Source organism: Oxalobacteraceae sp. CFBP 8761 (assembly GCA_014841595.1).
Lineage (GTDB): Bacteria > Pseudomonadota > Gammaproteobacteria > Burkholderiales > Burkholderiaceae_D > Telluria.
The window spans coordinates 1,721,505-1,779,175 of record JACYUE010000001.1; the positions used below are offsets into that span (position 1 = coordinate 1,721,505).

A 57,671-nucleotide genomic window follows, 5' to 3' on the forward strand; every position below is an offset into this window, starting at 1 on the left:
CGCGAGCAGTACGACGAAGTCGACGTCGTCATCGCCGGCGGTGCGCGCATGCTGAACCTGCGCCCGGTGGGCGGCGCGGTCGGCACGCGCAATATCGAAGCGGCCCGCTCGCAACTGTCGCTGCGCGGTCTGCAGGTGCGTTTCCAGGACGTGGGCGGCTCGCAGGGCCGGCGCCTGTCGATCGATTGCGATCAACAGACGTTCAGCGTGGTGCGCATCGCGCGCGAACAGGAGGCGCTGGCGGCATGAATACGGACACTGCAACGATGACAGATGTGCACGCGGCCGTGACGGCCATCGAACAACAGATGGCCGGGGCGGCGCGCGTGCTGCGCGAAGCGGCCGGCATGGAAGTGATGGGCACGTTCTTCCTGGCCGGGCAGGAGTTCGCGCTGCCGGCATTGAACGTGCGCGAAGTGGTGGGCATGCCGGCGCGGATCACGCCGATCCCGCTGTCGCCGCGCTGCCTGGAGGGCATCTTCACACTGCGCGGCGCGGCGATTCCGCTGCTCAACCTGGGCCGCATCTTCGATCCTGCTGCACCTGGTGTGACGGGCGAGCAGCGCGTGGTGATCATCGACGTCGACGACATCCAGGTCGGCCTCGTGTTCGACGCCACCGGCGAAGTGCTGCGCGTGCGGCCCGAGCAACGCGCCGGCCTGCACTGGCAACAGGACACTGCGCGCGGCGTCATCGCCGGCACGATCACGCTGGCCGATGGCGCGCGCGTGCTGCAGCTGCTCGATGCCGATGCGCTGGTGCGGATCGATAACGTGCCCCAGGTACGCGCCCATGCCAGCGTGGCGCGCGACGCCTGGCGCATGCGCTTCCTGCGCCAGGCGCAGGGCCGCAAGTGCATCTCGTTTACCGTCGGCGGCCTGCGCGTTGCGCTGGCGATGGAAGCGATCCAGGAGATCATGCGCGTGCCCGAACTGCTGCCGTCGGTGATGGTGGGCCGCCTGTGCAAGGGCTGGCTGAACCTGCGCGGCGTGCCGGTCGGCGTGGTCGACTTCGGCGCGCTGCTCGGTTGCGGTCCGTCGCAGTCCGAGCCGCTTGATGCACGCGTCCTGATCGTGCGCATCGGCGACGAGCAACTGGGCCTGCTGGTCGATGCGGTCGACGACATCCGCCCGTACTTCGACACCGACATCCTGCCCATTCCGCTGCTGGGCACCGCGCGCGGCGCGATGTACCGCGGCTGCCTGCCCAACGCCGAACTGGGCGACAGCCTGTTCCTGGCCCATGACCATCTATTCTCGGAGTCCGAGGTGAGCGACATCTGCGCCGGCCATCGCCGCCTGTATGCACAAGAAGCCAGCGCTGCCTGCGCTGCCCGCAAGATGACCGGCGCGCGCCACGTATACCTGGCGTTTTCGCTCGATACAGGCTGGGCCGCCGACATCAGCCAGGTACGCGAGATCGTCGATTTCGACGGCGCCGTCACCCGCCCGCCCGGGATGCCGGCCTGCGTGCACGGCATGCTGCAGGTGCGCCAGCAGATGGTGTGCGTGATCGACCTGCGCCTGTTGTACGGCATGGCACCCTTGGCGGCCGCGCCGGCGACCGATGCCGCGCGCCGCATCCTGGTGCTCGAGCACGACGGCGAGCGCTTCGGCCTGATCGTCGACCGCGTCGACACCATCCTGTCGCTGCCGGACACCCAGCGCCGCCCATCGCCGCAACTGCTGCGCGTAAACGGTCCGCAAGACATGCGCCAGGACAGCGCCGAAGTGCTCGAAGTGCCCGGCATCGACGGGCGCGAGGACGTGCTGACGCTGTTCGACAAGGAGAAGTTCATCGTCACGCTGCGCCAGCAATTGGGCGCGGTGCATTGAGCTGCGCGCCCTCCAGCTGATTCAATGGCCCCGCGGGGCCATTTTTTCTTGTGCACGCAAAAGCAACCTCGCAGCTTGCCATGATGCCCAGCAACGCTTTTGGTCAATCAAGTTGCTCAATAACGCATTGTGGCGCTGTGGAGCAAACGCAAAACAGCACATTGACGTTAGTCAACTTTGATCTGGCGGCATCAGCGTAGTGTAGCGGCTGAACTTTTTCTGTCGCGTTCGCTGCAGGGAGTTCATTCCTCCCATCCCAGGACCACACATGGCTATCGATCGCCGCGCGTTTCAAGACCTCTTGCACGATCAGCAGCACAATCGAATCCTGCGCCTTTCGTTTCCGAACGACGATGCACCGCGCGCCCAATTCCTGGTGAACCGGATCGATGCAGAGGAATACCTGTCGCGGGATTTCGTTTTTACGGTCGAGTTGCTGGCCGATGATCCCAATATCGCGCTCAAGGATATGTTGGCAAAATTGCTGAATATCGAACTCGTGCGCCAAGATGGCAGCCTGCGCTATTTTTCTGGCTACTTGTTCAGCTTCCGTCGTTGCCGATGCGATGGTGGCGTCACTTTCTATGAAGCCATCCTTGGCCCGTGGCTGAAATTCCTGGCACTGCGCAATGACAGCTATCTGTTTCATGGCATGCGCTTGCGAGCGCAGGCCGATGACATCTTTCGCGACTATGGCGTGTTGTCGCGCTGGGAATGGCGCGTGACGGCGCAGGATCCGGTGATGCACGATGCCTGCCAGTTCAACGAAAGCGACTTCAATTACCTGAGCCGGCGCTGGGAAGACGCTGGGTGGTACTACTGGTATGAGCACGACGCTGCTGGTCACACGCTGATCATTGGCTGCAATTCCACACTGGCGTCGCCGATCGACGGTGGTGCCGACGTGCGCTTTCACGGAGAAGGTAATGCACTGGAAGAAGATGCCATCGATTACTGGTCGCAGGTAAGGCATGTTGCGGTTTCAAGCGTCGCGCTGAACAGTTTTAATTTCAAAAATGCGAGACCGCGCAGCGTCACGACGCCAACGGTGAGCAAGCAGGGCCTGGTGCCATTGATCGAATCATATGGATATGCTGGCGCTTACGGTTTCAAGGACTGGAATCACGGGAATGCGCTCAGCCTCGTTCGCATGGAAGAAGTAGAAGCCATCGCCAAGCATATCGATGCCAGGGGCAACAATCGCTTCCTGATGCCGGGCCGCTGGTTCCGTCTGCTGGGCCATTTCAATTACGGTATAACGCGCGAGGCGAGCAGGCCCGGGAAGGACGAGTTTCTGATTATTTCGGTACGCCATACTGCGACGAACAACTATCTGCAAACGGTGGAAAAAAAGGTCTCCTATCGTAACTGGGCGACATGCTCCGCCAGATCCGTCCCCTGGCGACCGGGGCGGCATTTCAACAGCGCGGAGACACGGATTCTCGCGCCGCAGACGGCGATCGTCGTGGGTGACCCTGGCCAGGACAGTATCTGCACGGATGATTACGGCAGGGTACGCGTGCAATTTCATTGGGATCGCAGGGGCAGCAACGATGACCGTAGTTCCGCCTGGATCCGTGTGTCAAGCGCCTGGGCGGGCGCAGAATTTGGCGCGGCAGCGATTCCCAGGGTGGGTACGGAGGTTGTCGTCCAGTGGCTGGACGGTTGTCCGGACCGCCCGATCATCACAGGGGCGGTCTTTAACGGCAGTAACATGCCGCCGTGGGATGTGCCCGGGCAGCGCGCGTTGACGGGCCTGCGCAGCCGCGAGCTGGGATCCGGGGTCAGTTCTGCGGACGGGCGCGGCAATCACCTGATCCTTGACGACACGAGCGGCGAGATCCAGGCGCAGCTCAGAAGCGATCATCAGCATAGCCAGCTTTCACTGGGCCTCATCACGCGCATCGAAGACCATCGTGGGCGCAGGGACAGGCGTGGAGAAGGGTGGGAACTTCGTACCGACGGGCATGGTGTGGCGCGCGCGGCCAAGGGTCTGTTGATCACGACCGAGGTGCGGCAGGCTGCCTGCGGGACTGTCAAGGAAATGGGCGAAACGGTAAGGCAGCTGGATGCCGCACAGGCATTGCACGACGCTCAGGCGACGTCCGCATTGAAGGGATTTGCGCAGGACAATGGACAGCAGCACAGCGTCGCCGATGTGCTCAAAGCGCAAAACGATGCGATACGGGGCGCAGGCGAACAGTTCCCGGAGCTTGCGGAGCCACATCTTGTTTTGTCCAGCCCGGCCGGAATTGAATTGGTCTCGACCAGGTCGACCCATATTGCCAGCGGCGAGCACACCGCGCTGACGGCCGGCCACAACCTGTCGATCGCAGCTGGTGACAGCCTCTACGCGAGCATAAGGCAGACACTGCGTCTGTTCGTGCATAAAGCGGGCATGAAGTTCATTGCCGCCGCCGGAAAGATCACCGTGCAGGCGCATGACGACGACATTAAGGTGATCGCAGACAAGGTGCTGGCGCTGATCAGCCAATCCGACTGGGTCGATATCCGGGGAAGGAAGGGGGTACGGCTGCACGGCCCCGGCGCCATGGTTGAAATCACCGACCGCATGCAGGTATTCGCGCCGAAGCCGACGCTCTTTCACGGCAACCTGGAAACGCTCGCGCCCCAGAACCGGCCGCAGCCATCGCAGGAGCACAAGACCAACATCGACGAGGCGGCCACGCCCGAAGATCCGAAACAGCTCGTGTTGACGCTGCAAACGCATCGTGACAGCGGCCGCCCAATCGCCAACATGCCGTACAAGCTGTTCAAGAACGGCAGCCGGTTCGACGAAGGCATCACCGATGACCTCGGTCGTATCGCCATCAAGCATACAAAAGGAACGCAGGCTTACTCGGTCGAGCTGGCCAATGGTGATCGCTACGATCTGGCAGCCTCGGAGAAGTTCGATTCGACGAACCACGCTTTGTACACCGAACAGTCCTTGTCGAGTCAGGGCGCACGCGCGCTTGATGGTTCGGCGGATGGCCGCACCCCAACCTGACTTTTCATGAACAGAACAGGAAACGACATGAGCGCCGAAACTTATCTGCGAACCGAGCAGGTGCACATCAACGAAGTCAGCTGCCATGCGAATTCGACCGTTCAGTGGTTCGCGGAAGTCAGGAACAAGAAGGGAAGCGCCACCCATCCGATCACCCACAACAATCGGCTAAGGCTCCTGGTCTGCGGCAAGGAGGGTTTCGCCGCAATCGCCAAAGACATCGCCGAGGCGAAGGAAAGCATCGATCTGGTGTGCTGGGGCTTCGATCCCGGAATGGAGCTGAACCGAAATGGGTACATCTGGCCACGGGCCGACACCTATGGCGATCTGTTGATCGCGGCCGGACGGCGGGGCGTAAGTGTTCGCTTGTTGATCTGGTATAGCTGGATCGGCGGAAAAAAACAGAAACACATGCCGGGCCATACCCACGGCACTTCACCCTGGCATACGCAGAAAAGCGATCTGGTCGGCCAACAACTGCATGCCAAGACGAGTCTGGAAATGATTCGTGAGCATGCGCGTGAGCATCGCCATCAAAAAAAATGGATGATTTCGGGCGACGAGTTGGGCGCAATGGCGAAGGAGGAGTACTGCTGCAGCTGGTATCGCGCGGCATTCAAGAATCTGCTCAGGGGCATCAGCATTCGCCTGCGCGATGGGGACTGCAATAGCAACGAAAAATCGCTCGGTCACGAGCGGGGACGACCCGATTTCAGCGAGAGTTATTTGCTGGAGCATCACGGAACCCACCACCAGAAGCCGGTACTGATCGATTTCAACTACAAGCAGGGCGAAAAGGCCGTCGGTTATGTCATGGGACTCAATTCCATGACCGGCTATTGGGACACCGAGGAGCATGGCGTCGACAATTTATTGCGCGAACACGGAGAGGTCAATACGCTGAAAGAGAAAACACAGGGCGTGGACGGCGTTCACGATTTCGAAACGCTCAAGCCGCTGCGCGATTACGCCTGCCGGATCGACGGTGGCAGGGCGCTGATACCATTGCACGAGAATTTCGAACGGGCGTGGGCGCGTGCCGGTAACGGAGACAATCCTTACGCCAAAACAGCGTCCTACGTATGCAGCACACCGCCCTCGGCCCTGCTGCGCAAGGCGACCGGCGGCGACTCGACGGTGCAGATTGTCCGCACACAGCCCGAGGAAGACGATTTCACGATCAAGGAGATCTACTTCAACGCGACCCGCGTCGCTGCGGGCGGGGGTGGCTACCTTTACCTGGAAAACCAGTATTTCCAGTATCAGGAGTGGGCTGAGCATCTGCTCGCGATCCGCAAAGCGGTGCTCGCCGGATGGAATCGCAACTGCGCGAAGATCGGCAAGGGCAGTGAAGATGTGCCCGTGATGCACGTGTTCGTCGTCATCCCGGCGCCGGAGTCGGCAGGGATGATCCCGCGCACCTACGAGACACTGGCGCCCCTGGGACAACAGGGCGGCTTGACGCAACAGGTCGACATGATCGACAAGACCAATGAACAAGCCAGACTTGAGCGAACGATGCCAAAGCCTTTTTTCGGGGATGCCGTGGACAGGCGGGCGAGCGCGCCAAAGCCCTTGCCGGAAGTCGTCGTGGCTGCTAACAGGATCGACAAGCCGTCCGAGTTGATCCTCAAGAATACGTACGGCCTGCGAGTCTGCGTGGCCATGCTCAACGCCTGCGAATTCAACGAGGCCCGTCGCGCATGGCGCTACCGTGAAATCTATATTCATTCCAAGTTGCTACTGGTCGATGACTCCTTTTTCACGCTAGGTAGTGCGAATCTGAATCAGCGCAGCATGGCGGTCGACAGCGAGATCAACCTCGCCACGAATGACCAGCGACACGCAACTGCCCTGAGAAGACGGATCTGGTCGACGCTGGCGACTAAAAAGAATGACGGCGGCAATGCGACGCCGCGAGAGATCGAACGGACGTTCAAGGACTGGGTGAGCCTGATGAAGCTCAACAAGGACAGGCAGAAGGCGCGATCAAACAAGCCGGTTGACAAGCAGATGGAAGGGTTCATCGTACCGCTCGATGATGGGCGATGCTCAATCGCGCGAGTCGCCTGATCATGTGGGCACGTTCCATCCATCTTCCTCGTGGTCGCCGGAATGCGGCGACCGTGATCGTCGTTCTTACTTTCATGACGGGCTGCCATATGGACAAAGCCAAGGTTCCGCCACACATGCAACCGTTGCCGCCGTTCGATCCGCATATCACATCGTTCGAGTGCCAGACCGAAGCGAGCAAGGTGCCGCCGATCGACGCCCAAGCGGACGACTGGTTCCTCGAAGCGCGGACGCTCGAAGATAGTTTTATCTTCATCGACGACCGCGACTACAAGAAAATCGTCCAGCTGACACGCCAGGCGGCCGAGCGGCATCACTGGAAAGCGATGCTGAACCTGGCCAGCTTGTATGTAGAAGGCCAGGATCCGCCAAATGGCGAGGATGCGGCGATGAGGCTGGTGTCGCAGGCCGTGGAACTGGGCATTCCGGCTGCTTATGACCGGATGGGCACTTATTATCTGAATGGAACCGGCGTGTTCGGAAATACGGACCGTGCTTACGCTTTTTTCCAGAAGGCAGCGCAGATGGGCAACCCGCAGGCGATGGTCTTCCTCGGTGAAAAGATCGATGCGGGAGCCGATGGCCTCGTACCTGGTTATTGGGGCAATATCCCGATTGCGATCAAGATGTTCGAATGCGCGCTAGCTCAGGGATATGGCCCAGGAGCGATAGAGATGCAACCCATGTATGTTGTTCCTCGGGCCCTGGACGGCACACAAGTGGGTGAGCGATCCCGAGCAACCTTCGACCGCGTAATGCGGGCGATGCACGAGGGCGTGAAGGGCGGCTGCGAGTTTTGCTCGAACAACATTGGCAGCGAGTTCGACCGTCCGAGCAATCTGGCAACCATGTATGTGCCCTTCATCGACAAGGCGCGAGGCGAGCGTTATGACAGGCTGGGGACGGCACTCAGCTTTAACCCCGACCGCCGCTTCCCGAACCTGGACAAAATCGTGCCCCTGCCGCCGGCCGTGCTGCCGCCATGGGACGGCACGCGCGAGAGCCTCCTCGCTGCCGCCATGCCCGTCGTGCCTGCCCCGGTAAACCCGGCGCCGACCGAGGCCTCGCTCAGGAAAGGTCGGTACTTCCTCGACAGCGCCTACACGTTCCGGCCCCTCTCCGAAACCACCGACGCCGTCCAGGCGCCCGTCGCCGGCTACTGGCAACCGAAGGCGCCGCAGGAAGCGGGCGAGGTGCGCGCTTTCCTCGCCACAATTCCTCCCGGCCTGTACGGCAAAGGGGAAACGTTCGAGCCGCCGCGTTACACGAACGGCGCGGGATCCAGGGCGATCACCGGTCTGCTCTGGCAGCGCGTGCTGACGATGCACAACGACGGCGGCGCGGTCGCGCCGCGCACGGCGCTCAGGCTGTCGCGGCAGGTCCCACGGCTGGATCCGCCAATAACCTGTGCGGGTGACAAGGCATGCGCGCGTACGGGCACCTGGCAGCCATGGATCGCGCCCGGGCATCCGCTGGAATACGAAGTCAATCAGGCGTGGCGCCAGCGCTGGCTGACGGCAGGGCAGTCATTTCCCGATCCGAAGCGCGACTGGATGCTGCCGCTTGATGCGAGCGAACTTGCCTGGCATCTGATCGAGCCCCAACAGGTCGATCGCGGGCATACGGAGGAGGACAAATGAAACACGCAGGCCGTAGTGTCATTCGTCTCAACGACAAGACCGATCACGGCGGCCAGGTCATTCTGGTTTCCTCCGGCACCGTTGTCATGGGCACCGAAGTGGCCCTAGCAGGCGATACCACCTTCTGCCCGAAATGCAAGGGCCGGTTTGCGATCATCCCGGACGGTGAAGGTGCCCGGCATATGGGGCGGGCCTACGCCTACAACAACGACCTCACGGCCTGCGGTGCAAAGCTGATTGCATCGCTTTGACCCGGCGGCTGTTTCAAGCTACGCCAGCCGCTCCAGCAGCGCCTCGAGCTGCTGCGCATCATACGGCTTGGCCAGAATCGCATCCGCGACGCTGGAGGCCTGACTGGCCCCGCTGGCAAACGCGATGCGCGTCTGCGGCAGACGCGCCTTGATCTTCAGGGCCAGTTCATCGCCTTGCATCTTCGGCAGGTGCAGGTCGGTCAACACGATGTCGGGCGCCCGGTCCAGCAAGTCCAGCGCGGCTTCGGCATCGGCCGCTTCCAGCACCTCGTACCCGAGAAAGCGCATCAGTTCAGCCGTATTCTCGCGGATGGCGTCGTCGTCTTCCACCAGCAGCACCCGCGCCTTCGCCGCCACCGGGTCCGCCACAGTGGCAGGCAGACTGGCCGCCAGCAGCGCATTCTTCTGCTGCTGGTTCGACAGCACATGCCGCACCTTGCGCGCCAGGTTGTCGCGCGTGTACGGCTTGCCGAGCAGTTCGACACCGGCGTCGAGCCGGCCGCCGTGCACGATCGCGTTCTCGGTATAGCCTGACGTGAACAGCACCGCCACGTTCGGCAAGCGCTCGCGCGTCTTTTTGGCCAGCTCGGGGCTGCGCAGCGGTCCGGGCATCACGACGTCGGTAAACAGCAGGTCGATGTGGATGCCGCTGTCGACCACCGTCAGCGCCGCGCTGGCGTCGTTGGCGCGCAGCACGCGGTAACCCAGGTCGGTCAGCATGTCGACCACCGTCAGGCGCACCTGCTCGTCGTCCTCGACCACCAGCACGGTCTCGTGGCCGCCGGTGACCGGTTGCAGCAGCGGCTCGCCCGCATGGTCCTCGACCTGCAGGGAGCGGGGCAGGTAGATCTTGATCGTGGTGCCTTCATCGACCTCGCTGTAGATCTTGACGTGGCCGCCCGATTGCTTGACCAGGCCATACACCATCGACAGCCCCAGGCCCGTGCCTTTGCCTTCGGGCTTGGTCGAGAAGAATGGTTCGAAGGCCTGGTCGATCACATCCTGCGGCATGCCGCTGCCGGTGTCGCTCACGGCCAGCATCAAGTACTGGCCGGGCGCCACTTCCGGGTGTCCCACGCAGTAGGTGTCGTCGAGCGACGCATTGGCCACCTCAAGGGTCAGGCGCCCGGCGCCTTCCATCGCATCGCGCGCGTTGATCGCCAGGTTCAGGATCGCGTTCTCGAGCTGCGCCGGGTCGACCTCGGTGGTCCACAGGCCACCCGAGATCACCATCTCGATGTCGATCTCTTCGCCCAGCGCGCGCCGCATCATGTCGTCCATATTGCCCAGCAGGCGCCCGATCTTGACCGCCTTGGGTTCGAGCGGCTGGCGCCGCGCGAACGACAGCAGCGAGCTGGCTAGCTTGGCGCCCCGTTCGACGCCGCTCATCGCGTTCTGGACGCGCTTCTGGATCTCGGGCAGGCCGTCGGCGCGGCGTGCGATGAGTTGCAGGTTGCCGCCGATGACCTGCAGCAGATTGTTGAAGTCATGCGCCACGCCGCCGGTGAGCTTGCCGATCGTCTCCATCTTCTGCGACTGCTGCAGCGCCGCCTCGGTGCGGCGCATCACTTCCATCTGCGCCAGGTCGGCGCTGATGTCGCGGCCCACGGCGTGCACGTACTGCAGGTCGGGCGACGCGGTCCACGACAGGTTGCACCATGAACCGTTTTTGCGCTGCCAGCGGTTCTCGAAGCGGAACATCTGGCCCCCCAGGCGCAGCGCCTCCATCTGCTGCGCCGTCACGGCGCGGTCGTCGGGATGCACGAGCGCGAGCATCGGCGTGCCCAGCACCTCGGCCTCGGTCCAGCCGAGGATGGCCGTGAAGGCCGGATTGACCGCGAACAGCGTGGCGTGCAGGTCGGCCACCAGCATGATGTCCTTCGACAGGCGCCACATGCGGTCACGTTCGGCGGTGCGGCGTTCGACCCGTTCTTCCAGGCTGGCATTGGACAGTGCCAGCGCGTCGGACGCGCGCTTCTGGTCTTCGATGTCGATGCTGCTGCCGATCCAGAGCGATGCTTCGTCAGCCTCGCCCGGGGAGCGGTGGGCGCGCACCAGATGCCAGCGGTACTGGCCGTCGTGGCGCCGCAGTCGGATTTCGGCGTCGATCGGCGCGCCCGTCGCCACGCTGGCCTGCCACACGGCGCGGTAGCGTTCCATGTCGTCCCGATGCACGATCGCCTGCCAGCCCAGACCCAGCGCTGTGTCGGGCGACGTGCTGCAGCCGGCGTACTCACGCACGCGGTCGTTGATCCATTCGACGCTGCCGTCGTCATGCGCCGCCCACACGTGGTTCGGCATCGCCTGCGCGAACGTGCGAAAGCGCGTTTCGCTCGCGCGCAGCGCGCGCTCGGCGTGCACCCGCTCGGTGACGTCGTTGCCGAGAACAAAGGTGGCGAACACGGCGCCATCGGCATCGCGCAGCGGTTGCAGCACGAAGTCGACGAAGGTGCGGATCAGCCCGTCCTGGCCGGGATTGTTCAGCGTGAGTTCAACCCCTTCGGCGCGAAACACCGCCCCATCGGCGTAGCTGCGATCGAGCTGCTCGACGATGCCATGCTCGGCCAGTTCGGGCACGGCCTGCGCGACGGACATGCCCAGCAGCGGGCGCTCGCCGGTCAGGATGCGGTAAGCATCGTTGGCCAGCGCGTAGCGGTGCTCGGGGCCATCGAGCAGGCAGATGAAGCCCGGCGCCTGCTCGAACATCGTGTGCAGGCGCGCGCGCTCGGCCTGGATGTGGCGTTCGGCCTTCACCTTGCTGGAGGTCTCGACCACGACCGCCATGACGCCGGCGACGACGCCATCTCCGTCGCGGATCGGGGAATAGTCGAGATTCATCCAGACCTGCTCGGGCGGCCCGCCGCGGTGCAGTGTGAGTTCCTGGTCCTGGTAGCTCAGCGTGCCGCCCGCCAGCCCGACCCGCATCACGTTGTCGTTGAACGCAGCCACCTCCGGCCAGCCTTCGCGTACTTTCGAGCCCAGCAGCATTGGGTGGCGCCCGCCTGCGATCACCCCGTAAGCCTCGTTGTAGATCATGTAGCCGTCCGGGCCCCACAGCGTGGCGATCGGCGTCGGCGTGGCCATGATCAGGGCGACGGTTGTCTTGAGCACGCTTGGCCAGTCGTCGATCGGGCCGAGATCGGTGCTTTGCCAGGGGTAGGCCAGGACCAAACGCGAGGTTTCGTCGATTTCGGGCAGGAAGGGCAGGCTGGCTGGCATCGTGGGTAAAATGCTAAAAAATGGACGCTGGTATTTTACACTTGGACCGCTGAGCAGTGACGCATCATTACCGATAAGAAATATTTTTGGAGTGCAGCCATGTGCGTGAATTACCGCCCCCCGACCCCGGAGATGTTCAACGGCCGCATCGGCGCGTTCAGCCAGTTGCCGCGCGACTGGCAATGGCCCGAAGAAACGTGGAAGGATTACGATGCGCCGATCCTGTGCGCCGCGCCCGGGCTCGCGCCGCAGGCGCGCGTGGCGAGCTACGGCATGGTCCCGCGCCGCCACATTCCGCCTGACGTGAAACCGTTCGACACGATGAACGCGCGCGCCGAATCGCTCGTTGCGCGCCGTTCGTTTGCGTCGGCCTGGCGTCGCCTGCAACTGTGCGCGGTGCCGATGCTGTGGTTTTACGAACCCTGCTACGAAAGCGGCCGCGCCGAACGCACGGCGATCGGCATGCGCGACAAATCGCTGTTCTGGGTGGCCGGGCTGTGGCGCGAGTGGCAGGAAGCGGACGGCAGCATGACTAGTGCCTTTACCCAGATCACGATCAACGCCGACACGCATCCCTTGATGCGCCGCATGCACCGGCCGGGCGACGAAAAGCGCTCGCTCGTGCTGCTGGGCGACGACGAGGTACGCGACTGGCTGGGCAGCCGCGACCTCGATGTGGCGCACAGCTTCCTGCGCCATTTTCCGGCCGAGGCGATGACGGCGTGGCCGGCACCGCTGGCGCCCAGGCGCGCAGCGCCGACCGCGGCGCCGGTACCCGTCAATGGCGAGTTGTTCTGATCAGCGCAGCAGGCACGGGCGCTTGTTGTCGAACTGCCAGTCGCGGATCAGGTACTGCATCGCCACGGCATCGTCGCGTGCGCCCAGGCCGAGATTCTTGTAGGCCTGGTGCGCTGCTTCGAGCTTGTCGGCATCGAGCTCGATACCCAGGCCCGGGCGCGCCGGCACCTGCACCATGCCGCCTTCGATGCGTAGCGGCTCTTTGGTCAGGTGCTGGCCATCCTGCCAGATCCAGTGGGTGTCGATGGCCGTGACGCGCCCCGGCGCGGCGGCCCCCACGTGCGTAAACATCGCCAGCGAAATGTCGAAGTGGTTGTTCGAGTGAGAACCCCAGGTCAGGCCGAACATCTCGCACAACTGGGCCACCCGCACCGACCCCTGCATGGTCCAGAAGTGCGGGTCGGCCAGCGGGATGTCGACCGACTGCAGCTGGATCGCATGGGCCATCTGGCGCCAGTCGGTCGCGATCATGTTGGTGGCCGTGCGCAGGCCCGTGGCGCGGCGGAACTCGGCCATCACTTCGCGGCCCGAGTACCCGTTCTCGGCGCCGCACGGGTCTTCGGCGTAGGCCAGGATGTCGTGCTTGTCGCGGCAGACCCGGATGGCGTCGGCCAGCAGCCAGCCGCCATTCGGGTCGAGCGTTACGCGCGCCTGCGGGAAGCGCTCGTGCAGGGCGACGATGGCTTCCATCTCTTCATCGGCGCCCAGCACGCCGCCCTTGAGCTTGAAGTCATTGAAGCCGTAGCGCTCACGCGCCGCTTCGGCCAGGCGCACGATGGCTTCCGGCGTGAGCGCCTGTTCGTTGCGCAGGCGCAGCCAGGGATCGACCGCATCGGCCTCGCTGCGATAACCGAGCGGCGTCTTGCCGCTGTCGCCCACGTAGAACAGGTAACCCAGCATCTCGACCGCCGTGCGCTGCTGCCCTTCGCCCAGCAGCGCCGCCACCGGCACGCCCATGAACTGGCCGAGCAGGTCGAGCATCGCCGATTCGACAGCCGTGACGGCGTGAATGGTCGTGCGCAGATCGAACGTCTGCAGGCCGCGGCCACCAGCATCGCGGTCGGCAAACGCGCTGCGCATCGCGTTCAGCACCTTGTTGTAATCGCCCAGCGTGGCGCCGATGACGAACGGGCCGGCATCCTCGATGGTCTGGCGGATCTTTTCGCCGCCGGGCACTTCGCCCAGGCCGGTATTGCCGGCGCTGTCGGTCAGGATCACGATGTTGCGGGTGAACCACGGGCCGTGCGCGCCGCTCAGGTTCAGGAGCATGCTGTCCTGGCCCGCGACGGGGACGACGCGCAGGCTGGTGATGACGGGGGCAGAGGACGAAGTATTGGACATGATGGGCTGCTTGAAAAAAAGTGTTGAACGGGTCTGGCGTCAGTCCAGCGTGATCTTGCCGTTGGTGATCACCTCGCGCCAACGCGCCAGCTCCTGCGCCTGGAACTTCGCGAACTGCTCGGGCGTCGAGGCCACGACCTCGAAACCCTGTTCGGTCAGTTTGGCGGCAATCTGCGGATCGTGCAGCGCGCCCGTGATCGTCGCATGCAGCGTCGCCTTGACGTCTTTCGGCAAGCCCTTCGGCGCCGCAATGCCCTGCCACGAATAGACGTCGACTTCCCTGACGCCGGCTTCGCCCAGCGTCGGCACGTTCGGCAGCACCGCCGAGCGCTTGCTGCCCGTGACAGCCAGGGCCTTGAGTTTACCGGCCTTGATGTGGCTGAGCACGACGTTGATGTTCTGGAAGGATGCATTGGCATGGCCGCCCAGCAGGTCGGTGATCGCGGGTGCGCCGCCCTTGTACGGCACGTGCAGGCCCGATGTGCCGGTCTTTTGCCAGAACAGCGCCGTCGTCAGGTGGTCCGAGCTGCCAGCGCCGGACGTGGCAAACGTGATCTTGTCCGGATTTTTCTTCAGGTAGGCGACGAAGTCGGCGACCGTGGTGGCCGGCACGGTGGCATTCGTCACCAGCACGTTCGGGGCCTGTACGGCCACGGTCAGCAGGTCGAAGTCCTTCGACGGATCGTAGGGCAGCGTCTTTTGCAGCAGCGGGTTGACCGAATACACGCCGATGGAGGCGACCATCAGTGTGTAGCCATCGGGCGACGCGCGCTTGACGTAGCCGCCGCCCAGCGCGCCGGTGGCGCCCGGGCGGTTGTCGACCACCCACGGCTGGCCCAGTTTGGCGCTGACCTTCGGACCGATCGCGCGGGCGATGGCGTCGGTGGAGCCGCCCGCCGGGAATGGCACGACGACATTGATCGCCTTGTCCGGAAAACCTGCTGCCTGCGCGCTGCCAGCGATTGCCAGTCCGATGAGCAGGGATGAAACCTTGGTACGAATCGTCATTGTGTCTCCTCGTTATTGTGGTGTCAGAACTCAGAAGCTGTGGCGCACGCCCAGGTTGTAGGCGGTGTCGCCGCTGCCCGATTCGGTATTGTTTGCCACCGTGTAGCCGGCGCCGTTGCGGTTGTCGACGTGACCGTAGGCGGCGTAAAGGCCGGTGCGCTTGGACAGTGCGTACAGGTAGCCGATGCCCCAGGCATTGGCGTCCTGATTGAAACGGGTGCGGTCATCCTTGTGCAGGACCGACGCCAGCAGCGTGCCGCCCATGACCGGGGCCGAGATGCCGAGCAGGTAGCTGCGTCCGTCCGTCGATGGTGTCGGCCGCGTCCCGCCATACGGGTTGTTGGGGTTGATCAGCGGCGCGGCGTTGTCGCCCTTGTCGCTGCTGATCCCCGAGTGCAGCTTGATCCAGCCGGCGTTGTACGACGCAGCGAGCAGGATGTTGCGGCCGATCGAGCGGTCCACTGCAGGTACGGCGCCATTGGCCGCGACGTCAGTGTTCTTGTGGTTGTAGACGAGGCGCACGGCCAGCGGACCGGCCGCGTAGCCAATCGCGCCGCCGAACTGGCGGCCGGCGGCCGAGCGGCTTTGCTCGCCCACGCTGTAGGCCAGTTCGCCGTCGAAGCCGTTCTTCTTTGGCGTGGCGTAGGTGATCGTGTTGCTGGTGCGGATATTGGTGCCGTTGTGGGGAAACAGGCTCTTCGCGCTGCCCGCATAGCCGGTGTTGAACGGGTCGACGATCGAGACCATCGCCGTGTGATACGGCGTGTACTGGCGCCCGAGCGCCACCGAGCCCAACTTGGTGCGCAAGCCGACGTAGGCCTGACGATTGAAGATGGTGCCGGCGGCGTCGATTTCGCCGGTGTCGATCTTGGTACCGCCTTCGAGCGTGAAGAAGGCGGCCATGCCGTCGCCCAGTTCTTCCACGCCGCGCAGGCCGAAGCGCGATGCGGCGGCGGCGCCGCTGGTGACCTTGGTGACGCGGCCGGCGGTGCCGCCATCCTCGACGACGATGGCGGCGTCCACCAGGCCGTAGAACGCGACCGACGTTTGGGCATGGGCCGTGCCGGCGCCCAGTAACAGGACAAGCGCTGCTGCTGTTTTCAAGACTGTCTCCTTTGTTATGTGGTCGGACCTTATGTGATCCGTACGCAGCCTTCGGCAGTCGCCTGCTTGGGGCTGGGTCCATCATAGAGCGGAGATCAATGCCTAATCAATCCAAAGGCTGTCGCCACCAATACAGGAATTGAATCAATGCTGCGGTCAGGCAGGATGGAACGATGCCAGTACCTGCTGCTTGAGCAGTGCCAGCACGGGATTGTCGTTGTCGCGCCGGTAGGTGCCCACCAGGTGCACCGGGTCGGTGGCCACCTTGCGCAGGACGATACCTTCGAACTTCAGCCGCGCGGCGCCTTCCGCGATCAGGGCCGCGCCCATGCCGGCGCCGACCAGGGCCAGCATCGTGTGAACCTGGCCGATGTGCTCGACGATGTCCGGTACCACGCCGGCCTTTGCAAACCGTTCGCTCAGCATCTGGTAGAACGGCCGCGCCTCGTAGGGCGAATACATGACGAACGGCTTGCCGTGAAAGCAGGCCAGCGTCGGGGCTTCGGGCCACAGGTGGGCGTCGCTTTCCTGGATCGCCAGCATCAGCGATTCGGTCACCATCAGGATGCTTTCCAGTTCGCTGTTGATGGTGTGGGGGCGCATCAGGCCAAGGTCGATTTCACCGGCATTCAGCGCTTCGACCTGCGCCGTGCTGACCAGTTCCTTGAGATTGAGGGCGACCTCGGGGCAGGCCTGGCGGATGCCGCGCACGACGGCCGGCAACAGGCTGTAACCCGATGCGGCGCTGAAGCCGATCGTCAGCGAACCCTGTTCGCCGCTGGCGGTGCGGCGTGCCTTGACGGCCGCTTCCTGCGCGAGGCGCAGGATCCGGGTCGCTTCAGGCAGGAAGGCCGCGCCGGCGGCGGTCAGCGTGACCGAGCGGCTGGTGCGCTCGAGCAGGGCCACGCCCACGCTGTGTTCGAGCAGCCGGATCTGACGGCTCAGGGGCGGCTGCGTCATGTTCAGACGCTCGGCTGCGCGGCTGAAGTGCAGCTCTTCGGCGACCGCGACGAAGCAGCGCAGCTGGCTGATTTCAAACAAGGGTTACCTCTTCACCAGGATACGGCGGGTCGCCGGGCGAATAGTGTAACCGGTGGAGGATGGATCAAGCCCCGCGGGTTACAAGCCGCGGGTTACAAGCCGATGTACTCTCGGTGGAAACGGCTGCCCAGGCGCGTGAGCACCTCATACCCGATCGTGCCGGCCTGCGCCGCCACATCGTCCACCGTCTGCTGCGCGCACAGCAGGCCGACGCTCTGGCCCGGCGCGATGCGCTCGTCCGGCACGCCGGTCACGTCCAGCGTGATGCTGTCCATCGACACGGTGCCGACGAAGGGCACGGCAAGGCCGTCGACGTACGCGTACGAGCGGCCGCTCAGCGCGCGCAGCCAGCCATCGGCGTAACCGATGGCGATCGTGGCGATGCGGCGCGGGCCGGGCGCCACGTAGCGCGCGCCGTAGCCGACGATGTCGCCCGCATCGATGCTGCGCAGCTGCACCACGCGCGCAGCGAGTGACACCGCCTGCGCCAGCGGATTGACGCCGCCGGGCTGCGGGTGGATGCCGTACAGCGCCGCGCCCGGGCGCAGCAGGTCGTGATGAAAGGCCGGGCCGAGAAACACACCGGACGAATTGGCCAGGCTGCCCGGTACGCCGGGAAGCAGCGCGCGCACGGCATCGAAACGCTGGCGCTGGTGCACATTGATCGGATGCAGGGGTTCGTCGGCGCAGGCCAGGTGGCTCATGACCAGTTGCGGGCGCAGGCCATCCAGCCAGGCCGGGTCCTGGCGCAGGCGCTCGACATCCGCGCCCGCCAGGCCCATGCGCGCCATGCCCGTGTCGAACTGCAGCGCGGCCGGCAGCACGCGGCCGGTTTCCCGGGCCAGCGCGCGCCACTCTGCGAGCTGGCCCGGATCGTTCAGCACCGGCACCAGGTCGTGCGCCAGGCAGTCGCGCGCGGCGCCCGGCATCGCACCGTGCATCACATAGATGGTGGTCCCGGCCGGCAGCAGCGTGCGCAGGCGGATGCCTTCGTCCAGGTGCGCCGTGAAGAACGTGCGGCAGCCTTCGGCCACCAGCGCGGCGGCCACCGGCGCCATGCCCAGGCCATACGCATCGGCCTTGAGCACGGCGCCGCATTCGACGCCGCCGCCGAGCGCGCGGAGATGGCGGTAATTGGCCCGCACCGCGTGCAGGTCGACGGTCAGGTACGCGCCGGCGCGTGCTGCGGACGTCATCGGATTACGCCCGTGCCAGTTCAGCATCAGGAGAGACATCGCGCGCACCGGCGTAGCGGAACACGGCCAGGTCGTCGGCGCGGATCGCCGGCGTCTTGCCGCCCACCAGATCGGCGATGACCATGGCCGAACCGGCCGCCATCGTCCAGCCCAGCGTGCCGTGGCCCGTGTTCAGGAACAGATTGCGCAGCGGCGTGGCGCCGACGATCGGCGTGCTGTCCGGCGTCATCGGGCGCAGGCCGGTCCAGAAACTGGCCTGGGCCGTGTCGCCGGCGCCGGGGAACAGGTCGTTGACCACCAGTTCGAGCGTTTCGCGGCGGCGCGGATTGAGGTCCAGGTTGAAGCCCGACAGCTCGGCCATGCCGCCCACGCGGATGCGGTCGTCGAAGCGTGTCACGGCGATCTTGTAGGTTTCGTCGAGGATGGTCGAGACGGGCGCGCGCGCCGCGTCGATGATCGGCACGGTCAGCGAGTACCCCTTCATCGGGTACACCGGCACCGGGAACCAGCGCTGCAGCAGGGCGCGCGTATGGCTGCCCGTGGCCAGCACGTACTGCTCGGCAGTGAACACGCCCTTGTCGGTGACGATGCCGGCGATCTCGCCGCCGGCCTGCTCCAGGCGGCGCACCGTGGTGTCGAACTCGAAGCGCACGCCCAGGTCGCGCGCCATGGCGGTCAGGCGGGTGGTGAACAGCTGGCAGTCGCCCGTTTCATCGTTTGGCAGGCGCAGGCCGCCCACCAGCTTGTGCGAGACATTCGCCAGCGCCGGTTCGGCCGCAGCCAGTTGCGCACCTTGCAGCACTTCGTACGCGACGCCGGCCTCGCGCAGCACCTCGATGTCCTTGGCGGCGCTGTCGAACTGCTGCTGCGTGCGAAACAACTGCACGGTGCCTTGCTGGCGGCCTTCGTAGGCGATGCCGGTGTCGCGCCGCAGCTGGCGCATGCAGTCGCGGCTGTATTCGGCCAGGCGCACCATGCGCTCCTTGTTGACGGCGTAGCGCGCCGGGTCGCAGTTGCGGTACATCTCCCACATCCACTGCAGCTGGAACAGCGTACCGTCGGGCTTGATCGACAGCGGCGCGTGGCGCTGGAACAGCCATTTGGCGGCTTTCAGCGGAATGCCGGGCGCGGCCCACGGCGAAGCGTAGCCGGGCGAGATCTGGCCCGCATTGGCGAAACTGGTTTCGAGGGCGGGACCGGGCTGGCGGTCGATCACGGTGACTTCATGGCCGGCCAGGGCCAGGTAATACGCGGTGGTGACGCCGACCACGCCGCTGCCCAATACGATGACACGCATAATTTCCTCGAAAAGAATCAGGATTTGGTAAAGCTTGCCATCGTACCGTCAGAAGCCTGATAATTGTTTCTGTTAATACGGCAGTTTTCAGCAAAAATTACGGAGTTTGCCCATGCGCGTACAAAAGGCCTCGAACCGCATCCTCGACCGCATCGACCTGCATATCCTGTCGGTACTGCAGCAGGATGCGCGGATCGTCATGAAGGACCTGGCCGAGCAGGTCGGGCTGTCGCTGACACCCTGCATCGAGCGCGTCAAGCGCATGGAACGCGACGGCGTGATCATGGGCTACTACGCGCGCGTCAATCCGCAGGCGCTGGGCATGCAGATCCTGGTGTTCGTCGAAATCAACCTGCACCAGAAATCGGACAAGGCCTTCGAGCGCTTCCGGCGCGCGATGCTGGCCATTCCCGAGGTGCTCGAATGTCATCTGGTATCGGGCGACTTCGATTACCTGATCAAGGCGCGTATCCCCGAGATGTCCGAGTACCGGCGCCTGCTGGGCGAGATCCTGCACGTGGCCGATGCGGGCCAGTCCAAGAGCTATGTGGTGATGGAAGAACTGAAGGAGACGCTGGCGCTGTCGATTCCGCGCTAGGGCAGCGCGCCGGGCGACGCACTATACTGGTGGCCAATCCAACCACCCATGGAGTGCCCGTGAACACCTTGACGACGCTGCTCGGCATCCGCCATCCGATCATCCAGGCGCCGATGGCGGTCTTCGGCACCCCGCAACTCGCGGCGGCCGTGACCGACGCCGGCGGCCTCGGGTCGCTCGCGCTGGGTCACGTCACGCCAGCGCAGGCGGAAAGCGCGATCACGGCGCTGCAGGGGTTGACGGGCGGCCCGTTCAACGTCAACTTCTTCACGCACACGCCAGCGCGGCCCGATGCGGCGCGCGAGGCGCGCTGGCTCGAGCACCTGGCGCCGCATTTCGCGCGCACGGGCCAGGCGCCACCGACGGCGCTGCGCGAAATCTACCGCAGCTTCCTGGACGACCCCGACATGCTCGAGGTGCTGGTGCGCACGCGCCCGGCCGTGGTCAGCTTTCATTTCGGCGTGCCGACCGCGCAGCAGATCGACACGCTGCACGACGCCGGCTGCGTGCTGATGGCCACCGCCACCAACCCGGTCGAAGCGCGTGCCATCGAGGCGGCCGGCATCGACATCGTCGTCGCACAAGGCTACGAGGCAGGCGGGCATCGCGGCATCTTCGATCCGGACGTGCCCGACCCGGCGCTCGGCACGTTCGCGCTGGTGCGCCTGCTGGCCAAGGCAGTGCGGATTCCGGTGGTCGCGGCCGGCGGCATCATGGACGGGCAGGGCATTGCTGCCAGCCTGCGCCTGGGCGCGAGTGGCGCGCAGATGGGGACGGCCTTCCTGGCCTGCCCGGAAGCGCAGACGTCAACGCATTATCGCGCGCTGTTGACGCAACCGGATCTTGGCACAGCCGTCACCGCGACGATTTCAGGCCGGCCGGCGCGCGGCATCATCAATCACTTTGTCAACGAAATCGACACGCCCGGGCATCCGCCGGTGCCCGATTATCCGATCGCCTACGACGCCGCCAAGGCGTTGCATGCCGCCGCCAGCAGCAAGGGGCTCGATGACTATTCGGTCAACTGGGCCGGGCAGGCGTATGCGCTGGCGCGCCCGATGCCGGCGGCGCAGCTGGTGGCGCTGCTGGCCGAAGAAATGCGCACTGCGCGCGAAGCATAGGATGGCGCGCAAGCCCGATCTACCGCTGCACGAGGTCCGCCGTTTTCTGGAGCCAGGACCGGTGGTGCTGGTCACGTCCGCCCACGCGGGCGAGCGTGACGTGATGGTGATGGGCTGGCACACGGTGATGGAATTTTCGCCGTCACTAATCGGCTGCGTGATCTCGTCTGCCAACCACAGCCACGGCCTGATCCGCGCCAGCGGCGAATGCGTGATCAACCTGCCGACCAGCAGCCAGCTCGAGGCGGTGCTGGGCGTGGGCTCGACGTCCGGTGCCGACATCGACAAGTTCGCGGCGTTAGGCCTGACGCCGGAGGCCAGCGCGCTGGTAGCGGCGCCGTCCATCCGTGAATGCCATGCGCAGTTCGAGTGCCGGCTGCATGACGACAGTCTGGTTGAACGATACGATTTTTTCATCTGGGAAGTGGTAGCGGCGCGCGCGGCGGCGCGGCCGCGGCATCCGGAAACGCTGCATTACAAGGGCGATGGCACGTTCATGGTGGCGGGCAAGGTGATCCGGCGTCAGCGTGACGGCTTGAAGTAGTCGCGCCGCTTCAGTGCGCCCGCCAGGTGGCTGCCCTGGCGGCCTGGGGGCGCACCAGGCATCGTCACCAGCGCGAGGTCGGTGGAAATGCGATGCAGCGACAGCAGGTCGAGCAGCGCCGCAATGAGGCGCCGCCCGAACGCGATGTCGCCTTCTTCGATCAGCGGCAAGGCGCGGTGCAGCGCCGCCAGAACGACGGCGTTGTCGGCCAGATGATCGTGCCGGCGGTGATAGTCGAGCAACTCCATGACCGTTTCTTCGTGCCGGAATCCCGCTTCGACCAGGGCCACGAGCACGGTAAACTCGCGCACGAAATCGGCATCTGGCGTGCGGGCAGGATCGAGCGCACACGCCAGGCGCACGCACAGGCGGCGCCTGGCGTGGCGCATGGCAGCGCCGATGGCGCCCGCCCCACCGCCCGGAGAATGGCGAAAGCCCATGGTGTGATCAGTGCGCGATCAGTGCGCGATCAGCAGCGGCACCGGCGCGCTGCCGAGCAGGTCGCGCGTGACGCCGCCCAGGAACCATTCGCGGTAGCGGCTGTGGCCAAAGGCGCCCGTTACCATCAGGCCTGCGTGCACCTCGCCCGCCATGTCGATCAGCGCGTCGCTCTCCCGTGCACGGGTATGCGCGACGGCGACATTGACCTTCACGCCGTGACGCGCCAGGTACAGCGCCATATCCGCACCGGGTTCGTCGCCGTGCAGCTCGGACTGGCGTTCGGGGTTGATCAGCCCGAGCGTGACGCTGCCGGCACCCGCGAGCAGGGGCAGGGCGGCGCAGATGGCGCGCTGGGCCGGCATCGAGCCATCCCAGCCAACCAGCACGTTGCCGGTGATTGGCGCGCCGTCATAGGCGGGGGGCACCACCAGCACGGGACGTGTACCGCCCAGCGCCAGGGTCTGCGGCAGGCCGTGTTCGGCGCCAAAACGATCGTTGGGGTCTGGCTGACTGACGACGATCAGGTCGGCGTAGCGCGACTGCAGCAGCAGGCCGTCGTGCGTGCTGCCCTCGAACAGGCGCGCCTCGGCGCCGACGATGCCAAGACGCCGCGCCTGCTCGATGAACGCGTCAAGCCGGATGCGGACGTCGTCGCGCAGCGCCTCGAATGCGCGGTCGGACAATGGCACGGCCATGCCGCCATTGAGCACCGCATAGTTGGCCAGCGAAATGCCGGTGGCGCCGGCGCCCACGAGGTGGGCGCCGTGCATCTCGGCCAGCACTGCCGCCGCGCGCAACCGGCTGGCCTGGCCCGCACCGCCGTCGATCTGCACCAGGATGGTCTTGAACATGGTTGACTCCGTTCGTATGGGGCGTGCAACGCTGCACGACACGAAAAGCATACGCCCGGCGCGCGCCCATGTCAGGCGCGCGTTTGATGCAGGTCAAGCAGTCAGCACAGCCGCCAGTACCATGACCAGGCCGGCCAGCGACACGAGCCACACCAGCGAGCGCACGTAGGGAATCCCGGCCGCATACAGCGGGATGTAGACGATGCGCGCGATCAGATACATCCAGCAGCCCCACAGCGTCAGGTCGCCTTCGCTGCCCGACACGTGCGCGATCAGGACCGCGCCGATGAACAGCGGCAGCGTCTCGAACAGATTGGCCTGCGCGCGTTGCAGGCGCGCCGTGACGGGCCGCGGTGGCGGGGCTTCGCCGTCGCGGGCGCTGGCGTTGTACTGAATACCGGTTTCGGCGGTGCGCAGGTTAGCCACCAGCATGATCTGGACCAAAGCCAGCACGAGGGTCCAGGCCAGCAGGGTCAGTTCGGTCGTCATTGTTGTTTCCTTGTTATGTGGGTAGACGGGAGCAGTGTCGCGCCTTTCCCATGTTCAGGCGCGCACTGCTGACCGGCCCGGTTGTAAGGTCAGGGGCGAACCTGCCCCTCGCCCAGCAGGTCGCCCCGCGGCCGTCTCCACTGGGGCACGGGCGCCGGACATGGCAGGCTGGCCATCGCCTTGTACGGCAGCGTCGAGAAATTGTCTTCGCCGGGCGCAGAAAAGCGGATGTCGGTGGCCTCGCCGTCGATCAGCGATGGCACGCGCGCGAAGCGCAGCCAGGCGTCGAACTGGCAATTGTCGCGCTGCAGGCCGCGCAAGCCGGCCAGGCTGCCGCCTTCGCGATATTTCCAGGCGAAATCGGCAGGCGCGCTGCCCGGCATGCCGCCGAAGCGCGCGGGGCAGGCGTCCACGCCGGTCACGCCCGGCGCCAGGCTCAGCACGCCAAGGCGGATCGCATAACTGCCGGCGCCGCCATTGTCGGTCACGGTCGCGAACGACCAGCACAGCGGGTTGGACGGGAACGCCGACAACGGCATGTCGAGCACGCGGCTGCCGGGTTCTACCTGGGCCAGGGCGCTGCGGATCTGTTCGCGCGCCAGATGCCCGGCCACCCCCTGGATGGCGATGAAGCCCATGCAGGCGACGATCGCCGTGACGAGGCCGGCGGCGCCGCCCCGGCGCGATGCCAGCGCGACCAGACCGGCCAGCAGCAGCAAGCCAACGAGCGAGCCCCACTGCAGGAAGCCCATCGTGAAAAACAGCACCGGCGCGGCGAGCATCAGCCCGGTGAGCAGCGGGCGCAGCACGCGGCCCGGCACCTGCAGCGCCAGCGCCACGCCGAGCGCGGTCCAGAACACGGGTTCGACGATGAACACGATGTCGCCATACAGCCAGCGCGCATCGAGCGGATAGAACGGGTGCACCCCGTACACGTTCAAAAAATCGAATGACAGGTGCAGCACCATGCCGAGCGCGGCCGTCGCAAGGATCGCGGTGCGCGCCGTCCGGTCACCCTGCATGAGCCGCCGCGCGCCCGGCCACAGCAGCCACATCAGGCCCAGCAGCAGGGCGATCTGCGGCAGCGCGAACAGCAGCGTGTGCGTGTGCCCCCGGTGGTGCAGCAGATAGCCCAGCGGTGGGGCCAGCAGCGGCGTGAGCACCAGATCCAGGTCAGGGAAATTGCTGGCCAGCGCGCCGGTGGCCAGCAGGACGCGGCGACGGGTGCGCCCGCGCTGCGGATCGGGGTGGGCAGGCAGGGCGCGGTCGACGAGTTCGCCGAGGGCCAGGCCGACGAGGGAGTGGGTCAGATTATCCATTTGCAAAGTTTATCCTGAAAAGCAACACCCTGACCCCTGCTACGGATGACGCACGCGCTACAGGGAAGTGACCTGGCCATTTTTGATCCAGATCAAATTTTTTTAGGAAAGTTGTCCGTACAATCCAGAACTTGCATTAAGGCAATTTCAAGGAGAGCGCAGTGCGTCACAACCAGCCCGTCACCACGACCGAATACCGGTTGCAACCGGGGCAGTCGATCGTCTCGAAAACGGATACCAAGGGCCGCATCACCTATGTGAACCCGAGCTTTGTCGAGGTCAGCGGTTTTTCCGAAGCCGAGCTCCTGGGCAAAGCCCACAATCTGGTGCGCCATCCGGCCATGCCGCCCGAGGCATTCGCCGACATGTGGCGCACGTTGCAGGGCGGTGAGCCGTGGACTGGCCTGGTCAAGAACCGCCGCAAGAATGGCGACTTCTACTGGGTCGTGGCCAATGTGGCGCCGATCCGCGAGCACGGCCAGATAACGGGCTATATGTCGGTGCGCACTGCGCCCACGCGCGAACAGGTCGAGACGGCCGGCGCGCTGTACCGCAAGTTCACGGATAACGAGGCGCGCGGACTGGCCATCGTGCGGGGGCGCGTCGTGCGTACCGGTCTGGGGCTGGAGCGTCTGCTGCGTCTGCTGCGCGATGCGCCGCTCGGTCAGCGGCTCGGCTGGCTGATGGGCGGTCAGGCGCTGCTGCTGGCGGCGCTGGGCCTGGCGGCCGGGGACGGCGTCTGGCGCGCGGCCGCCAGCGTGGGCGCGCTGGCGACGCTGGCGGCCTGGTATGGGCTGCAACGCAGCATCGTGCGGCCGCTGCACGACGCGATCGCCACCGTTCACGCGCTGGCCGGCGGCGACCTGGCGCACCCGGCGCCCACGTCGGCGGCCGGCAGTGGCGAGATGGGCCGCCTGCAACTGGCGCTGCGCCAGTTGACCGTCAACCTGACGGCGGTCATCGGCGACGTGCGCGACAACGTCAGCTCGATCGAGCACGCCACACGGGCGATCGCTGCCGGCAATGCCGACCTGGCCAGCCGCACCGAAGCGCAGGCCGCGAGCCTGGAGCAGACCGCGGGCAGTCTGGGCAATATCGCCGAGGCGGCAAACCGCAACACGGACAGCGCCGTGCGCGCCGATGGCATGGTGCTGGCCGCCACCACCGTCGCCGGGCACGGTGGCCAGGCCGTCGAGCGGGTCGGCGCGACGATGGAGGAAATCAGCGCCTCGTCAAACCGGATCGGCGACATCATCGGCCTGATCGACGGCATCGCATTCCAGACCAATCTGCTGGCGCTGAATGCCGCCGTGGAAGCGGCCCGTGCCGGCGAGCAGGGCCGGGGTTTTGCGGTCGTGGCCGGCGAGGTGCGCAGCCTGGCCCAGCGCACTGCCGGCGCCGCCCGTGAAATCACGGGACTGATCGAGGCGTCACGGGCGCACGTGGGCCAGGGCGGGCAGCTGGTGGGCGCCGCCGGCCAGACGATGCGCGACGTGGTCGGCAAGGTGGCCGATGCGGCCGCAATCATGAGTGCGATCACGGCCGCGAGCCGCGAGCAGGCGCTGGAAATCGACGGCGTGAATGCGGCCATGGTCGAACTCGATGCGATCACGCGGCGCAATGCGGCCCAGGTCGAGGAATCCGCTGCAGCCTCGGGCAACGTCGCCGATGAGGCGGCGCGCCTGTCGCTGGCGCTGTCGGTCTTCAAATTCCGGAGCACGGGAGGGCGGCTAACGCCGACTTGGCCGCGTTTGATGCACCGCATGGATTCATCCGGCATGGATCAATAAGCTGATCGCTGTTGGCGCCGCGTTGCTTCCTGCAACGCGGTCATTGCCGCAGTTTGCTGAAATCTTTTGCTGGAGTTGTTCATCATGCCGGGTCACGCCGAAATCCCTCCTGCGGTACGTTCCGCCATCGTCTTTTCTGCCGCCCGCTTCGATGGCGCCCTGCTGGCCCGCCTGGGCAAGTCGGGGCCGCGCTATACCTCGTACCCTACTGCCGATCGCTTCGGCGTCGACTTCGGCCCCGGCGACTATCTCGCCGCTGTGGCAGCGCGGCGCCAGCGCGGCGGGCGTCCGCTGTCGCTGTATGTGCACATCCCGTTTTGCGACACGGTCTGCTATTACTGCGCCTGCAACAAGATCGTGACGCGCAAACACGAGCGCGCCGCCACCTACCTCGATTACCTCAAGCGCGAGATCACGATGCAGAGCCAGCTGTTTGCCGGCATGAACGAGGTCGAACAACTGCACTTTGGCGGCGGTACGCCGACCTTTCTGCTCGATGCCGAAATGGATGACCTGATGGCGCATCTGCAGGCCAGCTTCCGTTTCGCGCCGGATGCCCTTGGTGAGTACGGGATCGAGGTGGATCCGCGTACCGTGTCGCCCGAGCGGGTGCACAGCCTGCGCCAGCAGGGGTTCAATCGCATCAGCCTGGGCGTGCAGGATTTCGATCCGGACGTGCAGCGCGCCGTGAACCGCGTCCAGCCCGAAGCCGAGACCGTGGCCATCATCGACGCCGCGCGCGCCGCCGGTTTCCGCTCGGTGAGCATCGACCTGATCTACGGCTTGCCGAAGCAGACGCTGGTCAGCATGGCGCAGACGCTCGACAAGGTCATTCAGGCCAGCCCGGACCGTATCTCGGTCTACCACTATGCCCACATGCCGCACCTGTTCAAGCCGCAGCGGCGCATCCTGGAGGCCGACATGCCGAGCGCCGACACCAAGCTCGGCATGCTCCAGTTGTGCATCGAGCGCCTGGGTGCGGCCGGTTATGTGTATATCGGGATGGACCATTTCGCCAAGCCGGGCGACGACCTTGCCGTGGCCCAGCGCCAGGGCCGGCTGCACCGCAACTTCCAGGGCTATTCCACGCATGCCGACGCCGACCTGGTCGCGTGCGGCGTGTCGAGCATCGGCGCCGTGGGTGCGACCTACAGCCAGAACGCCAAGACGCTCGAGGACTACTACGCGCTGATCGATGCCGGCGCGCTGCCGCTCCAGCGCGGCATCCGTCTGGGCATGGACGACCTGCTGCGCCGCGCGATCATCCAGAAGCTGATGTGCCAGTTCGAGTTGTCGGTCGCCGCCATCGAACAGGCGTTTCCGATCGTGTTCGCCGACTACTTCGCGGCCGAACTGGCGGCGCTGCGCGAGATGCAGGCCGATGGCCTGGTGCAGGTGGACGACGCGTGGATCAGCGTCACGCCCAAGGGGCGCCTGTTGATCCGCAACCTGTGCATGGTGTTCGATCGCTACCTTGGCCAGCAGGCCGGTGGGCCGCGCTTCTCGCGCACGATCTAGGCGCCGGGTCAGTCCCGCACGACGCGCACCACGACCGCCACCATTACGACCAGCACCGCCAGCACGCCCAGCGCCGCCAGGATGACGCCATACCACGGGCGACGCGTGTAGGCACCGCCCGTGATGACCGCGACATAGCGCTCCTGGGCGCGGCCGCCCCAGACATGCCAGCCGGCCAGCAGGCCGATCGTCGCCGAGACGGGCGGCGCCAGGTTGCGTCCGACGATGTCGCTCACGCCAAGCAGGACGCCGAACGTGACGAAGTAACCGAGCAACATGCAGCACCAGGCCCGCGCTTCCAGAGACTGGTCGTCTTCGCCCAGCGTATCCCAGTTGCACATGTGGATATAGGCACTGAAGGCAGGCGAGAGCAGCAGGCCCAGATACGTCGCCGCGCGCGGATTCCACAGGGGCAGGCTCGCGTCCAGGGTGCAGGCCTTGCTGGGCGTCGTCGGGGGCGCGTCCGGTGCGACCTCAAGAAGGGTTTCCACGGCAGTCTCCATTGGTTTCCATATGGAAACATCATGGCCGTGCACCGATGGATCATCCTTGATGCCGGGCAGGTCACGCCAAGACGCCGCACCAGGCTCTGCGCTGGCCCAAGCGTCAGTCGGCGTCGCCGGCGCCCAGGCGTGTGATGGCGCGCACGTAGACCAGTTCGGCGATCAGTTCGACCAGCGTCTGCGTCACGATGATCGCCGGCAGCAGCGGCAGCGCGCCCGGCACGGCCAGCGCCAGCGGCAGGATCACGAGCGAGTTGCGGGTGGCGCCGCTGAAGGCGACGGCGCGCGCGGCGGGCGCTGTCAGCCGGCACAGCCGCGCGACAAACCAGCCGGCCAGTGGTGCCAGCACCGCAAAGGCGAGGTAGACGGGGATGACGGCCAGCGCGGCAGCGCGCGCCTGGCCCAGCTGCGGCAGCACGGACGCCACCACGACGAACAGCACGAGCGCCGTGGCCGGCACCGGCAGCACGCCAAGCACCGCGGCGGCCTGCGCACCGGTGCGCGTGCGCGCTGCCCAATACTGCACGGCGCCCGCCAGCACCAGCGGCGCGGCGATCAGCGAGAGGAAGGCGTCGATGAATGGCGCCGGCTGGATCAGAGAGGCGGCAGCGTCGCCCAGCAGGATGCGCAGGTAGACCGGCAGCAGCGCCATCTGCGCCACCAGCAGCACGGGCGTTGCCGCCAGCAGGGCGCGTGCATCGGCGCGGCCCAGGTGCGAGAACGTGACGACGTAGTCGATGCAGGGCGCGAGCAGCACGAGCAGGACGCCAAGCCGGATGAGCGGATCGGCCGGCGTCAGCGGCAGCAGGCACGCGACCAGCAGGGGAATCACGAGAAAGTTGGTGACCAGGAGCGCGGCCAAAAAGCGCAGGTGCGTGAAGGCGCGGCCAAGTTGGGCCAGCGGCACCTGCAAAAAGGTCACGAACAGCATGAATGCCAGGGCCGGATTGACGACGGCGGCCAGCCTGGAGCTTGCCGGCGTCAAGCCCGCCACGATGGCGGCCATCGCAACGGCGCCGAAGTAGATGGCGATCTGCCGGTGTTCCAGCTTGTCGCGCAATGCCTGCATGGGTGTGTCGCCTCGTCGGATGAATGGTGCCGGTATTGTAAGATGCCGCTGTCGATCGATCGGGAGAGCATGTGCAGTACCGGAACCTCATGTTGTACTGGCTGGCCCTTGGCCTTGGCGGGCTGCTGGCTTTTCGCGTGCCCGGTGTCGGCTTCGCGCTCGGTATCGGTGCGCTGCTGTATTTCGTCTATGCGATTGGCTACTGGCTGATGTTCGTCGTGTTCCTGCACACGCGACCGCGCAGCCGTTTCGTCTTCGGCATGACCCGGCGCACCTTCGCGATCCGCCTGGCCATCGGCGCGGCCATCGTGTGCATCGGCAGCCTGCTGCTGGGCTGGAAGGTGCTGGCCTGCATCGCGGCCGCGCTGCTGTGTTACTGCGGCGAGAGCGTCTTCAAGGACCGGATGATCACGGCGGCGCGCGGCTATTCGGATTGACGGACGTTCGTTGTCGGTAGCGCGGTACTTACGCCGCACGGCAACACCGATGTTGTCGATCTGTTTACTTCCATGTTAGATTCTTGACGGCAAAAAGCAGCCACCGCCGACGACAGACAATCACAAGGAAGCCCACGACATGCCATTGACCCGCCAGCGCAGCACGCGCGCCATCATCGCCGCCCTGTTTGTTCCCGCCATGCTTGCCGGGGTGGCCTTGCCGGCAGCAGCCGCGCCAGCATCCGTCGCGCAGGCCAGCGCGAGCAAACCGGACGCCGCGTTCAACGTCTGGGCCGACCGCTTCGCCGAAGACTGGGTGCGCCTGTCGCCACAGACGGCCACGTCGACCCAGTACTTCAGCGGTGCCGAGCAGGCGCGCCTGGATCGCGAACTGACGCCGTTGACCGCCGCGCATCGCCAGAAAGCCGTGGCGCTGGCCCGCGAAGGCCTCAAGCGCCTCGATGGCTTCAACGCTGCCCCGCTGGACGCGACCCAGAAGATCTCGGCATCGGTGATGCGCTGGTCGCTGGAAAACGTGATCGCGAACGAGCCGTTCGAAGACTACAACTTCGTGTTCTCGCAGTTCAGCGGCGTGCAGAATGGCCTGGTCAACTTCATGACCAACACGCACCCGATGCGCAACAAGCAGGATGTCGACAGCTACCTGGCGCGCCTGGACCAGGTGGGCATGCGCATGGACGAAGCGCTGGTGCGCGCACGGGGCGCCGCGGCCAAAAAGCTGATCCCGCCGCGCTTTATCCTCGAGCGCGCGCAGTTCCAGGTCGACCACTTCCTCAAGCCCTCGGCGGCCGACAACGTGTTCGTGACGTCGCTGACCGAGCGCAGCGCCGAGCTGAAAGACCTGACCCCGGAAGCGCGCAGCGCCGCCATCGCCCGCGCTACCAGGATCGTCGAGACGAAGGTGCGCCCGGCCTATGCGCGCGTGCAGGCCTTCATGGCCGAGATCCATCCGGCCACCACCGACGTGGCCGGCATCTCGCGCCTGCCGAACGGCGCTGCCGCGTATGCGCGCGCATTGGAAAACTTCACCAGTACCAAGCTCAGCGCCGACCAGATCCACACGATCGGCTTGCGCGAAGTGGCGCGCATCGAAGCGGAGATGGACAAGCATCTGAAGTCGCTGGGCCTGAGCGAAGGCGGCATCGAAGCGCGCATGAAGCAGCTCGACGCGCGCTTCCAGCCGAAGGGCGAGGGCGATCCGCGCCCGGGCATCATCGCCAGCTACAACGAGATGGTGCGCGACGCCGAGCGCCGTAGTGCGCCGCTGTTCAACCTGAAGCCACGCGCACCGGTGGATGTGCGCCGGGTCCCGCCGATGACCGAGCCGTCGGCCGCCGCCCACTACAGCATGCCGGCGCCGGATGGCACGCGCCCTGGCATCTTCTGGGTGCCGCTGGTCGGCCCGACGTTCCCGATGATCCGCATGCGCAGCCTGTCGTACCACGAGGCCGTGCCGGGCCACCACTTCCAGCTCGCGATCCAGCAGGAGATGAAGGATCTGCCGAAGTTCCGCAGCCAGCGCATCTTCAGCGGCGGCAGTGCGCACTCGGAAGGCTGGGCGCTGTACACCGAGCGCCTCGCGGTGGAGCAGGGCTGGTATGAAGGCGATGTGCCGGGCCTGCTCGGCGCGCTGGGGTCGGAACTGTTCCGCGCCCGCCGCCTCGTGGCTGACACCGGCCTGCACACCAAGAACTGGACGCGCCAGCAGGCGATCGATTACGGCATGGGTGTGCAGGAAACCGAGCGCTACATCGTCTGGCCCGGCCAGGCCAATGCCTACATGATCGGCATGCTGCGTATCCTGGAACTGCGCCAGAAGGCGCAGACCGAACTGGGCGACAAGTTCTCGCTGCCGGCGTTCCATGACCTGGTGCTGGGCGCCGGGTCGGTGCCGCTGGATGTGCTGGGCAATCTGGTGGACAACTGGATTGCGGGGCAGAAGAAGGCGTGATGGCGGGCGCAGGACGTTAGCGCGTTTTTCGCAGAGCCGGTGAGATGATGACATCCCCGCGCAGGCCTGGCCTGCGCGGGGATGTTTTTATAAAGCGCGCATGGCCGCTGGGATGTGGTCCGACCCGCAATTCTGCAGCGGGACGTGACGCGCATCCACTGGACCGAACCAGTCGTACACGCTGGCGAAGCCGCCAGTGCGAAGGACCCACGCCTTCTTTGTTTTGGTGTTCATGACGATCGTGTGGCGAAAGCCATCCGCCACCTTGCTGTTGTCCCGGACCGCAACCCGAATGAATGATCCGGAATCCGTCATGTCCGGCGCTGTCGCTGCTGGAATCGGCGTTTCAAAACCTGAGAACGAGATGCCATAACGGGTTGATAACGCCTCGGACAAGGGGCATGCAGCAGCCTGAAATGAACACAGGATGAGCGCAGCGGCGACAGCAAGATGTTTCATGGATTGGTTCGTGGTGGTTTCGGGATGACTGCGTTGGGCGACCTGAAGTTTAGCGCAATCCAGGCGAGCAATGCGCCAATCCAGACGCATAAAATTGGCTCTGCAATCATTTGCAGTCCGGTGGATAAAGCGTGTGGTCCCGGAAGGCCAATTGCTGAGCTGAGCGCGATGACCGGCAAGCAGAAGATGGGCACCAGTCGACACTGCGGTCGCCCCAAGAGCCTCAGTGGACTGAATAGAAGAATCGCATAGACGATTAACTTGCACCAGATGATCAGTCTCGACGAGGCTGTCCCGCCGAAGAGGAAATACGGAAGCATGGTGAACATTCCCAAAACGAATGCAGCAATGTACCCAAGCCATGAGCGTGCACGCATAGTTATCTTTCAGGGAGCGCAATAAGTACTGCTGGCCAAATCCGGCCGATCGCGTCACCTTAGCAGACTGCCCGGCCATAAACCCGCTGGCTGTCCCGACTGGCAGGAATTAACCCGAAGCGGGTAGTGCGACATGACGTCAAGCCGCGTTAGGCATGTTGCTTGCGTACCTGGACTGGGCCCATTGGGGCAGGCCAAAGCTGGAGGTGGTATTGGTCCCTGCCCGCAAGCCCATTGGCAAAGACAGAGTCAAGCCCTTCAAAGCTGGCACGGACACGATACGACCCCGTGGGTATGTTGATGCGCACTGCGTCTGGAAAATAATCCGTGCAGCCTACCGCGACGATCGTTCCGCTTTCGACTGCGATGGAGCATTCGACAACGTGATCAAACTTGTCCGCATCGAGTAAAGGCGCATGCTCCAACACGGCGATCGTGACGGGTACGTCGCTGTTGCTGACCGTGCCGATTCCGACGGTACCTGGAGCAACCGCCAGCAGACGTTCGATAGCAGTATCCGTCCAGGCGTCAGAGAGATTGCTGTCGACTTCCTCGTCCTGAATGTAGAACTGGTGGTAATCGGCGAATAAAGTCAGCTTGTAATATGGCATCGGCACCTTGCTCAATTTCTGTTACCAATTAATCGCGACAACGTCAGGGCCTGTCTTTTTGGAGCGAATCGCATGTACACCGGCGAGTACGACGATGAGCAGCTCAGGCAGCGCCCGCCCCGTCGTTTGCCTCAGTGGTTTGTGAGCGATAGTTGGGCTGCCAGAGCGATATGCTGGTCCGGCATGATTGCCTGTGTGCGGATCGGAGCGTGTCTGCCGGATGTTATCAGCTGCATGGGCCGTTGACATGCTCGCCTTGTCACGACCCTTGCCTGAAGTATGTCTGTCTCTGACGCAGGAAATGATCTCGATACCCGGGTAGTCGGTACCCGGGTAGTCGGGACTGGCGGCGACGAGCCATCCCGGTACCGGGCAAAACGCCATTGGAAGTAGCCGACGCTACCACAGAGGTCGTCTGTGAAAGATCAGACCTGTCCCCGGCTGTACACCTCGCTGGGCGCCACGCTCGGCCTCCTGCCTGATTGCCACAACAATGCGGAGTCTTGCGGCACGCCCGGCATCAAGACCGCCAGGGAAGTTCAATTGCAGTGCCGTCTGGAAGGCAAGCAAGCACTGGAGACATCGAAAATACGGCAACGAACTGCAGGTCATCCAGGCCGGTATTGATGATCTGGTGCTCGACATTGGCAGGAATGACGACTGTCATGTCGCGAGAAAACCGTTCTACTTTCTCCCCCAAACGCAATTCTCCGGTACCGCTGCTGCAAATCACCACCTCCTCGCAATCGTGCCGATGTGGCGGCGTGGCACCACCAGGCGCAACCGATTGCTGCCATACCGACAGCTTGCTCAATCCGTCCTCATGGCCGGCGAGGGTGACATGGGAAATACCCGGAATGGCGCTGGGCAGAGGCTGTTGGTTGGAAATCACATGCATGGCTGCTCTCCTCTTGTGGAGCCATCGGGTGACGGCGTAAATACAGTATCGGCGACTCTGGATCGTTTTAAAAGACGCGTCGATTGACTAATATTGACGAAGATTTTTCTTCAATCTTTCCAGTCAGAGCGAGGGCATCATGAGCGGATTCGGTCGTTTCATTGCTTTCTCGTGCGCCGCACGCCATGGCAGCTTTGCCCAGGCGGGCAGGGAACTGGCGCTGACACCTTCCACTGTCGCCAAACGGATCAGCAGTCTGGAGAGTGAACTCGGCGTCAAGCTGTTCCACCGGACCACGCGCCAGGTCCAGCTCACCGCCGACGGCGAGGTGTTGCATGCCCGCTGCGAGAAGATACTGGCCGATATCGGCGAGCTCGAAGACTTGGCGGCGAGTTCAATCGCTGAACCGCGCGGCGACTTGAGAATCAGCCTTCCCATCACCTACGGCAAGCAGATGGTCATGCCTGTCCTGGCACGCATGCTGCGTGAGCACCCTGGGCTGCGTGCCGACGTACGCCTGTCAGACCAGCAGTGCGACCTGATTCGGGAGGGCCTGGATGCAGCAGTGCGGATCATGCCCCTCGACGATTCAAGGCTGACGTGTCGACAAGTGGACGAACAGCGCCTGACGCTGTGTGCCAGCGCTGCCTACCTGGAGCGTCGCGGCTTGCCGGCGCATCCCGACCAGTTGCCAGAACATGATTTTGTCGTCTTCCGCAACCCAACGTCGGGTCGGCAACGGCCTGTGCAACTCCAGCTCGACGGAACGATGATCAACCTGTATCCGCCTTACCGCGTCATCCTCGACGACGGCGAAGCCCTGGTGCAGGCCGCATGCCTTGGTGCAGGGCTGACCCAGGTGCCCGATTACATGGCAGCGGAAGAATTGATGCGCGGTGATCTGGTCGAGGTGCTGCCAGAGTTCAGGCCGTTCCCGATGCCGGTCAGTGTGGTTTGGCCTGGCAACAGGCTCATGCCGTCACGACTGCGGCTCTTCATCGATGCGCTGGCCGCGCATTGCCGGAACGCCCGGCTCAAACCGTAGACCCTGGAATACAAGGGGTGACTCAACTCACATTGGTGTCGTACGAATGCAAATGATAATGATTATCGTTTACATGTCCTTACATTCCCGTTAGAATCATTGTTTTTCAAGCAGTGTTTCCACCCACTTACACCGAAGAGACCGCCTCGCCATGAAAGCAATAACAAGCCGCAAGCATTCGTCCACCCGCAACCAGGTCATGCGCACTGCGCTGGCCGCTGTCCTGCTGCCGCTCGGCGCGCAGGCTGCCGGCATCGATGCAGCGGCCCCCGTCGACGTCGTTCCGGAAACCAAGGTCGAGATCGTCGGCAAGTACGAAAACGCGTTCCGCGCCGAGCAGGCGTCGTCGCCCAAGTACACCGAGCGCCTGGTCGATACTGCGCAGACGCTCCAGGTCATCAAGAAAGAACTGTTCGAGCAGCAGGGCGCCCTGACACTCACCGAAGCGCTGCGCAACACGCCAGGCGTTGGCGCGTTCTTCCTGGGCGAGAACGGGAATACCACCACCGGCGATGCGATCTTCATGCGCGGCTTCGATACGTCGAGCTCCATTTTCGTTGACGGCGTGCGCGACATCGGTTCCATCTCGCGCGACGTCTTCAACCTCGAACAGATCGAAGTGCTCAAGGGCCCGGCGGGTACCGACAACGGGCGCGGCTCGCCGACCGGCTCGGTCAACCTGGTGTCGAAGAAGGCGAGCATGACGGATGCCATGTCCACCGCGATTACCGGCGGCAGCGGCTCGCAAAAGCGCGTCACGGCCGACGTCAACAAAGTGCTGAACGAAGAGCGCGGCATCGCGCTGCGCCTGAACGTGCTGGCCCAGGACGCAGGAAGCGCCTCGCGCGACGTGGTCGAGAACAAGCGCTGGGCAATCGCGCCGAGCATCGGCTTTGGCCTGAACGGCGCCACGCGCGTGCATCTGGACTACCTGCACGTCGACCAGAACAACATCCCTGACGGTGGCGTTTATGTCATCGGCCTGCCTGGCTACACGAGCCCGGACCGCACCCGGCCTTTCGTCACCGACGGCAAGAAGGTCGATCCGAAGAATTTCTATGGTTCGACCGGCGACTACGACGACGTGAAGGCCGACATGGCCACGGTGCGCATCGAGCATGACTTCTCGCCGACGATGAAGCTGCAGAACACGAGCCGCTACGGCAAGACGTCGCAGGACTACTTGCTCAGTGCATTCCTGACCAGCGCCGCCAACCTGGGCACCCCGAACCCGGCCGACCCGAACACGTGGACGCTGGCGCGCAGCATCCGCACCGGCAAGGATCAGGAAAATAAAATCCTGACCAACGTGACGACGCTGACGTCGCAGTTCGACACCGGCGCGGTCAAGCACACGCTGGTGAGCGGTCTGGAATTGACCAGCGAGCGCCAGACCACCTGGGGCCTGACTGGCCTGGGCACGCTGCCGGCCGCGAACATCTACAACCCGAACCCGAACGATGCGCCGACCACGCCCGTGAACGTGCGCCGCACCGGCGCCTATAACGAAGGCGAGGTCGATACCCAGAGCCTGTACGTGTTCGATACCGCCAAGATCGGCGAGCGCTGGATCATCAACGGCGGCGTGCGGGTCGATCATTTCCGCGCTGACTACTCGACCGTGGCGCTGACCAATAACGTGCTCGTGCCGAACCGCTTCAAGGTCGGCGACAACCTGGTCAACGGCAAGCTGTCGGCCCTGTACAAGCCGACCGCGAACAGCAGCGTGTATGCGATGGTGGCCAGCTCGAAGCAGCCGCCGGGCGGCAACTTCACCGTCTCGGGCAATGCCAACAGCGCGCAGAATCCGATCTACGATCCGCAGGAGTCGACGACCACCGAATTTGGCGGCAAGCTCGATCTTCTCAAGTCCAAGCTGTCGCTGTCGGGCGCGCTGTTCCGCACCGATGTCAAGAACGAGGTCGAGCAGGATCCGGTCAACCTGCAGTACTACCAGACGGGCGAGAAGCGCGTGCAGGGCATCGAGCTGGGCGCAACGGGCGAACTGGCACCGCACTGGCTCGTCAGCGCCGGCTACGTCTACATGGACACCAGCGTGGAAGCGGGCCGCAACGTGACCGCCTCGGGCGAGAACAGCCTGACCTACACGCCGAAGCAATCGTTCACCGCCTGGACCTCGTATGACCTGCCATGGGGCTTGCGCATCGGCGGCGGGGCGCGCTTCTCGGACAAGCTCAAACGCGGCACCGACGGCGCCATCGGCACCCCGGCCTACACCGATTCGTACTGGGTGGTCGATGCGATGCTGGGTTACCGCTTGACGAAGAACATCGACCTGCGCCTGAACGTCTACAACCTGACCGACGAAAAATACGTCGTCGCGATCAACAAGAGCGGCTACCGCTACACGCCCGGCGTGGCGCGTTCGGCCAGCCTGACGGCCAATATCGGGTTTTAAAACCCTTGCGTTGCGGGCCGGCGAAGAGCGCTTGCGCTATACTCGCCGGCCATGCGCATACAGCTTTTTTCCGACCTTCACCTCGAACGGTACCCCGACTTCCAGCCGCAGATCCTTCCCGGCACGGATGTCGTGGTGCTGGCCGGCGACATCGGCTCGTACCAACCCGGCTCGCGCCTGCTCACGCAGGACTTCGGGCTGGAACGTTTCTCACCGCTCCTGGTGCCTGCCCTGGCGCAGGCACAGGTCCTGTTCATCCCCGGTAACCACGAATTCGACGCGCTCGACTACGACGCTACCTACGCGCGACTGCAGGAAACCTGCGCGCGCCTGGGCATTACCTGGCTGGATCGCGAAATCGTCACGATCGATGGCGTGCGTTTCATCGGCACCACGCTGTGGAGCGACTTCGATGCGCTGGTGGAAGAGGGCGCGCCGCTGACCAAGCAGCTGCAGCAGCGCACCAAGGCCTTCCGCGCCGCGAACTACTACCTGAGCAAGAACACGACCATCAAGGATGGCGAGCCGGTACTGGCCGAAGGCATCCGCGCGCTGGCGCTCGATTGCCAGGCCTGGCTGCGCGCGGCGCTGGCCACGCCGTTCGAGGGCAAGACGGTCGTGGTCACGCATTTCGCCCCGAGCCTCGAAAGTGCCGACCCGCGCTACGGCAAGACGCCCGGCACGGCCGGCTTCTGCAATTCGCTCGATGAGCTGTTCAAGCGCGCGCAGGTATGGATGCATGGCCACCTGCACTGCGCGAACGACTACGTGGTCGAGGGCCGCGATGGCCCGCTGTCGTGGGGCTGCCGCGTCGTGGCCAATCCGCTCGGGTATCTGAGCAAGGGCGAGCAGGAAGGGTATCGCCCCGCGCTGGTGATCGAGCTGTAATCACTCGCGCGGCGGGCGTTCCTGCAACAGGTTCTCCATCAGCGTGTCAATGCTGTCCACTTCGGTCGGCTGCGGTTCCTGCCGCTGCTGCTGTTCCAACTGCTGATCTGCATACTCCGCATACACCCAGTCGCCGGCGACGTTCACGACGCCGTCGGGCACCAGCGGCGCGCGTTCCGGGGCGTTGGCCAGCGCGACGCGCATGTAGTCGACCCAGATCGGCAGCGCGAGCGTCGCGCCGAATTCGCGCCCGCCCAGCGAGCGCGGTTCGTCGTAGCCCATCCACGCCACCGCCACCACTGGACCGCTGTAGCCGGCGAACCAGCCGTCGATCGCATTGCTCGTCGTGCCGGTCTTGCCGGCCAGGTCGCTTCGCCCCAGCTGGCGTGACGCGGCAGCGGCCGTGCCCACGCGCGCCACATCGCGCAGCATGCTGTCGGTGATGAACGCGTTGCGCGCATCGAGCACACGCACAGGTTCCTTGCGGGCGTGTTCGTAGACGACCTTGCCGTCGCCATCCTGGATGCGGGCGATCAGCCACGGTTCGACCCGGTAACCACCGTTCGCAAGCACCGTGTAGGCGCCAGCCATCTGCAATGGCGTAACGGCGCCCGTGCCAAGGGCCATGGTCAGGTTGCGCGGATGGCGCGCGGCGTCGAAGCCAAATTGCGCCAGGTGCGCGCGCGTGTCGTCCACGCCGATCGCCTGCAGCATGCGCACCGTGGGCACGTTTCTCGAGCGCGTCAGCGCATGGCGCACCGTGACGGGGCCTTCGAACGTATTGTCGTCATTGCGCGGCGACCAGCCGGCAGCGCCGTTGTCGCCACCAAGGTCGAGCGGCGCGTCGAGGATCGGCGTGCCAGGGAAGAAGCCCCGTTCCAGGCCGGCCGAATACACGAACGGCTTGATGCTCGATCCCGGCTGGCGCCAGGCTTGCGTCACGTGATTGAACTTGTTCAGTCCAAAGTCGAAGCCGCCGACCAGCGCGCGGTAGGCGCCCGTCCCGGCATCGACCGCGACGAAGGCGGCCGCCACTTCGGGCAGTTGCGTGATCGCCCAGTCGCCTTGCGATTTGCTCAGACGGATGATGGCGCCGGGCGAGAGCTTGACGCCAGCTTTCGCTGCCGGTGCCAGCGCACCTGCAGCAAAACGCAGGCCAGCGCCGGTAATCTCGATCGTCTCGCCGCCCGTCGTGGCAGCCCGTACGCGTTTGGCCGAGGCGCTCACGACGACGGCTGGCACGAAGCCGTCCACGGCCGGGCGTTTCTGCAGCGCTGCGGCCACCGCATCGTCCCGCGCGTCGCCCGCGGTCGGCAGCGCGATGCGCGCTTCCGGGCCGCGGTAGCCATGGCGCCGGTCGTAGGCGACGACGTTGCGGCGCACCGCATCCCAGGCGGCTTCCTGTTCGGCGGCGATGACGGTCGTCGTTACCGTGATCCCTCGTTCGTAGGCCGCCGCGCCAAAGCGCGTATGCACGGCCTGGCGCGCGATCTCGGCGACCCAGGCGGCGCGCCCACCGTAGCCGGCGCCGTCACGCCTGAGGGTCAACGGCTCGGCCAGCGCGCGCCGGTACTGCGGCTCGGTGATCGCCTTTAACTCGAACATGCGGCGCAGGACCGTCTGCTGGCGTTTTTTTGCCGCCGCCGGGTTCGTGATGGGATTGCTGCTCGATGGATTCTGTGGCAGGCCGGCGAGCATCGCCGTTTCCGCCAGCGTCAGGTCGTTCAGCGATTTGCCGAAGTAGGTGCGCGCGGCGCTGGAAAAGCCGTACGAGCGCTGGCCCAGATAGATCTGGTTCAGGTAGACCTCGAAGATCTGGTCCTTGGTCAGCGCCTTCTCGATCTTGTAAGCCAGCGCGATTTCGGTGAGCTTGCGTGGCAGCGTCTTGTCGCGCGACAGAAAGAAGTTGCGCGCCACCTGCATCGTGATGGTCGACGCGCCCTGGCTGCCGAAGTCGGTGATGTTCGCTTTGGCCGCGCCCAGTGCCCGGATCCAGTCGATCCCGCCATGCTCGTAGAAGCGCGTGTCTTCGATCGCCAGCACGGCGGTCTTCATCAGGGCGGGCACCTTCGCGATCTGCACGAAGTCGCGCCGCTCGGCGCCGAATTCCCCGATCAGCACCTTGTCGGCGCTATAGACGCGCAGCGGAATCTTGGGGCGGTAGTCGGTGACAGCACTGATGTCCGGCACCTCGGGCAGGATCGACGCGCCCACCGGCAGCGGGGCAGCGAGGATCAGTACAGACAACAGCAAGGGCAGGAACGGGCGGGCAGGCATCATGGCAAATAGTCAGGTAGGTAGTCAGGGCATCGTCGATAAATCGTCGGTGAATCGTCACGACGATTCGATGCCGATCTTACGTCCGCCTGGCTGCGCCTGCTGGCTTTGAAACCGGGTATTACAACTTGCGCTACGAGGGTGCACCCGGCGCTACCTGCTTCGATCTGTGCATCATTCCATCGGGCTGCACACATCCGTGCCCGCCGCCAGCGCCTTGAGCTTGACCGGATCGAGCAGCGTGACCTCGCGCTTGTCGACGGCGAGCCAGCCCTGTTTCTTGAAGCGCGACAGCAGTCGGCTGATGCTCTCGATCGTCAGGCCCAGGTAATTGCCGATGTCTTCGCGCGACATGCGTAGCTGGAACCGGGTACTCGAATAGCCGCGCGCCGCGTAACGCGCCGACAGATTGACGAGGAAGACGGCGAAGCGCTGCTCGGCGCGCATATTGCCAAGCAGGAGCATGACGTTCTGCTCGCGCGTGATTTCCTGGCTCATGATGCGGTGGAAGTGGCGCAGCAGCGCCGGCACTTCGCCGAACAGTTCTTCGAGCCGCACGAACGGGATCTCGCACACTTCGCTGTCCTCGAGCGCAACGGCGTCGCAATGGTGCGTGCCGCTGATCGCGTCCATGCCCAGCAATTCGCCGGCCATCTGAAAGCCCGTGATCTGGGCTTCGCCGGCGGCGTTGACCTGAAAGGTCTTGAAGTGGCCGAAGCGCACCGCATACAGGTTGCGAAACGGCTCGCCGACCTGATACAGGCGCTCGTCGCGTGCCAGCCGCCGGCGCCGGCCGATGATCTGATCGAGGCGCACGATGTCGGCGTCTTCCAGGCCCATCGGAAGACACAGCTGGTGCATGCTGCAGCTTGCGCAGGACTTGAGCGCCTGGATGCTCACGAGCGGTTCGGAAGGGGAGGAGGAAGCTGGAATCATGGGATAGGCCGGCAGAGGTTCAGCCCGGATTATAGTCCCGCTGTCAGCTTTCCCCGTCAGTATCGCTCTGGCCCTTTGGCTCGGCCAGCTTCACGCCGCGCCGGGCCAGGCCTTCGCGCAGCAGGAATTCGATTTCCGCGTTCACGCTGCGCAGGTCGCGCGCGGCCAGGCGCTGCAGTTCATCCCACAGCGCCGGGTCGATCCGTAGCGCGAATGCTTTTTTTCCTGGACTTGCCATACTGGTCGGCCGCTAGTTGTACAGCGTGCCCGTGTTGATGATCGGTTGCGTTTCCTTGTCCGAGCACAGTACCACGAGCAGATTGCTGACCATCGCCGCCTTGCGCTCGTCGTCCAGCTCCACGATGCCGCGCTCCGACAATCCTTTCAGCGCCGCTTCGACCATGCTCACAGCGCCATGCACGATCTTGCTGCGGGCGCTGATGATGGCTTCGGCCTGCTGGCGCCGCAGCATGACCTGGGCGATTTCGGCGGCGTAGGCAAGATGGGTCAGCTTGGCGTCGAGCACCTCGACACCGGCCGCTTCGAAGCGTGCCTGCAACTCGGTCTTGAGGGCATCGGCGACGACATCCATGCCGGCGCGCAGCGTGGTCTCGCCCTGCGGCAGATCCTCGCCTTCGTCGTACGCGTATTGCGAGGCCAGGTGCCGCAGCGCTGCTTCGGCCTGGATCGATACGTAGCGCTCGAAATCGTCGACTTCAAACACGGCCTGCGCCGTGTCGCGCACGCGCCAGACAACCGCCGCGCTGATTTCCACCGGATTGCCGCGCTTGTCGTTGACCTTCAGCGTGGGCGCATTGAAGTTGCGGGCGCGCAGCGACAGGCGCCGCTTGACGTACAGCGGGAAAGCCCAGCGCAGGCCTTCGCTGCGGTCGGTGCCGATGTATTTGCCGAACAGGGTGAGGATGGCGCTTTCGTTCGGCTGCAGCATGAACAGGCCCGTCAGGCACAGCAGACCGGCAAGTCCCATCGCGACGGCACCCAGGAGCGGCAAGCCGGCGGGCGTTTCGACGCCAGTCTTGAACAGGTAGGCTGCACCCAGCAGGAAAACAATGCCGGCGCAGGCGGCCAGGTAGCCATTCGCGGACGAAAATGCCTTTTCGCGGCGGGTATGCGATGCGTTCATGCTTGACCTCTTCTAGGTGGGTGTGACATCAAAGTGATATCACTTTAGGATTGCCAGAAAGTATTGTCAAGCGATTTGGTGAACGCCCTGAAACTGCCAATCAGCGTTAGTCGGCCAGGCCTTTTTGCAGCAGCTCGGCCACCAGCGCATTGAGTTCGACGCCGCGCTCCTTGCTCAGCGTTTGCAGCTGCGCCACCAGGTCGCCATTGAGCTTGACGGCGAACGGCACCAGTCCCAGCGCACGGTCGCGTTCGCGCTGTTCGCGGCGATCCGGCGCCGCATCTTTTGCTGGCGCGCCGACGACGGCGCCCCGGGCAGCCATCTGGCCTTGAATCTTCTTGGCGTCGCCTTTTGCCATGTCAGTCTTTTTCATCACGTGCCTTTAGTTTGTTGGAGCCGAATTCTACTCTCGAAACGGACCGCCAACGGGAATTGGCAAGCCGCGCGCATTTGGTGGCATGATGGCGGGGCAGCACGACAGCAGGCGCGCCGCGGTGCAGCCTGCACCTGCAACCCCATCAGGAGACCACCATGACGCCCAACCAGCGCTTCGTGCAGGCGCGCGACTTCCTCCAGCAGCACCGGCTCGACTACGAGACCGCCTGCCGCGACTACCAGCCCCCGCAGCTGTCCACCTTCAACTGGGCGCTCGACTTTTTCGACCACCAGGCCCGGGACAACCACGGCATTGCGCTGTGGGTCGTCGATGAAGACGGCACCGAGCACAAGGTCACGTTCGCCGACATGGCCGCCCGCTCCAGCCAGGTGGCCGAGTACCTGCGCAACTGCGGCGTGCGGCGTGGCGACCGGGTGCTGCTGATGCTGCCGAACCGGGTCGAACTGTGGGAAGTCATGCTCGCCGGGATCAAGCTGGGCGCCGTGCTGGTGCCCACGACGATGCTGCTATCCGGCGACGACCTGGCCGACCGGATCGCGCGCGGCGCCGTCAGGCACGTGATCGCGCAGGCATCCGAGACGCACAAGTTCGATGCGCTGCCGGGCTGTTTCACCCGCATCGCGGTGGGCGGCGCGCACGAAGGCAGCAATGAAGGGTGGCATGACTACGCAGCCAGCCATGCGGTGGTGAGCGTGTTCGTGCCCGAGGGCGAGACGCTGGCCACCGATCCGCTGCTGCTGTACTTCACGTCCGGTACCACGGCGCGGCCGAAACTCGTGCTGCACACGCACCAGAGCTATCCCGTCGGCCACCTGTCGACGATGTACTGGATCGGCCTGCAGGCGGGCGACATCCACTGGAATATCAGCTCGCCCGGCTGGGCCAAGCATGCCTGGAGCTGCTTCTTCGCGCCATGGAATGCGGGCGCCACCGTGTTCGTCTACAACTACGAGCGCTTCGCCGGCGCTGCCGTCCTGAACGTGATCGAACGCTGCGGCGTGACCTCGCTGTGCGCGCCGCCGACCGTCTGGCGCATGCTGATCAAGGAAGACCTGGCCGCCTGCAAGCCGGCCCTGCGCGAACTGGTGGGGGCGGGCGAGCCGCTCAATCCCGAAGTCATCGAACAGGTCGAGCGCGCCTGGGGCATCCGCATCCGCGACGGCTTCGGCCAGTCCGAGACCACCTGCCAGATCGGCAATTCGCCAGGCCAGCCGCTCAAGCCCGGCTCGATGGGTCGCGCGCTGCCGGGCTATCGCATCGCGCTGCTCGACATCGATGACGTACCGGCCACCGAAGGCGAGATCGCCGTGGCGCTGGCAGCCAATCCGGTCGGCCTGATGGCGGGCTACGAAGGCGATGCCGACAAGACGCGCGACGTCATGCGCGCCGGTCACTACCACACGGGCGACACGGCGGCGATCGACAGCGATGGCTACTATTTCTATGTGGGCCGCAACGACGACGTGTTCAAGTCGGCCGATTACCGCATCAGCCCCTTCGAACTCGAGAGCGTGCTGATCGAACACGAAAGCGTGCTCGAAGCGGCGATCGTGCCCAGTCCCGACCCGCTGCGGCTGTCGGTGCCGAAGGCCTTCGTCACGCTGCGCGCCGGCGTCGCGCCGAGCCGCGAGATGGCCGCCGCGCTGTTCGCGTTCAGCCGCGCGCGGCTGGCGCCGTACCAGCGGATCCGGCGCATCACATTCCGCGAGCTGCCCAAGACCATCTCGGGCAAGATCCGGCGCGTCGAGTTGCGGCGCGAAGAAGCAGGGCGGACCGGCGGGGCAGGCGACGCGCCCGAATACCGCGAGGAAGATTTCCCCGTGTAGCGGCAAGTGCGTGGCGTTTCGGGCGAATGCGGCCATAATGGATGCTCTCTTTTTTCTCGCCCAAGCGCCACCTCGATGACCACCAAGCGAACCCTGTCCACGCCGACCGACATTGATACCAATACCGCCGCAACCGACAGCGGCCCGTCGTACGAAGTGCGCCAGTCGCCGATCCACGGTAACGGCGTTTTCGCCAAGAAGCCCATTGCCGCGGGCGAGCGCATCATCGAGTACCGCGGTGAGCGCATCAGCTGGGACCTCGCGACCGAGCGCGCCGACAAGGCCGGCGGCCCGGTCAACCATACCTTCTATTTCAGCCTGGCCGACGGCCGCGTGATCGACGGCGGCCGGCGCGGCAACGAGGCGCGCTGGATCAACCACGCCTGCTCGCCCAACTGCGAAGCGTTCGAAGATGAAGGCAAGGTCTATATCCACGCGATGCACGACATCGACGCCGGTGAAGAGCTGAACTACAATTACGCCCTGATCTACGAAGAGCGCCATACGCCCAAGCTCAAGAAACTGTTCGCCTGCCGCTGCGGTACGCCCGGCTGCACCGGCACGATGCTTGCGCCGAAGCGCCGCACCCGCACGCCAGCCGCCGGTAAATGAACCAAGCCCCGGCTGGCCTGGTCAGGCCGGCCCGCCCCATCATCGACCTGGAGCAACGATGAAACCAGTAGTTCGCAGCCTGCTTGAAACCGATCTGTACAAATTCACGATGTGGCAGGCCTTGCTGCACAGCCACCCCGGCGCGACGGGCGAATACGAATTCCGCTGCCGTAACGAGCCAGCCTATCCGCTGGCGGAGCTCAAGGAAGACATCGAACGCGAGCTCGATCACCTGTGCTCGATGATGTTTACCGAGCACGAAGTCGCCTACCTGCGCGCACTGCGCTTCATCAAGGGCGACTTCGCCGACTTCCTCACGCTGTTCCGCTTTCAGCGCAAGTTCATCGAGGTCACGACCGACGGCCCGCACCTGCGCATCCGCGCCAGCGGCCCGCTGGTGCACGTGATGGGCTATGAAATCTTCGTGCTCTACATCGTCAACGAGCTGTATTTCCGCCGCTTCGACCAGGCCGAGGCCATGGAGGTAGCGCGTGCACGCCTGCGCCAGAAGATCGACGAACTACGCGCCTTTGGCGAAGAAGCCCCGCGCGCCAACCCGTTCGAGTTCTTCGACTTCGGCGTGCGCCGCCGCTTCTCGGGTGAGTGGCACGACGAAGTGGTGCAGACGCTGGCGCGCGAGCTGCCGGTGTACTTCAAGGGCACGTCGAACGTCTATCTGGCCTACAAGTTCAACCTGGTCCCGATCGGCACGATGGCGCATGAATACCTGCAGGCGCACCAGGCCTTCGGCACGCGCCTGGTCGACTTCCAGAGCGCAGCGCTCGAGAACTGGGTGCAGGAATACCGGGGCGACCTGGGGACAGCGCTGACCGATGTCGTCGGCATGGACGCGTTTCTGGCCGACTTCGACCTGTACTTCGCCAAACTGTTCGATGGCCTGCGTCACGACTCGGGCGATCCGGTCGTGTGGGGCGAAAAAGCGCTGGCCCACTACGCGCGCCTGCGCATCAATGCGCGCACCAAGCGCCTCGTGTTCTCGGACGCGCTGACCATCCCCAAGGCCCTCGACCTGTACCGCCATTTCGCCGACCGCGTAATGACGGGCTTTGGCATCGGCACCAAGCTGACCAACGACACGCCTTTCCCGGCGATCAATATCGTCATGAAGCTCGTGCGCTGCAACGGCCAGCCGGTGGCCAAGCTGTCGGACGAGCCGGGCAAGTCGCAGTGCACCGACGTGACCTACATCGCCTATCTGCGTCAGGTGTTCAACCACCCGGTCTAGCCGTGCGCAAGATTGTGTGAGTTTATGGCAGCGCCAGGCGCGCTATGCTGTTGGTTTCCCGCCATCGCCCAGGAGACCGCCATGCAGCAGCTCGCCCCATTCGCCATCGCCGTGTTGTTCGCTACCCCAACCGTCGCCGTCCATGCCCAGCAGGCCGACCAGACCACGGCAGGCGCCGAAGCGGCGGGGCGCTGGCTGGCACTGGCCGATGCGGGCAACGGCGAGGCGACGTGGCATGCCGCAGGCGCGGTCTTCCAGGCCGCAGTGAGCCAGAAGGACTGGACGGCAGCGCTTGACCAGGCGCGCACGCCATACGGCGCGCTGACCAGGCGCACCCTGGCCGACGCGCGAGCCACGCGCACGCTGCCGGGTGCGCCCGAGGGCGACTACGTCGTGCTGCAATACCAGTCCAGCTTTGCCAATCGGCCGACCGTAACCGAAACAGTGATCGTGATGCGCGAGACAGATGGCAACTGGAAGACGATCACGTACGTGATCCGCTAGCGGCTTCGCGGCGCCGCGAGGTTGCCGCCTTTTTTGTCGCCGCCTTTTTTGCCCGTGCCTTCTTGCGCGGCTTTTCTTCTTCGTGCCTGAGCCGCTGCTGCAGCATCGCCAGCACGGCCGCTTCCTCGGGCTGCAGCGCGTGCAGGTCTTCGGCCAGTTTCTTTTCGGTCTGTTCGCGCATCACGTCCAGCGGCGCGCCTTCTAGGTAGGCGTCCAGCACGGCCGGGTGCACGTAGCACTTGCGGCAGATCGTCGGCGTGTTGCCGAGCTTTTCGGCCACCGATTCGATCGCGCGCACGATGTTCTTCTTGGCCTGTGTCTCGGAGTCGAATTTTTCGAATTCCTGCAGGGCCAGCGCTGCCAGCACGGTGCCGGACCAGGTGCGGAAATCCTTGGCCGTGTACTCCTCGCCCGTGATGTTGCGCAGGTAGTCGTTGACGTCGCTGGAGTCAACGCTGTGCGTCTCACCATCGTCGTCGATGTACTGGAACAGTTCCTGGCCCGGCAGGTCGCGCGTGCGCTTGACGATGCCGGCCAGGCGCCGGTCGTGCACCTTGAGTTTGTGGTACACGCCGCTCTTGCCGCGGAAGCTGAATTGCACGTCGCTGCCATCGACCTTGACGTGGCGGTTGCGCAGTGTCGTCAGGCCGAACGATTTGTTGGTGCGCGCATATTCCTCGTTCCCGACCCGCATCATCGTCGCTTCCAGCAGGTACACGATCGTGGCCAGCACCTTTTCGCGCGGCAGGCCGGGCAGCTTCAGGGCGCGGTCGACTTCATGCCGGATCGCCGGCAACGCATCGCCGAACTTGAGCATGCGTTCGTACTTCACTTCGTCGCGGGCGGTGCGCCATTTCGGATGGTAGCGGTATTGCTTGCGGCCGCGCGCGTCGCGGCCCGTCGCCTGCAGGTGGCCATTGGCCTGCGCGCAGATCCAGACGTCCTGCCAGGCCGGTGGAATCACGAGGCCCTTGATGCGCGCCAGCGTCGTTTCGTCTTCCACCGGCGCGCCGTGTGCGTCCAGGTAGCGAAAGCCGTCCTTGACGGCTTCACGCCTGACGCCGGCGCGGCCATCGTGCACGTAGCGCAGGCCGGCCGCGCGCGCGGCGGTGGAGGAATCTTTGGTATCGGGTGCGTCGAGTGCGTCGAGTGCGTCGGTGGTCTGGCTTGGCATGGCTGTTTCGCGAATGGTGGATATCGCACCGATGCTACGCCCGGGCCAGGGCCCGCACTGTTCGCAAGATAACGGAGTGCGGGACAGGCGGGCAGGGCTGCAAATACAGACCCGGTTCAGCGGTAGCGGGCTTCGACCAGATCGATCTCGCGCAGCAGCTTGCGCGCCACTTCGTCCGACAAGGTGTTATTGCGCGCCATGCGCAGCAGGACGGCGCGTTCGTGCTCCAGCGCGGCCAGGCGGTAATGGCGCTCGGCGCTTTCGGCGGCGCGTGCATGTGCCGGATCGACATCGTTGCCGTTGCCGCCATCGAGCCGGTACTGGTACAGGCTGCGCACCTGGTCGACCGCGCTCGCATGCATCTCCACCGCGCCCTGCGCATCGCAGCCCGAGGTGGGTGGCGGTGGCGGTGCATTGGCGATGGCTTCGAGTGCGGCCAGCGCGGCGGCATGGCGCGCACGCGCTTCTTCGCTTTCATGCGCTGAATCGTGCGGCAGTTCGAGGCCGCGCAGCACGCGCGGCAGCCCGACACTGGCCAGCACCAGCGAGACGACGATCACGGCGCTGGCCAGAAAAATCACCAGGTCGCGGCCAGGGAACGGCGCACCGCCCGGCATTGCCAGCGGCAGCGTGAGCACGCCGGCCAGCGTGATCGCGCCGCGCACGCCGGCCAGCGAGGTGGCCAGGATCAGGCGCGGGTTCGGACGGTACTCCGGCAGCTTCTGGCGCCGGGCGTTGAGCAGCGTCAGGCGCAGCGAAACCCAGACCCAGACGAAGCGCAGCAGGATCAGGCCGAAGCTGATGGCCAGCGCGTTGGTGGCCAGCCACCAGACATCGTTTGCACGCGGCAGCTCGGGTGCGACCAGCGCTGCCTCGAGAATATTGGGGAGCTGCTCGCCCAGCAGCACGAACATGATGCCGTTGAGCGCGAACTGCACCGTGTCCCACACCACCGCGCGCCGCACGCGCGTCGTGGCGGCCGCGCGCCCGCTCAATTCAACGTAGCTCATCGTCACGCCCGCCGCTACTGCTGCCAGGATGCCCGAGGCGCCCAGATGCTCGGCTGCCAGATAGGCGCCGAACGGCAGCAGCAGGTTGATCAGGATCGGCGAGCCGCTTTCTTCGCCGATGCGCGCGGCCAGCTGGCGCTGGGCCCAGCTCACGCCCACCGTGATGCCCACGCCAATGGCCACACCCGCCAGCGCGACCCACAGGAAGGTGAGCGTGGCTTCGCCCAGCGAAAAGGTGCCGGTCAGGGCAGCGGCCACGGCGAAGCGGAAGCACACCAGGCCACTGGCGTCGTTCAGCAGCGATTCGCCCTCGAGGATGTGCATCAGGCGCGGGGGGATCGGCACGCGCGCGGCGATCGATGACACCGCGACCGGGTCGGTGGGGGCAAGGATGGCAGCCAGCGCGAAGCACACGGCCAGCGGCAGCGACGGAATCAGCCAGTGGATCAGGAAGCCCGCGCCCAGCACCGTAAACAGTACCAGGCCCAGGGCCAGTTCGAGGATCGTGGAGCGGTCGCGGAACAGCCCGATCTTGGGGATGCGCCAGCCGTCGAGAAACAGCAGCGGCGGCAGGAACACGAGGAAGAAGATATGCGGTTCGAGCCGCACGCCGTGGCCGGTGCTACCGGCAATGGCCGCACCGAGCGCGATCTGCATCAGCGGCAGCGGCACCGCGAACGGCAGCATGCGCACCAGGTAGCCGCTGGCCACCACCGCCAGCAGCATGGCCAGCACAATTCCCACTTCATCCATCAACATCTCCCTGTTCAAGACAAGATGATAAGGGATTGGCGCCGCCCGTGACGACGCTGTTGATCAGGCAGCGGACAAACTGGCCTGGGGCGCAGCCTGCAGTTCGGCCAGCAACGCCTCGAGCGGCATTGGCCGGTGGAACAGGTAGCCCTGCATGCAGGCGTTGCCGTGCGCGGCCAGGTACTCGGCCTGGGCCGACGTCTCGACGCCTTCGGCCACGACGCGCAGGCCCAAGTGGCCGGCCATCGCCAGGATCGATTGCACGATGGCGGTGCCGTTCTTGTCGTGCGGGGTGTCGCGGATGAAGCTCTTGTCGATCTTCAGTTCGTACAGCGGCATCCGGGTCAGGTACGACAGGCTCGAATAGCCGGTACCGAAATCGTCGATCGAGATGCGGATCCCGAGAGCGGCCAGCGCATGCATCCGCTCGATGGTCTGGTCGAGGCGATCGACCAGCAAGCCTTCGGTGATCTCGAAGATCAGCTGGCCGGGCGGCACGCCCGTCTCGTGCAGGATCGCTTCGACCCGCGTGACGAAGTCGTGCTGGCGGAACTGCATCGGGCTGACGTTGACCGACAGCGGGAAGCGGTGGCCGGCGCGGTCCAGCACGTGCCAGGCCAGGCACGCTTCGCGCAGCACCCAGTCGCCCAGCGCCACGATCAGGCCACTCGATTCGGCCACCGGGATGAAGACGTCGGGCGGCACGCTGCTGCCGTCCTTGCGGCGCCAGCGCATCAGCAGTTCGGCGCCGCTCGGCACGCGTGCGCCGTCGACCTGCAGCTGCAGGTGCAGCGACAGTTCGCCGTTCTCGAGCGCCTGGCCCAGATCGCGCTCGAGCGTCAGGCGGCCTTCGGCGTCGGACAGCATGCCCGGTTCGAACAGCGCCACGCCATTGCGGCCGCGCGACTTCGCGTGGTACATCGCGGTGTCGGCCTCGCGCAGCAGGTCGTGCACGGTCTGCTGCGCGTTGGCGGATGCGGTGAGCGCGACGCCGATGCTGCTGGTGGCGTAGTAACGCTGGGCGTCGATGACGATCTTGTCGGCCAGCGCAGCCCGGATCCGCTCGGCCACGGCCAGCGCGCGGTCGGTGGCCCGGCCCGCATGCTGTCCCAGCGCGTCGAGCAGGACGACGAATTCGTCCCCGCCCAGGCGTGCCACGCAGCCGTCGTCGCCCGTCATCGCCACCAGGCGATCGGCCACAATCTTGAGCAACTGGTCGCCAATGGCGTGGCCGCGTGCATCGTTGACGGTCTTGAAGTTGTCGATGTCGACGTACAGCACGGCAGCCATCGACCCGCCCGTGCGGGCCCTGGCCACCGCCATGTCGAGCCGCTCCATCAGCAGGCGCCGGTTCGGCAGGCCGGTCAGCACGTCGTAGAACGCAAGGCGGTGGATCGCGTCGGCGGCGTTGCGCCGCTCCGTCACGTCGCGGCTGACAATCAGCCAGTGCGTGATCGCGCCGTTGTCGCCGGAGAACGGCACCATCTCGGCCTCTACCCAGTACGGCGTGCCATGTTTCGTGTACAGGACCATTTCGGCACTGGCGGCTTCCTTGTGCATCACGGCCGTGATGACACGCCTGACCGTCTCCTGGTCAGTGTCCGGTCCTTCGAGCATGCGTACGCTGCGCCCGATGATTTCTTCGCGGGTGTAGCCGGTGTGGCGCAGCAGGGCGTCGTTGGCAAAAATGATCGGCTGCTCGGCGCCGGGCACGTCGACCATGCGCGCGATCATGACCATGTCGTTCAGGCGCGCGACTGCGGCTGCCGTCAGGCGCAGTTCGTCGTTGACGGCGTGCAGGCGCAACTGGCCCGCTTCCAGACCGGCGGCAGCGGTGCGCGCTTCGAGGAGCGATTGTGCCAGTCCCTTGAGCAGGGTACCGCTGGTGATCGTGATCAATGCGCCGACGCAGCAGAAGTTGATGACGACGACGATTGCCGATGCCAGGCCATTCTGCTCCAGACCGGGGACATACAGGTGCACCTTGCCGTTCACGCCAAGCAGCAGGACGCAGGCAGCGCCCAGGGCCAGGATGATGAGGGCCTGGCGCATGCCGAGCAGGATGACGGCCATTGCGGGCAGGGCTGTCAGGTACACCAGGCCAACCGGCCCCACTGAAAACAGCAGGCCGACGGACACCAGGAACAGCATCGCAATGAAATTGAGAACGCGTGCCGTGTGCGACACGCGGTCGAAGCGCCAGATGGCCAGCAGCCATGCCAGCGCCACCACGTCCATGACAATGACCGGCCATTTGCCCTTGCTGATGAGCAGCGGGATGCTGGGAAGGGCGGCGACAAATCCCAGCGCCACGACGATCGGCAGGATGGTGGTAAACACCTTGATGCGCCATTGCGCGATGTCATCTGGAGGAATTGGCATGAAGCATCCTGTTCGGCACGCCGCACGGAATTTCTCCGGAGCATAGTATATTTATCGAAGCAAATTCTATGCAGGGGCAATGTTACCTGTCACGCAATATCTGCCAGGCTGTTGCGCCAATGAAACGCGACCATGCCCGATCGCGGTTCAGTTGCGGTGCCGGCCTCAGTGAGCGCCGGCCTGCACGAGGATATCGCTCAGTTGCAGCGTGTTGAGCGGCTTCACCAGATAGTGGTCGAACCCGGCCTGGCGGGCCTGTTCGCGGTCTTGCTGGCGGCCATAACCGGTCGCCGCGATGAGCATGGCGTTCTCCATCCCGGGCAAGGCACGCAGGCGCCGCGCCAGTTCGTTGCCGTCGATGTCAGGCAGTCCGATGTCGAGCAGGCAGACCTGTGGGGCAAACACGGCGGCGACGTCGATTGCATCCAGCGCGCAGTAGACCACTTCCACCGTGTGCCCACTTGCGCGCAAAAACAGGCTCAGCGTCTGGGCGGCGTCGAGATTGTCGTCCACCACGAGGATGCGCAAGGGGCCGACGGCGCTGGCGCTGCTGGCCAGCGGCGCTGCGGCCGGCCCGGCCGGGATCGCTTGGGCATAGCACGGCAGGCGCACCGTGAACGTGCTGCCCAGGCCCGGACCGGCACTCATTGCGCCGACGCTGCCGCCATGCAGTTCGACGAGGCTGCGGGCCAGCGCCAGGCCCAGTCCCAGGCCCCCCTGCGACCGGTCCGGCGTGCGCTCGGCCTGGGTGAACAGATCGAACACGCGCTCGACGAGACGTGCATCCATGCCGATGCCGTCGTCGGTCACGTCGATGATCCACGTCTCGCCCTGCTGCGCCAGCTGCAGGGTGATGTGGCCGCCCTCGGGCGTGTACTTGGTCGCGTTGCCCAGCAGGTTGGCGACGACCTGCACCAGGCGCTTGTGGTCGCCCTTGACGTTTGCCGGTTGCGGCGGCATGTCGAGTACCACCTTGTGGCGGCGGGCCAGCATCAGCGGGCGAATCTGCTCGGCCGCGTCGTCGACCACCTTGCGCAGGTCGAGGATCTGGGTCGACAGCGTCACCAGCCCGCGCGTCACGCGCGAGACGTCCAGCAGGTCGTCGACCAGGCTCGTCATGTGCTCGACTTGGCGCGCGATGATCGCGCAGGTCTGCGTGATCTGCGCATTGTCCGAATGCAGCAGCTTGAGCAGATGGGCGCCGGTGCTGATCGGCGCGAGCGGGTTGCGCAGTTCGTGCGCCAGCATCGCGAGAAATTCGTCCTTGCGCTGGTCGGCCGCGCGCAGTTCGCGCTCGGCCAGGCTGCGCTGGGCTTCTTTTTGCTGCAGGTGCTCGGCCATCTCGTCCAGGGCCGCGGCCAGCCGGCCGATTTCCTCGCTGTTCGACCCGATGCCGGTGCGGGCATCGAGTTCGCCGGCGGCGATCCGGCGCGCCACCGTCATCAGCTTGCGCACGCGCCGGACAATCAGCTTGTCGCCCGCCAGCCAGGCCGCCAGCAGGGCCAGGATGGTCGTCAGGCCCAGGCCGAGCAGCGACATCAGCTGCGCCTCCCGCGCCACGCGCGTGATGGTTTCGGTCGGCACGCCGATCGTCACCGTGTAATCGGACAGCGTCGGCGGCCCGACGCGCGCAAATGCGTGCAGGCGCTCGACGCCATCCTCGCCCTGGATCACGCGGGCGCTGTCATGCGGGCCGCGCATCGCCGCAAACAGCGGGGCGGGCACACGTTTGCCGAACCATTGCTCGGGATCGGGGCGGCGTGAAATCAGCTTGCCGGTGGCATCGGCCGTCTCGAGGATCGAACCGGCCGGCAGGCTGATGTCGTTGACGAAGGTGTCCAGGCCCGCCAGGTCCATTGCGGCAAACACCACCGCCACTACCTTGCCGTCGCGGTCGGTGACGGGATAGGTCAGGTTGATCGTGTGACGGCGGATCACACGCCCGAACACATAGTCGCCGGCGATGAAGCGGCGTTCGGCCACGGCGCGCTTGAAGTGGCTGCGATCACCCAGGTTCACCGGGTGCACCATCGGCACCGCGCTGCAGCTGACGTCGCCATTGAGCTGGATGAGGCCGAAATTGACATACAGTTCGTTGCGGTCGAGGACATTGGCCAGCAGTGCATTGCAGCCAGCCGTGTCGCCCATCAGGTCCGGCACGCTGGCCAGGTCGACCAGGATCTGGCGCGCGCGGTCGATCGACTGCGCTTCATTCGCCGCGGCCAGCGCCGTCAGGCGTTTGAGGTTGTCTTCGGTCGCGCGGATCGCGGCTTCGCGTTCGCGCAGGCCCCCCAGCACGGTGACGATGGCGATCGGCGTGATGGCCAGCAGCACCAGCAGCATCAGCCTGCTGCGCAGGCTGTTAAGGCGAAAACGTCCGGATGACTTGCTCATCGCTGCGGCGCCGGTTGCGGCGTGGTGGTGACGGTGGACAGCGCGAATGTGCGGGCGATGTGGAACATGTGTGGCGAACGATTGATCGATAGGACCCGCCGAAAATGGCGGGAATACAGGCGTAACGTTTCCTGATTGTACTAAAAATTGGCTTATCCACAGCGAATCAGTCGCGTGTGCGCGACGCCTGGTTGACATGTCAAGCATCGGCGCAGGTAAGATAGACGCTTGCCAGTACCAGGAGAGACCATGAACATCGTCTGCGTCGGTGGCGGGCCGGCCGGTCTGTACGCCGGTCTGCTCATGAAACTGCGCGACCCGAGGCGCACCGTCACGGTCGTCGAGCGCAACCAGCCCGGCGACACGTTCGGCTGGGGCGTCGTGTTTTCGGACCAGACGCTGGGCAATCTGGCGCTGGCCGACGCGCCCAGCGCGCACGCCATCGAGGGCGCGTTCAACCGCTGGGATGCAATCGACGTGCAGATCGGCGGCGCCACCGTCACTTCGCATGGCCATGGTTTTTGCGGCATCGCGCGCAAGCGCCTGCTCGGCATCCTGCAGGCGCGCTGCAAAGAAGCCGGCGTGGCGCTCGTGTTCGATACCGACGTGACGGACGAGGTGGCGCTGGCGCGCCGCCATGACGCCGATCTGGTGGTGGCTGCCGACGGCGTGCACAGCGCGATCCGCACGCGCCATGCCGCCGTGTTCCAGCCTGACATTCAGGAGGGGCGATGCCGCTACGTGTGGCTTGGCACCCGGCGCCACTTCGCCGCGTTCACGTTCGCCTTTGAAGCGACCGAACATGGCTGGTTTCAGGCCCACGCATATCAATACGATGACCAGAATGCGACCTTCATCGTCGAGACGCTGGAGTCGACCTGGCGCGCCAGCGGCCTGGCCGACATGGACGCAGCAAGCACGCTGGCGTTTTGCGAGCGCCTGTTTGCCCGTGTTCTTGGCGGCGCGCCGCTCCTGACGCAGGCCAGCCGTGGCGGCGCCGCCATGTGGCACCGCTTTGCGCGTTTGATCTGCCGCGAGTGGGTGGGTGCGCTTGACGTCGATGGCCGGCGCGTGCCGCTGGTGTTGCTGGGCGACGCCGCGCACACGGCGCATTTCTCCATCGGCTCGGGCACCAAACTGGCGCTGGAAGACGCCATTGCGCTGGCTGCCGAACTGCCGGCCGAGCCGGGCGACGGCATCGAGGCCGCGCTGGCGCGCTATCAGGCAGCGCGCGTGATCGACGTGAGCAAGCTGCAAAGCGCGGCGCGCAATTCGACCGAGTGGTTCGAGAATGTGGCCCGCTACAGTGCCATGCCGGTCGATGGTTTCGCCTACTCGCTGCTCACGCGCAGCCAGCGCCTGTCGCACGAAAACCTGCGCCTGCGCGACCCCGCCTATATACAAGGTTTCGAACGCCGCTTTGCCGTTCAGGCGGCAGCGCAGGCCGGCGTGGCCGCGCCAGCGGTGTCCACGCCGCCGATGTTTACGCCACTGCGGGTGCGCGACGTGCTGCTCAAGAACCGCGTGGTCGTCTCGCCGATGGCGCAGTACGCGTGCGTCGATGGCGTGGCGGGCGACTTTCACCTGACCCATCTCGGCGCACGCGCGCTGGGTGGGGCCGGCCTTGTTCTGGCCGAAATGACCTGCGTGTCGGCCGACGCGCGCATCACGCCGCGCTGCCCCGGGCTGTACCTGCCCGAACACACGCAGGCCTGGGCCCGCATCGTCGACTTCGTGCATGCGGCAAGCGACGCGAAAATTGGCATCCAGCTGGGGCACGCGGGTGCCAAGGGCTCAACCCGGCCGATGTGGGAAGGGATCGACCAGCCGCTCGCGCACGGCAACTGGCCGCTC

At 65.2% G+C, this 57,671-nt stretch carries 47 protein-coding genes (2 of these 47 cut by a window edge); 22 read left to right on the plus strand and 25 right to left on the minus strand.

Annotation, left to right across the window (positions count from 1 at the left end; genetic code table 11):
• The 6 genes from IFU00_07645 to IFU00_07670 form a co-directional block, all read left to right on the plus strand.
• Nucleotides 1–249: the 3' portion of a chemotaxis protein CheD gene (locus IFU00_07645; protein MBD8542148.1), read on the plus strand. It extends 243 nt beyond the left edge of the window; 249 of the gene's 492 nt are visible here — the last part of the coding sequence; the start codon falls outside the window, past its left edge; its stop codon occupies nucleotides 247–249.
• Nucleotides 246–1,835 (plus strand): chemotaxis protein CheW, encoded by a 1,590-nt coding sequence (locus tag IFU00_07650; protein MBD8542149.1) that lies wholly within the window; start codon nucleotides 246–248, stop codon nucleotides 1,833–1,835. The genes IFU00_07645 and IFU00_07650 overlap by 4 nt, the downstream gene beginning before the upstream one ends.
• 268 nt (nucleotides 1,836–2,103) lie before the next feature.
• Complete coding sequence (locus tag IFU00_07655) at nucleotides 2,104–4,845, plus strand: type VI secretion system tip protein VgrG (GenBank protein ID MBD8542150.1); 2,742 nt, start codon at nucleotides 2,104–2,106, stop codon at nucleotides 4,843–4,845.
• 27 nt (nucleotides 4,846–4,872) lie between these two features.
• A complete protein-coding gene (locus IFU00_07660) occupies nucleotides 4,873–6,918 on the plus strand; it encodes a phospholipase (GenBank protein MBD8542151.1) in 2,046 nt (681 codons plus the stop codon).
• Nucleotides 6,894–8,558, plus strand: a complete 1,665-nt coding sequence (locus tag IFU00_07665) for a sel1 repeat family protein (protein ID MBD8542152.1) — start codon at nucleotides 6,894–6,896, stop codon at nucleotides 8,556–8,558. The genes IFU00_07660 and IFU00_07665 overlap by 25 nt, the downstream gene beginning before the upstream one ends.
• Entirely contained in the window at nucleotides 8,555–8,809 is a 255-nt protein-coding gene (locus tag IFU00_07670; protein ID MBD8542153.1) for a PAAR domain-containing protein, read from the plus strand. Before IFU00_07665 ends, IFU00_07670 begins: the two co-directional genes overlap by 4 nt.
• An 18-nt stretch (nucleotides 8,810–8,827) precedes the next feature.
• On the opposite strand, the gene IFU00_07675 is transcribed toward IFU00_07670, so the two are convergent.
• Complete coding sequence (locus IFU00_07675; GenBank protein ID MBD8542154.1) at nucleotides 8,828–12,028, minus strand: PAS domain S-box protein; 3,201 nt, start codon at nucleotides 12,026–12,028, stop codon at nucleotides 8,828–8,830.
• Between the two features lie 99 nt (nucleotides 12,029–12,127).
• Between IFU00_07675 and IFU00_07680 the strand changes: the two genes are divergently transcribed.
• On the plus strand, nucleotides 12,128–12,826 hold the full coding sequence (locus IFU00_07680) for an SOS response-associated peptidase family protein (protein ID MBD8542155.1): 699 nt from the start codon (nucleotides 12,128–12,130) through the stop codon (nucleotides 12,824–12,826).
• On the opposite strand, the gene gudD is transcribed toward IFU00_07680, so the two are convergent.
• The 6 genes from gudD to IFU00_07710 form a co-directional block, all read right to left on the minus strand.
• Complete coding sequence (gudD, locus tag IFU00_07685; GenBank protein MBD8542156.1) at nucleotides 12,827–14,167, minus strand: glucarate dehydratase; 1,341 nt, start codon at nucleotides 14,165–14,167, stop codon at nucleotides 12,827–12,829. It lies immediately after the preceding gene.
• A gap of 39 nt (nucleotides 14,168–14,206) precedes the next feature.
• Nucleotides 14,207–15,175 (minus strand): tripartite tricarboxylate transporter substrate binding protein, encoded by a 969-nt coding sequence (locus IFU00_07690; GenBank protein ID MBD8542157.1) that lies wholly within the window; start codon nucleotides 15,173–15,175, stop codon nucleotides 14,207–14,209.
• A 30-nt stretch (nucleotides 15,176–15,205) separates the two neighbouring features.
• Complete coding sequence (locus IFU00_07695) at nucleotides 15,206–16,255, minus strand: porin (GenBank protein MBD8542158.1); 1,050 nt, start codon at nucleotides 16,253–16,255, stop codon at nucleotides 15,206–15,208.
• Nucleotides 16,256–16,435: 180 nt separating this feature from the next.
• Nucleotides 16,436–17,320: a LysR family transcriptional regulator gene (locus IFU00_07700; GenBank protein ID MBD8542159.1), complete on the minus strand. Its 885-nt coding sequence runs from the start codon at nucleotides 17,318–17,320 to the stop codon at nucleotides 16,436–16,438.
• A 92-nt stretch (nucleotides 17,321–17,412) separates the two neighbouring features.
• Nucleotides 17,413–18,543: an alanine racemase gene (gene alr, locus IFU00_07705; GenBank protein MBD8542160.1), complete on the minus strand. Its 1,131-nt coding sequence runs from the start codon at nucleotides 18,541–18,543 to the stop codon at nucleotides 17,413–17,415.
• The gene (locus tag IFU00_07710) at nucleotides 18,521–19,813 is read right to left on the minus strand and encodes a D-amino acid dehydrogenase (GenBank protein MBD8542161.1); all 1,293 of its coding nucleotides are present in this window, start codon (nucleotides 19,811–19,813) and stop codon (nucleotides 18,521–18,523) included. The genes alr and IFU00_07710 overlap by 23 nt, the downstream gene beginning before the upstream one ends.
• Before the next feature lie 112 nt (nucleotides 19,814–19,925).
• Between IFU00_07710 and IFU00_07715 the strand changes: the two genes are divergently transcribed.
• Genes IFU00_07715 through IFU00_07725 form a run of 3 tightly spaced genes read left to right on the plus strand, consistent with a single transcriptional unit; the run spans nucleotide 19,926 to nucleotide 22,076 of the window.
• Entirely contained in the window at nucleotides 19,926–20,411 is a 486-nt protein-coding gene (locus tag IFU00_07715) for an Lrp/AsnC ligand binding domain-containing protein (protein ID MBD8542162.1), read from the plus strand.
• A gap of 59 nt (nucleotides 20,412–20,470) precedes the next feature.
• Nucleotides 20,471–21,532, plus strand: a complete 1,062-nt coding sequence (locus IFU00_07720) for a nitronate monooxygenase (GenBank protein MBD8542163.1) — start codon at nucleotides 20,471–20,473, stop codon at nucleotides 21,530–21,532.
• A gap of 1 nt (nucleotide 21,533) precedes the next feature.
• A complete protein-coding gene (locus IFU00_07725) occupies nucleotides 21,534–22,076 on the plus strand; it encodes a flavin reductase family protein (GenBank protein ID MBD8542164.1) in 543 nt (180 codons plus the stop codon).
• Here IFU00_07725 and IFU00_07730 read toward each other — a convergent pair.
• From IFU00_07730 to IFU00_07745, 4 genes are all read right to left on the minus strand, one after another.
• Nucleotides 22,055–22,516: a hypothetical protein gene (locus IFU00_07730; GenBank protein MBD8542165.1), complete on the minus strand. Its 462-nt coding sequence runs from the start codon at nucleotides 22,514–22,516 to the stop codon at nucleotides 22,055–22,057. The genes IFU00_07725 and IFU00_07730 overlap by 22 nt on opposite strands.
• Nucleotides 22,517–22,534: 18 nt before the next feature.
• On the minus strand, nucleotides 22,535–23,368 hold the full coding sequence (locus IFU00_07735) for a universal stress protein (GenBank protein MBD8542166.1): 834 nt from the start codon (nucleotides 23,366–23,368) through the stop codon (nucleotides 22,535–22,537).
• A 93-nt stretch (nucleotides 23,369–23,461) separates the two neighbouring features.
• A complete protein-coding gene (locus IFU00_07740) occupies nucleotides 23,462–23,857 on the minus strand; it encodes an MAPEG family protein (protein ID MBD8542167.1) in 396 nt (131 codons plus the stop codon).
• A gap of 89 nt (nucleotides 23,858–23,946) precedes the next feature.
• Nucleotides 23,947–25,176, minus strand: coding sequence for a metal-dependent hydrolase (locus tag IFU00_07745; GenBank protein MBD8542168.1), 1,230 nt, complete (start codon nucleotides 25,174–25,176; stop codon nucleotides 23,947–23,949).
• Between the two features lie 161 nt (nucleotides 25,177–25,337).
• On the opposite strand from IFU00_07745, the gene IFU00_07750 reads away from it, so the two are divergent.
• Nucleotides 25,338–26,966, plus strand: a complete 1,629-nt coding sequence (locus IFU00_07750) for a PAS domain S-box protein (GenBank protein MBD8542169.1) — start codon at nucleotides 25,338–25,340, stop codon at nucleotides 26,964–26,966.
• Nucleotides 26,967–27,050: 84 nt separating this feature from the next.
• The gene (gene hemN / locus IFU00_07755; GenBank protein MBD8542170.1) at nucleotides 27,051–28,484 is read left to right on the plus strand and encodes an oxygen-independent coproporphyrinogen III oxidase; all 1,434 of its coding nucleotides are present in this window, start codon (nucleotides 27,051–27,053) and stop codon (nucleotides 28,482–28,484) included.
• 8 nt (nucleotides 28,485–28,492) lie between these two features.
• On the opposite strand, the gene IFU00_07760 is transcribed toward hemN, so the two are convergent.
• Nucleotides 28,493–28,975: a hypothetical protein gene (locus IFU00_07760; GenBank protein ID MBD8542171.1), complete on the minus strand. Its 483-nt coding sequence runs from the start codon at nucleotides 28,973–28,975 to the stop codon at nucleotides 28,493–28,495.
• A 115-nt stretch (nucleotides 28,976–29,090) separates the two neighbouring features.
• On the minus strand, nucleotides 29,091–30,056 hold the full coding sequence (locus tag IFU00_07765) for an arsenic resistance protein (GenBank protein ID MBD8542172.1): 966 nt from the start codon (nucleotides 30,054–30,056) through the stop codon (nucleotides 29,091–29,093).
• A gap of 89 nt (nucleotides 30,057–30,145) precedes the next feature.
• On the opposite strand from IFU00_07765, the gene IFU00_07770 reads away from it, so the two are divergent.
• Complete coding sequence (locus IFU00_07770; GenBank protein ID MBD8542173.1) at nucleotides 30,146–30,493, plus strand: hypothetical protein; 348 nt, start codon at nucleotides 30,146–30,148, stop codon at nucleotides 30,491–30,493.
• Between the two features lie 139 nt (nucleotides 30,494–30,632).
• A complete protein-coding gene (locus tag IFU00_07775; protein MBD8542174.1) occupies nucleotides 30,633–32,465 on the plus strand; it encodes a DUF885 domain-containing protein in 1,833 nt (610 codons plus the stop codon).
• 87 nt (nucleotides 32,466–32,552) lie between these two features.
• Here the strand turns inward: IFU00_07775 and IFU00_07780 are convergent, their stop codons facing one another.
• From IFU00_07780 to IFU00_07790, 3 genes are all read right to left on the minus strand, one after another.
• The gene (locus tag IFU00_07780; GenBank protein ID MBD8542175.1) at nucleotides 32,553–32,924 is read right to left on the minus strand and encodes a hypothetical protein; all 372 of its coding nucleotides are present in this window, start codon (nucleotides 32,922–32,924) and stop codon (nucleotides 32,553–32,555) included.
• Nucleotides 32,925–33,450: 526 nt separating this feature from the next.
• On the minus strand, nucleotides 33,451–33,912 hold the full coding sequence (locus IFU00_07785; GenBank protein ID MBD8542176.1) for a hypothetical protein: 462 nt from the start codon (nucleotides 33,910–33,912) through the stop codon (nucleotides 33,451–33,453).
• Nucleotides 33,913–34,432: 520 nt separating this feature from the next.
• Entirely contained in the window at nucleotides 34,433–34,810 is a 378-nt protein-coding gene (locus IFU00_07790) for a cupin domain-containing protein (GenBank protein ID MBD8542177.1), read from the minus strand.
• A gap of 139 nt (nucleotides 34,811–34,949) precedes the next feature.
• Here IFU00_07790 and IFU00_07795 point away from each other — a divergent pair, with 139 nt between their 5' ends.
• From IFU00_07795 to IFU00_07805, 3 genes are all read left to right on the plus strand, one after another.
• Nucleotides 34,950–35,855, plus strand: coding sequence for a LysR family transcriptional regulator (locus tag IFU00_07795; GenBank protein MBD8542178.1), 906 nt, complete (start codon nucleotides 34,950–34,952; stop codon nucleotides 35,853–35,855).
• A gap of 151 nt (nucleotides 35,856–36,006) precedes the next feature.
• Nucleotides 36,007–38,274: a catecholate siderophore receptor Fiu gene (locus IFU00_07800; protein ID MBD8542179.1), complete on the plus strand. Its 2,268-nt coding sequence runs from the start codon at nucleotides 36,007–36,009 to the stop codon at nucleotides 38,272–38,274.
• A 51-nt stretch (nucleotides 38,275–38,325) separates the two neighbouring features.
• Nucleotides 38,326–39,162: a metallophosphoesterase gene (locus IFU00_07805; protein MBD8542180.1), complete on the plus strand. Its 837-nt coding sequence runs from the start codon at nucleotides 38,326–38,328 to the stop codon at nucleotides 39,160–39,162.
• Here IFU00_07805 and IFU00_07810 read toward each other — a convergent pair whose 3' ends face one another.
• The 5 genes from IFU00_07810 to IFU00_07830 form a co-directional block, all read right to left on the minus strand.
• Nucleotides 39,163–41,442 carry a PBP1A family penicillin-binding protein gene (locus tag IFU00_07810; protein ID MBD8542181.1) on the minus strand — a complete coding sequence of 760 codons (2,280 nt, stop codon included), beginning with the start codon at nucleotides 41,440–41,442 and terminating at the stop codon, nucleotides 39,163–39,165. It lies immediately after the preceding gene.
• A gap of 171 nt (nucleotides 41,443–41,613) precedes the next feature.
• Nucleotides 41,614–42,375 (minus strand): fumarate/nitrate reduction transcriptional regulator Fnr, encoded by a 762-nt coding sequence (gene fnr, locus IFU00_07815; protein ID MBD8542182.1) that lies wholly within the window; start codon nucleotides 42,373–42,375, stop codon nucleotides 41,614–41,616.
• Between the two features lie 43 nt (nucleotides 42,376–42,418).
• Nucleotides 42,419–42,613, minus strand: a complete 195-nt coding sequence (locus IFU00_07820; protein ID MBD8542183.1) for a hypothetical protein — start codon at nucleotides 42,611–42,613, stop codon at nucleotides 42,419–42,421.
• 12 nt (nucleotides 42,614–42,625) lie between these two features.
• The gene (locus IFU00_07825) at nucleotides 42,626–43,519 is read right to left on the minus strand and encodes an SPFH domain-containing protein (GenBank protein MBD8542184.1); all 894 of its coding nucleotides are present in this window, start codon (nucleotides 43,517–43,519) and stop codon (nucleotides 42,626–42,628) included.
• Between the two features lie 106 nt (nucleotides 43,520–43,625).
• Nucleotides 43,626–43,892 (minus strand): hypothetical protein, encoded by a 267-nt coding sequence (locus tag IFU00_07830; protein ID MBD8542185.1) that lies wholly within the window; start codon nucleotides 43,890–43,892, stop codon nucleotides 43,626–43,628.
• Nucleotides 43,893–44,050: 158 nt separating this feature from the next.
• Between IFU00_07830 and IFU00_07835 the strand changes: the two genes are divergently transcribed.
• From IFU00_07835 to IFU00_07850, 4 genes are all read left to right on the plus strand, one after another.
• Nucleotides 44,051–45,742, plus strand: a complete 1,692-nt coding sequence (locus IFU00_07835; protein ID MBD8542186.1) for an AMP-binding protein — start codon at nucleotides 44,051–44,053, stop codon at nucleotides 45,740–45,742.
• Nucleotides 45,743–45,817: 75 nt separating this feature from the next.
• Nucleotides 45,818–46,354 (plus strand): SET domain-containing protein-lysine N-methyltransferase, encoded by a 537-nt coding sequence (locus IFU00_07840; protein ID MBD8542187.1) that lies wholly within the window; start codon nucleotides 45,818–45,820, stop codon nucleotides 46,352–46,354.
• Nucleotides 46,355–46,412: 58 nt separating this feature from the next.
• Nucleotides 46,413–47,600, plus strand: a complete 1,188-nt coding sequence (pncB, locus tag IFU00_07845) for a nicotinate phosphoribosyltransferase (GenBank protein ID MBD8542188.1) — start codon at nucleotides 46,413–46,415, stop codon at nucleotides 47,598–47,600.
• Nucleotides 47,601–47,681: 81 nt separating this feature from the next.
• Nucleotides 47,682–48,104: a DUF4019 domain-containing protein gene (locus tag IFU00_07850; GenBank protein MBD8542189.1), complete on the plus strand. Its 423-nt coding sequence runs from the start codon at nucleotides 47,682–47,684 to the stop codon at nucleotides 48,102–48,104.
• Here the strand turns inward: IFU00_07850 and IFU00_07855 are convergent.
• The 4 genes from IFU00_07855 to IFU00_07870 form a co-directional block, all read right to left on the minus strand.
• Nucleotides 48,085–49,278 carry a DNA topoisomerase IB gene (locus IFU00_07855; GenBank protein MBD8542190.1) on the minus strand — a complete coding sequence of 398 codons (1,194 nt, stop codon included), beginning with the start codon at nucleotides 49,276–49,278 and terminating at the stop codon, nucleotides 48,085–48,087. The two genes, IFU00_07850 and IFU00_07855, sit on opposite strands and share 20 nt — an antisense overlap.
• A 116-nt stretch (nucleotides 49,279–49,394) precedes the next feature.
• The gene (locus tag IFU00_07860; protein MBD8542191.1) at nucleotides 49,395–51,041 is read right to left on the minus strand and encodes a Na+/H+ antiporter; all 1,647 of its coding nucleotides are present in this window, start codon (nucleotides 51,039–51,041) and stop codon (nucleotides 49,395–49,397) included.
• Nucleotides 51,042–51,104: 63 nt separating this feature from the next.
• The gene (locus IFU00_07865) at nucleotides 51,105–53,423 is read right to left on the minus strand and encodes an EAL domain-containing protein (GenBank protein MBD8542192.1); all 2,319 of its coding nucleotides are present in this window, start codon (nucleotides 53,421–53,423) and stop codon (nucleotides 51,105–51,107) included.
• A gap of 165 nt (nucleotides 53,424–53,588) precedes the next feature.
• Nucleotides 53,589–55,817: a response regulator gene (locus tag IFU00_07870; GenBank protein MBD8542193.1), complete on the minus strand. Its 2,229-nt coding sequence runs from the start codon at nucleotides 55,815–55,817 to the stop codon at nucleotides 53,589–53,591.
• A gap of 249 nt (nucleotides 55,818–56,066) precedes the next feature.
• Between IFU00_07870 and IFU00_07875 the strand changes: the two genes are divergently transcribed.
• A protein-coding gene (locus IFU00_07875; protein MBD8542194.1) for a bifunctional salicylyl-CoA 5-hydroxylase/oxidoreductase crosses the window boundary here: on the plus strand, nucleotides 56,067–57,671 show its 5' portion. 726 nt of this gene lie beyond the right edge of the window; 1,605 of the gene's 2,331 nt are visible here — the first part of the coding sequence; it begins with the start codon at nucleotides 56,067–56,069; its stop codon lies off the right edge, out of view.

Coding starts and splice junctions, on each gene's coding strand:
- IFU00_07770 (MBD8542173.1), top strand. CDS start 30,146: ATGTTGTACTGGCTGGCCCTTGGCCTTGGCGGGCTGCTGGCTTTTCGC.
- IFU00_07745 (MBD8542168.1), bottom strand. CDS start 25,176: ATGGATAATCTGACCCACTCCCTCGTCGGCCTGGCCCTCGGCGAACTC.
- IFU00_07850 (MBD8542189.1), top strand. CDS start 47,682: ATGCAGCAGCTCGCCCCATTCGCCATCGCCGTGTTGTTCGCTACCCCA.
- IFU00_07660 (MBD8542151.1), top strand. CDS start 4,873: ATGAGCGCCGAAACTTATCTGCGAACCGAGCAGGTGCACATCAACGAA.
- IFU00_07855 (MBD8542190.1), bottom strand. CDS start 49,278: ATGCCAAGCCAGACCACCGACGCACTCGACGCACTCGACGCACCCGAT.
- gudD (MBD8542156.1), bottom strand. CDS start 14,167: ATGTCCAATACTTCGTCCTCTGCCCCCGTCATCACCAGCCTGCGCGTC.
- IFU00_07810 (MBD8542181.1), bottom strand. CDS start 41,442: ATGATGCCTGCCCGCCCGTTCCTGCCCTTGCTGTTGTCTGTACTGATC.
- IFU00_07735 (MBD8542166.1), bottom strand. CDS start 23,368: ATGTTCAAGACCATCCTGGTGCAGATCGACGGCGGTGCGGGCCAGGCC.
- IFU00_07785 (MBD8542176.1), bottom strand. CDS start 33,912: ATGCCATATTACAAGCTGACTTTATTCGCCGATTACCACCAGTTCTAC.
- fnr (MBD8542182.1), bottom strand. CDS start 42,375: ATGATTCCAGCTTCCTCCTCCCCTTCCGAACCGCTCGTGAGCATCCAG.
- IFU00_07680 (MBD8542155.1), top strand. CDS start 12,128: ATGTGCGTGAATTACCGCCCCCCGACCCCGGAGATGTTCAACGGCCGC.
- IFU00_07725 (MBD8542164.1), top strand. CDS start 21,534: ATGGCGCGCAAGCCCGATCTACCGCTGCACGAGGTCCGCCGTTTTCTG.
- IFU00_07800 (MBD8542179.1), top strand. CDS start 36,007: ATGAAAGCAATAACAAGCCGCAAGCATTCGTCCACCCGCAACCAGGTC.
- alr (MBD8542160.1), bottom strand. CDS start 18,543: ATGCTGAACTGGCACGGGCGTAATCCGATGACGTCCGCAGCACGCGCC.
- IFU00_07775 (MBD8542174.1), top strand. CDS start 30,633: ATGCCATTGACCCGCCAGCGCAGCACGCGCGCCATCATCGCCGCCCTG.
- IFU00_07825 (MBD8542184.1), bottom strand. CDS start 43,519: ATGAACGCATCGCATACCCGCCGCGAAAAGGCATTTTCGTCCGCGAAT.
- IFU00_07795 (MBD8542178.1), top strand. CDS start 34,950: ATGAGCGGATTCGGTCGTTTCATTGCTTTCTCGTGCGCCGCACGCCAT.
- IFU00_07830 (MBD8542185.1), bottom strand. CDS start 43,892: ATGAAAAAGACTGACATGGCAAAAGGCGACGCCAAGAAGATTCAAGGC.
- IFU00_07690 (MBD8542157.1), bottom strand. CDS start 15,175: ATGACGATTCGTACCAAGGTTTCATCCCTGCTCATCGGACTGGCAATC.
- IFU00_07780 (MBD8542175.1), bottom strand. CDS start 32,924: ATGAAACATCTTGCTGTCGCCGCTGCGCTCATCCTGTGTTCATTTCAG.
- IFU00_07865 (MBD8542192.1), bottom strand. CDS start 53,423: ATGCCAATTCCTCCAGATGACATCGCGCAATGGCGCATCAAGGTGTTT.
- IFU00_07840 (MBD8542187.1), top strand. CDS start 45,818: ATGACCACCAAGCGAACCCTGTCCACGCCGACCGACATTGATACCAAT.
- IFU00_07860 (MBD8542191.1), bottom strand. CDS start 51,041: ATGGATGAAGTGGGAATTGTGCTGGCCATGCTGCTGGCGGTGGTGGCC.
- IFU00_07670 (MBD8542153.1), top strand. CDS start 8,555: ATGAAACACGCAGGCCGTAGTGTCATTCGTCTCAACGACAAGACCGAT.
- IFU00_07740 (MBD8542167.1), bottom strand. CDS start 23,857: ATGACGACCGAACTGACCCTGCTGGCCTGGACCCTCGTGCTGGCTTTG.
- IFU00_07805 (MBD8542180.1), top strand. CDS start 38,326: ATGCGCATACAGCTTTTTTCCGACCTTCACCTCGAACGGTACCCCGAC.
- IFU00_07870 (MBD8542193.1), bottom strand. CDS start 55,817: ATGAGCAAGTCATCCGGACGTTTTCGCCTTAACAGCCTGCGCAGCAGG.
- IFU00_07765 (MBD8542172.1), bottom strand. CDS start 30,056: ATGCAGGCATTGCGCGACAAGCTGGAACACCGGCAGATCGCCATCTAC.
- IFU00_07710 (MBD8542161.1), bottom strand. CDS start 19,813: ATGCGTGTCATCGTATTGGGCAGCGGCGTGGTCGGCGTCACCACCGCG.
- IFU00_07820 (MBD8542183.1), bottom strand. CDS start 42,613: ATGGCAAGTCCAGGAAAAAAAGCATTCGCGCTACGGATCGACCCGGCG.
- pncB (MBD8542188.1), top strand. CDS start 46,413: ATGAAACCAGTAGTTCGCAGCCTGCTTGAAACCGATCTGTACAAATTC.
- IFU00_07790 (MBD8542177.1), bottom strand. CDS start 34,810: ATGCATGTGATTTCCAACCAACAGCCTCTGCCCAGCGCCATTCCGGGT.
- IFU00_07730 (MBD8542165.1), bottom strand. CDS start 22,516: ATGGGCTTTCGCCATTCTCCGGGCGGTGGGGCGGGCGCCATCGGCGCT.
- hemN (MBD8542170.1), top strand. CDS start 27,051: ATGCCGGGTCACGCCGAAATCCCTCCTGCGGTACGTTCCGCCATCGTC.
- IFU00_07675 (MBD8542154.1), bottom strand. CDS start 12,028: ATGCCAGCCAGCCTGCCCTTCCTGCCCGAAATCGACGAAACCTCGCGT.
- IFU00_07665 (MBD8542152.1), top strand. CDS start 6,894: ATGCTCAATCGCGCGAGTCGCCTGATCATGTGGGCACGTTCCATCCAT.
- IFU00_07715 (MBD8542162.1), top strand. CDS start 19,926: ATGCGCGTACAAAAGGCCTCGAACCGCATCCTCGACCGCATCGACCTG.
- IFU00_07655 (MBD8542150.1), top strand. CDS start 2,104: ATGGCTATCGATCGCCGCGCGTTTCAAGACCTCTTGCACGATCAGCAG.
- IFU00_07835 (MBD8542186.1), top strand. CDS start 44,051: ATGACGCCCAACCAGCGCTTCGTGCAGGCGCGCGACTTCCTCCAGCAG.
- IFU00_07650 (MBD8542149.1), top strand. CDS start 246: ATGAATACGGACACTGCAACGATGACAGATGTGCACGCGGCCGTGACG.